Source organism: Cobetia sp. L2A1 (assembly GCF_009796845.1).
In the GTDB taxonomy this organism is placed as follows: Bacteria; Pseudomonadota; Gammaproteobacteria; order Pseudomonadales; family Halomonadaceae; genus Cobetia.
Genome location: NZ_CP047025.1, coordinates 2,996,936 through 3,054,232 on the forward strand (window position 1 = coordinate 2,996,936; position 57,297 = coordinate 3,054,232).

The window sequence follows — 57,297 nt, forward strand, 5'->3', positions numbered from 1 at the left end:
CGGTGGCAAGCCCACCGAGACCGAAGAAGCCGATATCCCCACCGCCTTCAGCACCGGCCGCGTCGACGGCATGATCACTTCAAGCTCTACCGGCAAGTCCATGTCGGCATGGGATTACGTCAAGCACTACAGCGATGCCAAGCTGTGGCTGCCGAAGAACATCGTCTTCGTCAACAAGCGTGCCTTCGACCGTCTCGACGAAAGCAGCCAACAGGCCGTACTTGATGCCGCCAAGGCAGCTGAAGCACGTGGCTGGGAAGCCAGCATGGATGACGCTGCCGAAAGCGCCAAGCTGCTGACCGAAAAGGGCTTCTCCATCACTGAGCCCAACGAGCAATTGTCGAAGGAGCTGAAGGCCGCCGGTGAAAAGCTATTCGAGGACTGGAAGTCGCGTGCCGGTGAAGAAGGCCAGCAGCTACTTGAGCGCTACCGCGCTGACCTGGACGCATGATCGCCAACACCTGACTGCCATGCGTTCGTCCCGCTGACAGACTCAAGCAAGACCTTCGCCACGCGATACATGCCCATGGCTCCCCTGTATCGCGTGGCCACCCTCACCTTCCCTGTGAGTGCCCGTCATGACCTACTTCTTCGACAAACTCTATCGCCTTGGTGCGTGGGGAGCGGCGGCCTGCATGCTGTTGATCTGCGCGGTCGTCAGCCTGCAAGTCTTCCTGCGCCTGATAGACGCCGTGCTGGTAATGTTCGGCACCGAGCGTCTCGGCTTTGAAATTTCCGGCGTTTCGGAAATGGCTGCCTTCCTGCTGGTTGGCGCGACCTTCCTGAGCCTCGCCTACACCTTCACGCATCATGCTCACATCCGCGTGACACTCGTCATCAATCGCCTGCCCGCTGCTGGCCGCGTATGGATCGAGAGCCTGGCGCTGCTGATTGCACTGGCACTGAGCGTATTGATCACCCGCGAGCTGGTGTTACTGGTCGGCGAAAGCCTCGAATACCACGACATCTCCTCCGGATTGCTGGCCCTGCCGCTGTGGATTCCACAGAGCGTGCTGGTCATCGGCACTGGCCTGTTGTGCCTGGCGATTCTCGAGACACTGGTCGCCACCCTGCGCACCGCCTTCACTGCGCCCTCACGCTACGTGGCGCCTGAGCCCGAAGACGGAGCCGAATGACATGCTGACACTTATCCTCGTCACCCTGCTGACCCTCGCCCTGCTACTCGGGGGCGGCGTCTGGGTTGCCTTCTCGTTGATCGGTACCGGCTGGATCGTGCTGACTTTCTTCTCGACCTTCGATACTGGCCCGATCCTGGCCTCCGACTTCTGGGGTGCCAGCTACGGCTGGGACCTCACCGCATTACCCATGTTCGTGTGGATGGGCGAGATCCTGTTCCGCTCGGGATTGGCCGACAACATGTTCCGTGCCCTGGCACCGTGGCTCAACCGCCTGCCGGGCCGCCTGCTGCACTCCAACATCATCGGCAGCGGTCTGTTCGCTGCCGTGTGTGGCTCCTCTGCCGCCACCTGTGCCACGGTCGGCAAGATGACGCTGCCAGAGCTTGAGCGTCGTGGCTACGACAGCAACCTGGCCATCGGCACCCTCGCCAGTGCCTCAACCCTAGGCCTGCTGATTCCGCCGTCGATCATGATGATCGTCTACGGCGTGGTCACCGAGCAGTCCATCTCGCGTCTGTTCATTGCTGGCGTATTGCCGGGCCTGCTGCTGCTGGCACTGTTCATGGGCTATCTGATGGTCTGGTCCAAGGTCGTCGGCGAGCCGCAAGGCCGCGCCGGTTTTGATGAGCCGCACATGAGCTTCATGGCCAAGCTACGTAACAGTGCTCAGCTGATCCCGCTGCTGGCACTGATCGGTGGCATCCTCGGCAGCATCTACGGCGGCCTGGCCTCACCGACCGAAGCGGCAGCCGTCGGCGTCGTGCTGTCACTGATCATCGCGCGCCTCAATGGCCACATGAGCCTCAGTACCTTCAAGACGTCGATGTTCGCTGCACTGCGTACCTCATGCATGATTGCCTTCATCATTGCCGGTGCGTCGTTCCTGTCGTCCGCGATGAGCTTCACCCAGATTCCCATGCAGCTGGCAGAAGGCATTGCTTCATTGGGGCTGTCGCCGACCATGCTGCTGGTGGTACTGACGATCTTCCTGCTGATTCTGGGCTGCTTCCTCGACGGCATCTCGCTGATCCTGCTGGTGACCTCCATCATCATGCCGGTAGTCGAAGCGGCAGGATTTGACCTGATCTGGTTCGGTATCTACCTGATCATCGTGGTCGAGATGTCGCAGATCACCCCACCGGTCGGCTTCAACCTGTTCGTGATCCAGAGCCTCACCGGCAAGGACATCATCACCATCACCAAGGCAACGCTGCCATTCTTCCTGCTGATGATCTTCTCCATCGTGTTGATGCATATCTTCCCGGAGATCGTGCTTTATCTGCCGCAAGCCATGAACGGTAGCTAGACCTGTTATCGCGGAACTCGGCTGACACCCTGCAGTACTTTTCAAAGCCTCCCACCCGGGAGGCTTTTTTGTATCTTCACCTGACCGAGCCAAGTCGTTAGGCTTGTCGACAGCCCATAGCCCTCTCACCTCGCCGGACGACACCGTGCCCGATTCCCGCCCAGTTGCCTCACCTGCGTCTCGTGTCTCTGCCGAGATGACGAGCATCGCCATCTCGCCGGCCACTGCCTGGCGCCACCGTCAGCGCCAAGGCGCCAGATGGCTGTGGGTCATTGGTGTGCTGGTCGTGCTGGCCTGCCTGCTGGATATCAGCCAGGGCAGTGGCCAGTTGACGCTTGCACGCCTGCTACCGGCGCTATGGCAACCACACGCCACTGATCCGCTCGCGCATGCCATCCTGTGGCAGTTACGCCTGCCTATCGCGTTGATGGCCGTCGCGGTCGGTGCGGCACTGGCGATGGCCGGCGCCCAGATGCAGACGCTCTTGCACAACCCACTGGCGGACCCCTTCACGCTGGGCGTGTCAGCGGCGGCCAGTGTCGGTGCGGGGCTGGGACTGATTCTGCATGTCGATCTCATTCCCTATGGCTTCGCACCACTGACCTTTCTCAATGATGCCGGACTCGGCGTGACACTGAATGCATTCATCTTTGCGCTCGGTGCCTCGCTGATACTGTGGAGCGCCCAGCGCTTACCTGGTATCGGCGTACAGACGCTGGTACTGCTGGGCATCGCGCTGATGTTCTTCTTCAATGCGATGCTTGGTGTGCTGCAGTTCGTAGCATCGCCGGAGGCGCTGCAGCAGTTGATATTCTGGTCGATGGGCAGTCTGGAGCGCAGCAGTTGGCCACGCCTTGCCATGCTGTCGGTGGTAATCCTTGTCTGCGGCGTCATCTTTCATCGCCGTCGCAGCGAATTGACCGCACTGAGTCTCGGCGAAGCGCAGGCTCGCGCGCTGGGAGTTGACGTGCGCCGCCTACGCCTCACCGGCCTGCTATGCACCGCACTGCTTACCGCAACTGCCGTTTCATTCGTCGGTAGCGTCGGTTTCATCGGCCTGGTCGCGCCGCATATCGCACGCTTGCTGGTCGGTGAGCAGCAGCAACGCTTTCTGCCACTGTCAGCTCTGCTGGGGGCACTGCTGCTGTCACTGACCTCAACGTTGAGCAAGTCGCTGGTACCAGGGGTATTGCTGCCGCTGGGCATGATTACCGCCCTGATCGGCCTGCCGTTCTTTGTCAGCCTGATCCTCAAGCGCAGAGGGCTCGACGGATGAGCGTTTCAGCAGCAATGACTCCCCTGTGCACACAGACTGCGGGCCTCGAGATTCGCGACGTGAGTGTCTCTCGTGGGCGCACCCGGATACTGGATAATCTGCCCGAACTACGAGCAAGACCTGGCGAGCTGACCGCACTGCTTGGCCCGAATGGCGCAGGTAAATCGACACTACTGCAAGCCATCGCCGGCCTATTGCCGGCCACAGGCGAGGTGTGGCTCAACGGTGAGGCATTGAAGGATGTATCAGCTCAGCAGCGCGCAGCGCGCATCGGTTATCTCCCTCAGCTGAGTGAGACAGGCGCGATGCTTGAGGTCTTTGAATCACTGTTACTGGCACGACGTCTGGCAGGTCATGACAATGACGCTGCCAATCTCGCCCACTGCGAACATCTGGTCGAGGCTCTGGCTCTGGCACCATTGGCGTCACAGCGACTGGGCCAGCTGTCTGGCGGACAACGACAACGCGTGGCCATTGCTCAAGCACTAGTGCGTGAACCGACACTTCTGATGCTGGATGAACCGACCAGCGCGCTAGACCTCCACTTTCAGTTGTCAGTACTCGACTGGTTGAGCCGCGAGGCGCGTGAGCACCAGCGGGTAGTGATCGTGGCATTGCACGATTTAAGTCTGGCAGCGCGACATGCGACTCATGTCTGGCTACTTCATGCGGGTCGGCTTGCCGCCAGCGGCAGTCCTCGAGAGGTACTGACGATGGAGCGGCTGCGCGAAGTCTATGCCATTGAGGCGCGCGTCGAGTGGCCACTCGATGGCAGCCCACCGGCCATCGTGGCACTGCATGCACTGTAACGCCCTCTTCGTTGATGCAAGGACTTGCGACATGCCGACAATGACCAACGAGCAGCCATAAAAAAACCGCCCCTCACGCGATAGCGTGAAGTGCGGTTTTTCAAGAGGCCACGCCTTTCAAAGACGAAAGACAGGTGGCTTCCTTCAAGCTCAGGACAGGTGGGATGCCTGTGAGCCAGTGTCGATCATGCCGTGCTGCTGACCGCCGCCACCGCCGCCGCCGCCGCCGCCGCCGTGACCGCGATCAAACAGGCCGCAACCGCTCAGTGCCAAGGTGGCAGCAATCAGGGCAATCGGAAACAGATTCTTGATACGCATGAGGTTTTCCTTTCATGATTCATGGAACGAGAAGACTGGCAGACATGGGTCAGCGAGTCTTCACTCTTGCCAACACTCTACTCCAGTCTGCCGCCAACGATAAACCTCCGCTAGCGGCTTTCCTTGATTCCTGCACACCCTGTACAGAAGTTGCGACAGTGTTGTCTCACTATTATAAATATTAGCGTTTTATTGTTATCAGGCTTTCAATTCCCACGCATACGCAAGCCTGCAAGCAGCACGGTACCAGTATTGATGAAGACATCACCCCTGGTCTTACTGAGCAGGCTGGCCCTGCTGTCACCGTGGTGCTGCATGCGTTTTGCGAGAGATTCGAGACCATCGGCCAGACGTGAAAAAACCGCCTTCTCGCGACAGCGAAAAGACGGTTTTCAGGAGCCACATGGCTTTCAGTACTGAAAAACGTATAGCTCCTTCCGGGGTCAATACAAGAGACGAACAGGTGAGCGGTACTGACGATTTTATCGATCATGCCGCACTAGCGACCACCACCATGGCCACCACCACCGCCATGACCGCCACCACCGCCATGACCACCACCATGACCGCCGCCGTGCCCTCCGCCATGATGACCACCGCCGTGACCACGATCAAGCAGGACGCAGCCGCTCAGCGCCAGCGTTGCTGCAATCAAGGCGATCGGGAGCAAAGTCTTGATACGCATGGTTATCTCCTTTGATGAGTCAATAGAGCTGCCGGTGTTCTGGCAGCCGTTTCTCACTATGGAGTACATCTTACACGCAGCGACGGTCAACGATAAACTTCTGATCCCGTGAGCTACCTGACTTCCGCACACCTTGTAAAGTAGTCAGGACTGATTGTCATATGACTTTACATATTAGATTTTAATAATTAACGAGCCTTCAGCCCCCGCATGTGAGCCGGTATCACCATCCGCTCGAACAGCTCAAACAACAGCTCGGCGCAGATCGCCAGCAAGGCTGCCGGAATCGCGCCGTACAGCACCAGATCATAGTCATTGAGTGACAGACCAGTAACGATCGGCTCACCCAAGCCACCCGCACCAATGAAGGCAGCCAGCGTCGCGGTACCGATATTGATGATGGCGGCTGTCTTGATACCGGTCAGCAGGTTCGGCGTCGCCAGGGGCAAAATGACGTAACGCAGCTGCTCACGTCGGGTCAGCCCCATGCCACGCGCCACCTTGACCAGCAGTGGGTCAACCGTCAGTAGCGCCGTGATGGCAGAGCGGATGATCGGCAATAGCGAGTAGACAAACAGTGCGATTACCGCCGGCACGACACCAATCCCGAACAACGGAATCATCAGTGCCAGTAGCGCGATGGAAGGTATCGTCTGCAGCAGCCCCGTCACATAGAGAACGACGCGTGACACCTTGGGGTTGCGATAGACCATCAGGGATAGCGGCAAGCCGACCAGACATGCCAACAGCAGCGCCGAGATCGTGAGCTGCAGATGCTCGATCAGATTGGTGCCCAGCTTGTCCCACTTGGCACCGCTGACGACACGCTGTTCACTCGTGATGCCTTCGCGCTGAATGAACTGACTGGCTACTAGCGCAAAGCTCTTGTCATCACTTGAGACTTCAGCGTTCAGCGCCTGCATGGAATCTTCATCCAGACTGTCCGCCAATTGATTGAGCGCGGCCACCGCCTTGTCCGGGAGCGCGGCATTCACGAAAGGCACCGCCAGATACTCGGGGAAATAGTGCTTGTCATCGTCAAGCAGCACGAAGTCAAAGCGCTTGATGTCACCTTCAGTCGAGTAGGCATCGGTGCCATCGATCTTGCTCTCGCGCAGCGCCTGATAGGCGATGCCGTGCTCGATGCCACGTGGCACCTGCGCCAGATCATAGGCGGCAGCCAATCCCGGCCAGCCATCCGATCGCTGGATGAATTCATGCGACATCGCCAATGACAATTCCGGATGCGCCGCGAGATCTCCGATGGTCTTGATTCCCAGTGATTCGGCCTGCTCACGACGCATGCTGACGGCATAGGTGTTGTTGAAGCCCAGCGGCTTGAGCACCTTGAGACCGCGTTCACGGCTCAGCTCATCGAGCTTTTCAAGCGACGGTACGCTGTCCAGCTTGAGAATCGCGTGAGCGAGCGTGCCGGTGTACTCGGGATAGACATCCAGCTCACCTTCCGCCAACCCCTGATAGGTGATGATGGTCTGTCCCAGCCCCATACGGCGCTGAACCGTGAAGCCTGCTTCCTCCAATACCTGAGAGAAGATCTCGCCAAGCAGTTGCCCTTCACGGTCTGCCTTGGAACCCACCACGATCGGCTTGTCAGCCGGCCATTGGGCGACATCGTCTGCGGCCATGGCGCCCGGACTTGCCAGTAGCCCCCCAAGACTCGCCATCAACAGGGTCGTGACCAGCAATGCACTCGCCAACAATGCACTCGCCAACAATGAAGCGGGACGCCCGTGGCGTGCCCGACGTGCTGCCTCATGGGATATCAGCGTCTTCATGCGCGCGCCTCCAATAGTCGGGCCACGCGCTCATCCGCCGGTGCGCTGGCAATGGTGTCGGGGCTGGCAGCCTGCAAGATCACGCCAGGTGCCATCACGACCATATGGTCAGACAGGCTCAGCGCCTCATTCATGTCGTGCGTCACCATCACCACGCTACGCGGCTCTTCCAGCTGCATGCGCTGGAACTGAGCATGTACCTCGATACGCGTGATCGGGTCGACCGCCGAGAAGGCTTCATCAAGCAGCAGCAACGGCGGCTCCAGCATCATGGCGCGACATAGCCCGACACGCTGTGCCTGGCCGCCCGATATCTCATGCGGATAGCGCGTCAGCAGCGCCAGGTCGAGATCCATCATCGAGAACAGGCGTTCGATGCGCGCCTTGACCCGCGACGCTTCCCAGTGCTCCCGGTCGGCCAGAATGGCAATGTTATCGCGCACGCTGAGATGGGGAAACAGGCCAATCTGCTGTACCGCATAGCCGATTCGCCGGCGCATCGCAGGCAAATTTTCGTAATCCACCGCGGCACCGAATACCTCCACCGTACCCGCATCCGGCCGGATCAAACCATTGATCAGCTGTAGCAAGGTCGATTTGCCGCAACCACTGGCACCGACCAGCGCGGTAATACGGTCTCGTGGCAATTCAAGGTCAATGCCTTCAAAGAGACGTTGACCTGAAAAGCCCTTGTGCAGATCGCTGAAGCGAACTGCCGGGACGCTGTCGTCACTCATCGGGAAGGTCCTTCTTGCAGGGTGAGAGGCAGGCGAGAAATGGCCAAGATGCCTGGAGCGTGGTGTACAAGTATGAACACAAGATTACCAGCCGGCCGATTATCCGGCGAAAAAATTATCCAGCGAAAGGATTGTCAGTCGAGAAATGGCCCCTCTGCCTGGCTTTCTCACTACACCGTGCGACATTGGTCAAAACGATCAACTACAACCTTTACGTTAACGTCAACTTTGCTCTAGAGTGAATTCATGCTCTGTCCTCTCGCCATCGTCTCTCACTCAAGGGAATCCCGACCATGCACAGCCTCTATACGCCGCTGGATTTTGGACTCGACGAGACTCATACCCTGCTGCGCGACCAGATCAATGCCTTCGCACGTGACGAGATTGCACCGCGGGCGGCTGAGATTGATGCCACCAACGCCTTCCCGAATGATCTATGGCGGAAGTTTGGTGACATGGGCCTGCTCGGCATCACCGTCCCTGATGAAGATGGCGGCAGCGGCATGGACTATCTGGCTCACTGCATCGCGATGGAAGAAATCTCGCGAGCCAGTGCATCCGTGGCGCTGTCTTACGGCGCGCACTCCAACCTGTGCGTCAACCAGATCAAGCTCAACGGCACGCCGGAGCAGAAAGCCAAATACCTGCCAACGCTGATGAGCGGTGAGCACATCGGTGCCCTGGCGATGTCCGAGCCGGGCGCAGGCTCCGATGTGGTCTCAATGAAACTCAAGGCCGAGCTGCGCGGCGATCACTACGTGCTCAACGGCAACAAGATGTGGATCACCAATGGCCCGGATGCCCATACCCTGGTGGTGTATGCCAAGACAGATCCGGACGCCGGCTCCAAAGGCATCACCGCCTTCATCATCGAGCATGACTTCCCGGGCTTCTCCACCGCTCAGAAGCTCGACAAGCTCGGCATGCGCGGCTCCAACACCTGTGAACTGGTCTTCCAGGACTGTCAGGTACCCGCAGAAAACGTGCTGGGCGAGGTCAACCGTGGCGTGAAAGTGCTGATGCGCGGTCTCGATTTCGAGCGCACCGTGCTGGCCGCCGGGCCTATCGGCATCATGCAGGCCTGCATGGACATCGTGGTGCCCTATCTGCACGAGCGTCACCAGTTCGGTCAGGCCATCGGTGAATTCCAGCTGGTACAAGGCAAGATTGCCGACATGTACACCACCCTGAATGCCTGCCGTGCCTATCTCTATGCCGTCGCCAATGCCTGTGATCGCGGCCAGACCTCTCGCAAGGATGCCGCTGGCGTTATCCTCTATTGCGCCGAGAAGGCGACTCAGATGGCATTGGATGCCATCCAGCTGCTGGGCGGTAATGGCTATATCAACGACTACGCCACCGGCCGTCTGCTGCGTGATGCCAAGCTCTATGAAATTGGCGCAGGCACCAGCGAGATTCGTCGCATGCTGATCGGTCGTGAGCTGTTCAACGAGAGTGCATGACGCTGATGGGTGAGTCCCTGAACACGTCTCTCACCCTCCTCTTTTCCTGTCCACCTTCTCCGCTCGAGGGAGCTGCCGCATGGCCATTCTGACTTCCCTGATCAACCCACGCAGCGACCAGTTTCGTGCCAATGACGCAGCGATGCAGGCCGAGGTCGATCGTCTACATCAGCTGCTGGAAACGGTAGCGGCAGGCGGTGGCGACAAGGCCCGCTTGCGCCACGAATCGCGCGGCAAGCTGTTCGTGCGCGAACGTATCGATCATCTTGTCGACGAGGGCTCACCGTTTCTGGAGCTATCAGCACTGGCCGCGTACGAGGTCTATGACAGTGCAGTGCCCGGCGCAGGGCTTGTCACCGGCATTGGCCGTGTCAGTGGTATCGAATGTGTCATCGTCGCCAACGATGCCACCGTCAAGGGTGGCACCTACTTCCCGCTGACGGTAAAGAAGCACCTGCGTGCACAGGAAGTCGCTCGCAAGCATCGCCTGCCATGCATCTATCTCGTGGACTCCGGCGGCGCGCACCTGCCCCACCAGGATGAGGTCTTCCCGGACCGCGACCACTTCGGTCGTATCTTCTACAACCAAGCCACCCTGTCGGCCGAAGGCATTCCGCAGATCGCCGTGGTGATGGGCTCATGTACCGCAGGCGGTGCCTACGTACCAGCAATGGCCGATGAATCGATCATCGTGCGTGAACAAGGCACCATCTTCCTCGCTGGCCCACCGCTGGTGAAGGCCGCCACCGGTGAAGACATCAGTGCCGAAGCATTGGGCGGTGCCGAGGTGCACTGCAAGATCAGCGGTGTCGCTGATCACCTGGCCGATAACGATGCGCACGCCCTGCAACTGGCACGCCGCGCTATCTCGCGCCTCAACTGGCAACGCAAGGGCACGCTGGCACTCCGTGAATCGCGCCCACCGCGTCTTGATCCGCGTGAGATCTACGGCATCGTCGGCACGGACCTCAAGAAGCCTTTTGATGTACGGGAAATCATCGCCCGCGTCGTGGATGACTCCGATTTCGACGAATTCAAGCGCTATTACGGCGAGACGTTAGTGACCGGCTTCGCACACATCCACGGTCATCCAGTCGGCATCATCGCCAACAACGGCGTGCTGTTCTCGGAGAGCGCCGTGAAAGGGGCTCACTTCATCGAGCTTTGTGCCCAGCGCAAGATTCCGCTGGTCTTCCTGCAGAACATCACCGGCTTCATGGTCGGCTCGCGCCACGAGCACGAAGGCATCGCCAAGCACGGTGCCAAGCTGGTGACGGCCGTGGCCTGTGCCAAGGTGCCCAAGTTCACGGTGCTGATCGGCGGTAGCTTCGGTGCCGGTAACTACGGCATGTGTGGGCGCGCCTATGATCCCAATCTGCTGTTCATGTGGCCTAACGCCCGTATCTCGGTAATGGGCGGCGAGCAGGCTGCCAATGTGCTGGGGCAGGTCAAACGCGAGCAGCATGAGCGCGAAGGACGTGACTGGCCGCAGCAGCAGGAAGAAGACTTCAAGGCACCGATACGTGATCAATATGAGCGTCAGGGCCATCCGAGCTATGCCAGTGCGCGCCTGTGGGATGACGGTGTGATTGATCCTCTGCAGACCCGTGACATTCTTGGCTTGTCACTGGCCGCAGCGATGAATGCCGAGATAGAGGAGAGTCGCTTCGGTGTCTTCCGCATGTAACTTGCGAATCTATTTCACAGACGTAAAGAGCGATACATTTTCATATAAATAATCTTCTTGCTAACAGAATGGATAAATTCGCGATGAGTATCACCAGCCAGTTCAGCCGACTTGAGATCGATGCACGCGGGATAGCCACGCTCACGCTGACGCGGCCTGACGTGCATAACGCGTTCGATGACGTCCTGATTGGTGAGCTGAATCGCCACCTTGAGCAATTGCACGTACTGGCCACATCAGATGAGGTGCGTGTTGTCGTGCTGGCCTCCGAGGGCAAGAGTTTCTCGGCCGGGGCCGATCTGCGCTGGATGCAGCGCATGGTCGACTATTCGCTGGAGGATAACGTCGCCGACTCACGAGAACTCGCACGTCTGATGCAGCTGCTGGACAGCCTGCCCTGCCCGAGTGTCTGTCGTGTACAGGGTGCCACCTTCGGCGGTGCCGTCGGACTCGCTGCTTGCTGTGACATCGTGATGGCCACCGAGCGCGCACGCTTCTGCCTTTCTGAAGTCCGTATCGGCCTGGCACCGGCGGTGATCAGCCCTTATGTACTGCGCGCAATCGGGACGCGGCAGATGCGGCGTTACGCCCTGACGGCTGAAGTCATCGATGCCAATACCGCGCAGCATCTCGGATTGGTGCATGAGGTCTGTGCTGGCGACACTCTGGATGCGCGCATCGAGGAGATGCTGAACCTGATGTTGGCGACCTCACCACAGGCCAGTCGCGCGACCAAGGCACTGCTTGCTGAGGTCGCGAGGGGACCGCATGACGATGATGGCGATGCCATCCGCGAGCGCTGCTGCGAGACGATCAGCCAGCTGCGTGTCAGCGAGCAAGGCCAGGCGGGACTCGCCGCCTTCTTTGCTGGCACGCCGGCGCCCTGGATACGGTGATGACCTGAATTGAGGGTGTCCTTGATCATCGCCTTTCCATCTATCGACTCTACTTTCACCTTCACCACGGGATTTTGCCATGAACGCCAACCGCGATACTGAACAGCACCTGCCCGCCGGTTGCGGCGCGATCCGCAAGCTACTGATTGCCAACCGTGGTGAAATCGCCGTCCGCGTGATGCGTACGGCTCGTGCCATGGGTATCAGCACCGTGGCGGTTTACTCCGATGCCGATGTCAATGCCCTGCATGTGCGCGAAGCCGATGAAGCGATACGTCTCGGCCCAGCCAGTGCACGAGAAAGCTATCTGGATATCGACAAGGTTATCGCTGCCGCGCGCCTGAGTGGTGCCGATGCCGTGCACCCCGGCTACGGCTTTCTGTCCGAGAACGCCACCTTCGTACGCGCCCTCGCGGAGGCCGGACTGGTGTTCGTCGGCCCACCCGAAGGCGCGATTGCCGCAATGGGCGACAAGTCTGCTGCCAAGGCGCGCATGCAAGCTGCTAGCGTGCCGCTGGTGCCGGGCTATCACGGTGACAACCAGGAAGACGGGCTGCTCAAGTCAGAAGCGGATGGCATGGGCTATCCGGTATTGATCAAGGCCTGTGCAGGCGGTGGTGGCAAGGGGATGCGAGTGGTAGAAGATACCGCCGACTTCCAGGCGGCGCTGGAAAGCTGTCGGCGGGAATCACGTACCGCCTTCGGTGACGAACGCATGCTGATCGAGAAGTATCTGACCCAGCCGCGCCATGTCGAGGTACAGGTGTTCTGTGATGCTTACGGAAGCGGCGTCTATCTCTTCGAGCGTGACTGCAGCGTGCAGCGCCGCCATCAAAAGGTACTGGAGGAAGCGCCTGCCCCTGGCCTGACCTCAGCGCTACGTCGTGAAATGGGCGAGGCAGCAGTGCGTGCAGCACGCGAGATTGGCTATGTCGGGGCCGGCACCATCGAGTTTCTGCTCGATGCACCGCACGCCGGTAGCGAGCAGCACGGTGCCTTCTATTTCATGGAGATGAATACCCGCTTGCAGGTCGAGCACCCCGTCACCGAGATGATCACCGGCGAAGACCTCGTCGAATGGCAGCTGCGCATCGCCCGTGGCGAACCTCTGCCCCGCCAGCAGGATGAGCTAAGACTCGAAGGCCATAGCTTCGAGGCGCGCCTTTACGCAGAAGACCCGGACAACGACTTCCTGCCGGCGACCGGCGTACTGGAACGCTTCCGCCTGGATCTCGACGGAGCTGGCCTTGATGCCCGCCAGGTACGTCTCGATTCCGGTGTCGCCGAAGGCGATGAAGTCTCGATGCACTATGACCCGATGCTGGCCAAGTTGATCACCTTCGGCCCGACACGTGAGCAGGCGCTGGAAGTCCTGCTGCGAGCACTGGCAGCACTCGAGGTACGGGGTGTCACCACCAATCGCGCCTTCCTGACGCGCTTGGCGGCACATGCCGATTTCCGATCAGCCACGTTGGATACACGCTTCATCGAGCGTCACCATGCGAGCCTCTTCCCTGTCGCTGAGCTTGATCACCCTACCGTGGCATCCAGTGCGCTACTGGCACTATCGCGCCTCGCGGAACAGGCCGCGAATGAAGGCCATAGTGGGCAACCCGCTAGCCCGTGGGCGCGGCGCGATGGCTGGCGCAATGGCACTCGCCAACAGATACGCCTCGCGCTGTGTCTACCCCACGATGCGGATACCGATGAGAGCAGCGACAAGGTAGCTCACGTCATTGCACGTCGCCCCTATGCCAGTGCGGCGTCTACGTCGGCACACCAATGGCAGATTGAAGTGATCACTCACTCCAGTGGAGAGACAGCAACTACAACGCATGAAGGCCACCTCGACCTCTTGGCGGGCAATGCGATCGCGATCACGCTCGATGGTCATCGCCGCCGCCAGCAAGCGAGCCACGCACCTGCCACGGGTGGTGAGGTAATGGTACTGGCAAGCCCGCAAGGTGAGTCACGTATGCTGTGGCGTCGCGCCGATGCTGTGGACCACGCTCAGCACGAGACACAAGCCACCCTGAATGCACCGATGAACGGCACTGTCGTGGCGCAGCTGGTTGAGGCGGGCGTAGATGTCGCCGCCGGAACACCACTACTCGTGATGGAAGCCATGAAGATGGAGCACACCATGAGCGCGCCCGCGGATGGCCAGGTAGCCCAGTTCCATTTCAGCGCTGGTGACAGTGTCACCCAGGGCGATGTGCTGCTTGAATTCACTGCCCATCAGGATGCTGCCCTCGATGAAGCGGGCAGCAAGGCAACAGTCAGCAAGGAGTAAGTAAGCATGCACTTCCCTGATAAGGCCCGTATTGTCGAGGTTGGCGCACGTGATGGCCTGCAGAATGAATCAATGCCCGTCGATACGGCGACCAAGTTAGCGCTGATCCGCAAGCTCTCGGAGAGTGGCTTGCGCCATATCGAAGCCGCCAGCTTCGTCTCCCCCAAGTGGGTACCGCAGATGGCGGATCACCGTGAGATCATGCTGGCGTTGAGCGAGTCTGTGGCAGCAACCGACACAACGTCAGTAATCACTTACTCCGCCCTCACTCCCAATCTGAAGGGACTTGAGGCAGCACTGGAATGCGGCGTGCGCGAAGTGGCGGTGTTTGGTGCGGCCAGTGAGTCCTTCTCGCAGCGCAACATCAACTGTTCGATTGCCGAGTCACTGGCACGCTTTGCACCCGTGATGGAACGTGCGTTGGACGCGGGCGTGCGAGTGCGCGGCTACGTGTCCTGCGTGATGGGCTGCCCCTATGAAGGCGACATCTCGCCTTTACAGGTCGCCGCGGTTGCGCGCGAGCTGCGTGACATGGGCTGCTACGAGGTGTCGTTGGGCGACACCATCGGTACCGGCACACCGTTCAAGGCCAAGCGCCTGCTGGAAGCCGTCACCCGCGCGGTGCCTGTTGCGCATCTCGCCGCACACTTTCATGACACCTATGGGCAAGCGCTTACTAACCTGTATGCCGTGATGGAAGAAGGGGTTGCGGTCATCGACAGTTCCGTGGCGGGCCTGGGCGGCTGCCCTTACGCAAAGGGCGCTTCGGGCAACGTTGCGACGGAAGATGTGGTCTATCTCCTGGAAGGGTTGGGCATCGACAGCGGCGTGGATCTCGCACAGCTTGCGCGCACCGGCGACTGGATCAGTCGTCAACTGGGCCGTGCCAATGGCTCGAAAGTCGGCCAGGCCCTGATGGCAAAGTACTGATCGCAAAGTGCTGATGGCAAAGTGCTGATGTCCCGATATTGACGGCCACCGTTGCGACCAAGAGCCGCAGTCCATGGATGCTACTCGGCAATCGGTGTAGGCTTGCCGGCGTTCGCGCACCGCTTGAGCTCGATGCGTGCCTTCTTCCATTACGTCATCCGCCTCGGCGGACCGCCAAGGACATCGCCATGAGCGCCCTCCCCCATTGCCCGGCCTGCAATTCCGAATTCACCTACGATGACGGCATGCAGTATGTCTGCCCTGAATGTGCCCACGAGTGGTCAAAAGCGGCAGCGACCGAGGAGACAGGGCCCGTCTTCCGCGATGCCAATGGCAATGAACTGGTCGATGGCGATACCGTCACCGTGATCAAGGATTTGAAGATCAAGGGCACCTCCTCTGTCGTCAAGGTCGGCACCAAGGTCAAGAACATCCGCCTGGTGGAAGGTGATCACGATATCGATTGCAAGGTTGATGGTGTTGGCCCGATGAAGCTCAAGTCGATTTTCGTCAAGAAGGTCTGATACAGCGATGACTCAGGCGCTGGTAGCAGCATGAAAAACGCCCCAGTGGACATTGTCCGCTGGGGCGTTTTTCATCATTGGCTCAACCTTCAGCGACTCGATCTTCAAAGGACTCAGTTTTCGAATAACTCAGTCCTCGAATAGCTCAGTCCTCAAAAGGCGCTATCTTGAAAGGGCCGTGTCTTGAAACGCATCGCCAGCGGCAAGCCAGTGCTCACTCACTCCTCTGGCGATATCCTGTCGAGGGGCGTGATCTTGGAAATCCTGATCAGACGCTCACCGCCGACCTTGAATTCGAAGCGACCACTGATCTGCACCTCACGTCCCAGGTAGGCACCAATACGCTCAGGAGGGTGCACCTCGATGCGTTGCTGCTCACCAGCTTCAAGCCAGTAACGTATCGGTACCCCTTTTCTACGTACCCTGCCCTGCACGGCAACCTGTTCACCCTGCCAGGCCTCGGAATACTCAAGCAAGGTGGCCACGCTCGTGGGACGCGGTGTACCAATCTCATTGCAGCCAACAGTAGCCATCAGCATCACTGCCACGGCCAGTGCCGAAAGCCAGTGCTGCATACGATTGTTCATGATTGTTCCTTGTGACGCTGGACGCCGCAGGCGATGCTCAGCGCGCCTGAGCAGAGAAATGACGCGCCTCAGGCAACCTTGCGACTGGCGAGTTCCCGAGCGGATAAGCCGCTTTGCGAAGGTGTCATCCATGCCAATTGTGGCAGCTTACGCCTCTCCGCATCCGCTCTTGATGATGGTTTATCAAAATGGCTCATGAAAATGGCAGATATAGGTTAGAGGTGGCCTGTTGGGATGCCGCTTCCTTTCCTCACTATCTGCCCGCATATAGTGCGAAATGACCCGGCATTCCCTGCCATCGCCCCCTGCCAATCGACGAGGTAACTGAATGACGACGACCGAAAAAGTGGCCTATATCACCGGCGGCGCGCAAGGCATTGGACGTGGTATCAGTGACCACCTGCTCGCCAATGGCTGGCGGGTAATGGTGGTGGATATCGATCGTGAGGCTGGCGAGCAATACCTTGCCGAGCAGCGCAAGAGAGAGGAGGAAGGCAGCAGCACACGACTGTGCTTTCAAGCTATCGATGTATGCGATGAAGCCACCGTCGCGGCCAGCATCGCGCAGACGGTTGAGGTATTTGGACGACTGGACGCCGTGATCAATAATGCCGCGATTGCCAACCCCTTTCAGGGCAAGCTGGAGGAGCTGACACTGGAGCGCTGGCATCAGGTGCTGAATACCAGTCTGACCAGCAGCTTTCTGACCGCCAAGCATGCCGCACGCCACCTGCGCGAACACGGTGGCTGCATCATCAACATGGCCTCCAGCCGCGCCATCCAATCAGAACCGGACACAGAGGCTTACGCCGCCAGCAAGGGCGGTATCGTCGCCCTCACCCACGCCATGGCCATGAGCCTGGGGCCCGAGATTCGCGTCAATGCCGTCAGCCCTGGCTGGATTGACGTCTCCGGCCGGCAGAAGACGGCACCGTCAGAGACGCTGAGCACGCAAGACCATGCCCAGCATCCGGTGGGCCGCGTCGGTCACGTCGAGGACATCGCCGCGCTGGTCGCCTTCCTGATCTCGGACAAGGCCGGCTTCATCACCGGCCAGAATCACATCGTCGATGGCGGCATGACACGTAAGATGATCTACGCCGAATGACCCGCCAGTCGGGCAGGTCAGATAAGCATCATGCTTTTACTGCGTGCGGCGCCAACCACTGCTTGAGCTGCCCTGCCTGCATCACGCCAGCCTGACGCTCCAGCTCCTTGCCCTTCTTCATCACCATCAGGGTCGGGATGCTGCGGATGCCGAAACGACCTGCCAATGCCTGTTGAGCTTCGGTATCGATCTTGGCGAAGCGCATCCTGGTGCCCATCTCAGCGGCGACGCCATTGAAGATCGGCCCCATCGTCTTGCACGGCCCACACCAGGTGGCCCAGAAGTCGATCACGATCGGCATCTCGCTGCGCACGACCAGTGCTTCATAGTTGGCGCTGGTCAGCTCCAGCGGCTCAGCGGGCAACATGGCACCGCTGCATCTTCCGCAGGTGGGGTTGTCATTCAGACGCTCGGTGGCCACGCGATTGAGAGCAAGACACTGCGGGCAAGCCAGCACAAAGGATTCGGACATCATCGGACTCCAGAAGAAGAATAAGCACGGAGCGCTCGACGAAGTGAATCACTCTCGAAAGAGTGCTGCCTCGCCAAGCGCCACCCCGACACAAACGTCAGGTGCTGATGGGGGATGATCATACGAAATGTGGGCCAAGAAGCAATTGACGCAGCACATCGGGTCGATCGCTTCTTGCTATCAAGTGACCCTGACCACGACAAAACAATGCGGATACCCTGCATATGATAATCATCATTATCCAAAAGATAACAATGCTGATTTCCAGTGACATACTAATGGTTTGTCTTCAGATGGCTCATGACCCCAAAAGCCCACTCCGACTACCGTCATGCTGATGTGACACTGACTGGGTGGGTTAGGTTATGCGGCATCATCGCCGACAACGTCTCTGCCGGCGAAGGCGCACGCCATCTGCTGGTCGTCATCTCCGATGGCAGCCCCTGTAACAGCGCTACCAACATGGCCAATGACGAGCACTACCTCGACAGCCATCTCAATCAAGTTGTCGCGCAGCAAACCCGCTCCGGCCGCCAGGCTATCCTCGGCCTCGGCGTCGGGCTGGACCTCAGCACCTACTAACCCGACCAGCGGATCATCGACCTCGAACGCACCCTCGACAACGCCCTCGCCAATGAAATCGTGTATCACATGGCGCTAGCGTGTCGGGATCAGGGGATGTGATGCTTTACACTATTCATTTGCAAACTTTAGACAATTGCAAAAATATCAAACAAGCGCCACCCTTGCTTCTGTAAATAAGCTTTCACCGACATACCATGATCTTATTTTAACAAAATTGTATTTACCGAGAAGTGCTTCGACCTGAATTTTATCTACAACCCCATAATATGTCACACCTCTCAACCCTCTATGAAGATAACCATATAACCATTTAACTCCTGATTCATATTTTTTAAAATAAGAACTTCTATATTGGTTAACAATAATCACGCGCCCATTCTGCATCAACAATCTATGCATATGAACCACTATATCATCCAAGGTATTCTTGCAAGGAATAGCAGAAAGCACGTTTGTACATATGATCAGTTTATATTTTTCGTCGTGCTTTGCTAAGTTCTCATAGGCTATCGAACAACATCCATCATAATTATCTTCTACATATTTTTTAACAGAGGTTAGTTCCCCTCTGACTGCTTGGGTACGATTTAGTTGAACCTCAGAATCTACGAAAGTCACTCTAGAAGATATTTTCACTAAAGTGTCAGAATATCTAAGCTTCCCGCACCCAAAATCTAATACTGAAGGATCGTCTACAATTATCTTCAAATAATCATTTACAGCTGAAGATTTTTGGGTATAAGGCTTTGCTGTGTTCTCTGCACGTACCTCATTACCTTCGATGTAATATCTCATAGTATCACCTGGTGTTTATTCAAATAGGTTATTATTATAGCTTCTGGAATTTGTCGAGCCTGTGCTTTGGATTTTTTTACTACAACAAAGTACCAATGTGCGGCGGATAATATAAAAACAATAATTGCATAAGACATTATTAGATAAGCACTTTTATCAGTCAAAATAATTATAGGAAGCAGTGATATAATTACTACACATAAATGTTCAAACAACACCCAAAATAGTAGTGCATATCGCCAGAAAACATGTACATGATGAGGATCTATATTTTTCACTTCAGGATAATATAAGCCGGCCATTATTTCTCTAACCCGCTTTTGATTCAATGGTAAATCCGATCCAACTCTATCGAGCATTGGCTTGACTATAAAATCTTTTTCCCATAGATACCGCAACTTAATTGCTTTTGCGATTTTATCATGAGCCTCAAAAAAAGTACTTAGAAAAAAAGCCATAAGTGCACCTAACAGAGGCATCATACCGAAAGAAACAATCCATTCGATCAGGTCACGATAACCTTCTAAAGGAGGAATCAAAGCATCATCGATCTCAATATATGGTAAAAACCCATTATACTGTAGAATAATCAAGTACAACAAGGTTGTAACAAAAGTCCACTTACACAATTTACCCAACATCTCAGTATAAGAAATTATCATACGATCACCAAAATTGAATTAATAAAAAGCCACTCTATAAATCTTGGTTAACCATACTATTGATGTCGTTCATTCATCTATAACATCATGGTTTTTTATAGCTCACGTTTTTACAACGAAGTATTTTTCTGAAATGGAAGCCCATTAGACAAATTCATATCGAAAACTAACCAGGCTTTCGCTTGCCATATCCGCCGTGAGCGGCTAATCAGAAGAAAAAGAAGAAGAAACTCAGTCTTGCGGGGTGTGTTGCTGCGCCTGAACAACAGTCACCGCAATGACATTGAGGATGTCGGCGGTGGAGCAGCCACGCGAGAGGTCGTTGGCGGGTTTGGCGAGGCCTTGAACACCGCCATACGATCCAAGAAGGCTTGCGGTGTACCAGCAAGGACGCTGACAAGAGCATCAGCGAGGAAGGCAGCAAGATAGAAGACGACGAGAAGGCACAAGAACGTGCTTCACGCCATGGGCGAGAGCGATTAGCCTGATAGCCCGTCTTTCTCTATCCAGTCGAGATCACCATGTCCCCCAGCGATGCCCTGCGTCTTGTTCTGCTCTCCACCCTGTGGGGCATGTCTTTCATCTTCATGAGGGTGGCAGCGCCGGAGTTTGGCCCCGTCACCTTGATTCTATTGCGGATGGGTATCGGGGCGCTGGTATTGGCACCACTGCTGCTGGGCGCTGGCCGCCTCAAGATGGTGTGGGATCATAAAGGCTCACTGATGGTACTGGGCCTGACCAGTCAGGCACTACCCTTCTGCCTGTTGGCGCTGGCCACCACCCAGCTGGAGGCAGGCTTCACCTCGTTGATCAACGCGACCACGCCACTGTTCACTGCCCTGCTGGGCATGGCCTTCTTCGCCACGCCCATCCAAAAGCAGCAGTATCTGGGGCTGGCGCTGGCCTTCGGCGGTGTCTACGTGTTGTCGAGTGATCGCCTCGATTTCCAGCTCGGCGGTGATGGCTGGTTCATTCTGGCGGCCCTCGGCGCGACCTTCTGCTACGGCTTCGCCTCCAACTTCTCGCGCCAGCGCTTGAGCCATCTGCCGTCACCGGTATTGGCGGCAGGCAGCGCCACGATGTCATCACTGGTGTTGCTGATTCCCGGCCTATGGCTGTGGCCAACCACCAGTGTCAGCCTTGAAGCTTGGGGCAGTGCGATTGCGCTGGCCGTGCTCAGTACTAGCCTCGCCTTCCTGATCTTCTTCCGTTTGCTGGCGAGTGCCGGCGCTACGGCCACTACCTCCGTCACCTTCCTGGTGCCGGTCAGCGCATTGCTATGGGGCAATGTGCTGCTGAATGAAGTGATCGACGCCCGTATCCTCACCGGCATGGGCATCACGCTGCTGGGCACCGCCATCGCGACACGTCTGATTCGCCTGCCAACGCGCAAGACGGCAAGCTAGCCTCTCTCACGCGCGGGTAATCTTGTCAGGCAGTGCTCAGCAGGCGGGTTCTTCGGCGACATCCGCCAGCGCTTCGAAGATACGTGCAGTGGCTTCTGCCCCGGGGTCACCGTGACCGGCAAGGTGCTCTGCCGGTACGTAAGCGGAGCGCCCCGCGCGCCCTGTCGTCATCTCGGCAGTGGCATCCGCACCCTGCCTGGCTGCCTGTGCCATCGCGGCCCAGTCAACACACTCCGACGGAGTGTCTAGCGCCTCAAGGGCTGGCAGCAAGGCATCCAGCAGGGTGCGGTCACCGCGCGCAGCACCGCCATAATGCTGCATGCGGGCCACCCCGTAAGACAGCGCCGCATGCCAGCGGTGCTTGACCGGCAGGGCACTGCCCTCCTCACGCCAGCGCGTGGCCGCTGCGGTAAACAGAATCGACAGCAGCACACCACTGGAGCCCCCCATGCCACGTGCAAGTTGTTGCCCGATGCACGTCATCAGCTGGCCCGCATCACCACAGGCCAGCTCGCTGCATTCCATCGATTCAAGAATGGCATTGGCGCCGCTGGCGAAAGTATTGCCGGTATCACCATCACCGCTGATGGCATCGAGACGGTCCAACGCGTCTTCGCTGGCCAGTAGTGTCTCCAGTACGGCATTCAACTTCTGCTCGACCTGCGCATCTCCCGGCAAGGCTAGCTTGGCGCGCTGGCCCGCCTCTCCATTGCCATCAGCCGTGGAGGCCGAACCAGACTGTGCTGAGGACTGGGCTGAAGACTGAGTATCAGCATGCTCAAGGCTCAGGTAGGTCAGCGGCTTGACGCGCTGCACACCCGGCCACGCTACCGGTACACACTCGGCCGCCAGTGCCGATTCCAGCGACTCATCAAGCGGCAGCAGTGTCAGCGAGAAGCCCTGCATGTCCAGCGAGGTCATCAGTGGCTGTGGACCCACGACAGCGTGAATACCCAACGCCTGTAGCGAAGGATGTGCCAGTGCCTCCGCCAGCAGTACGCCACGCTCCAACGGCGAGCATCCACCGAGGTCATTGATCATCAGCAGGTGGCCATTGGCGGGGAGCGTGCCGGCGGCTTCCTTGCGGGCATGGCCTTCCAGCAGCGCCGTCACGACCATATCCATCATGCTGTGCGCCTCGTCACCAGCAGGGATGGTGCTCATGTCGAGCGTTCTGGCACCCGGCTCACCGTGAATACCCAGGCCCAGCTCCGGCGCACGTTGTTCACGCAGCTTGCCAGGGTGGCGTCCCACGGTGAACGCCATGCCCAGGGTCGAGCAGCTGTCAGCGACACGGCGTGCGACGGCGGCCACTTCCGTGAGACTGGCCCCCTGCGCCGCCAGCGCACCGGCAATCTTGTGCACCAGCAACGTACCCGCCAGCCCGCGCGGCTGCGGGTTATCGGGCAACGCCACATCATCGGCGACGATGACCATCTCGACCTTGAGTCCTTCCTGACTCGCACGCTCTGCCGCTAGCCCGAAGTTGAGGCGATCGCCGGTATAATTCTTGACGATCAGCAGTGCCCCCGCCTCACCCGTGACCTCTCTGAGCGCCGTCAGCACGGCATCTACCGTCGGCGAGGCGAACAACTCGCCGCAGACTGCAGCTGTCAGCATGCCCGCCCCCACGAAACCTGCGTGGGCAGGTTCGTGACCAGAACCACCACCCGAAATCAGTGCGACATGTTCACGCCGCCAGTCATCACGGATGACCAGCCGCATGCCACTGGCGGGATCGGATAGCCGCACACCACTGCCGTCGGGATGACATAGCCGCGCATGACCTGCCAGCGCATCACCGACGACCTGACGCGGTTGGTTGATGAACTGTCGCATACCATCAGAGCTGAACATCCCTGTCTCCTTGAGGCTTGGTGCCCCGACTGATGAAAATTGTCATTCAAGAAATCGATTGGTAACCACCATGCCAGATCCGGATGACAAACGGTGGTGACAAACGGGGATGACAAACGGTGGTGACAACCGCTGATCACTTCTTGTCACCATGAATGTCGATATGACGCAGCGATGGATGACATCAATATAGAGTGTGGTGCATGCGACATGAAAAGACCCTCGGCGTCTGACGCTCGAGGGTCTTTTCATGGAGTTCATATCACTCGCGACAGTCACTTGCTGACAGTCACTTGCTGACAGTATCAATCTTCAGACCTGTGGGTTTCAGCGCCGAGACAAGTTTCGGCTCAGTCCCTCGTGAAGATGTCCGCTCGAGCTCCTGTAATGCCACTTCTGCATCACGGGACAATGGCACCGTATGCACCACGCGCTCATTGACCGCTTCCTCTGACAGCGCTGACGCGCCAGAACGATGGAAGTTGACCCCATGCTTGCCATTGCGCTTGATGTAATACATGGCCTGATCGGCATGCTCTAGGGCGGTATTGAAACTGCCGTCGGCATCGCGCCCGAAACAGGCGCCAATACTCAGGCCGATACACACCAGCCCACCATTGATTTCAAGAGGTCGCTCGAAACGCTTCAGCCAGCGACGCGTGATCATCTCAACCCGTTCCGGGGTCATGCGCGGCAGCTGAAACAGGAATTCATCACCGCCATAACGGGCCGAAAGATGATGGTGAATACCCAGCTGGTGAAGCTCATCGTTCAGCCCATGCGCCAGCAGTACCAGCACTTCATCACCCGCGCGGTGGCCGAGCTGATCATTGACCTGCTTGAAGCCGTCCAGATCGATGAACAACAGCACGCTATCATCGGCCAGCGGCCGTTTGCGCCAGCCATTGATGGCTTGGCGATTGGCAAGCCCCGTCAGGGCATCGGTGCTGGCCAGCGCGTTGAGACGTGACTCGTAGTCTTTCTCATGACTGATATCGACATGTGTGCCCAGTAGGCGAAGCGCGTGGCCTTCGGCGTCACGTTCGACCACGCGGCCGCGGTCTGCCACCCAGGTCACGCTGCCATCGCGGGCCAGCATGCGATGTACCACCTGATAGACCTCGGTGCGTCCGCAGAGGTGGTCGTCCAGATTGGCGAGTACTTCGTCGCGGTCTCCCGGGTGAAGATGATCACGCCAGACGTCGAACTGCGCATTCAGCTGGCCGGGCTGGTAGCCCAGCATGCGGCCCCAACGGTAGTTGAAGATGGTGAGCTTGCCAGTGGGCACGTCCAACTGCCACAGACGAAGACCGGTGCCATCGAGGGTCGCCGAGAGCTTTTCTTCAAGCCCTGACAGACGCCGCTCAAGGCGTGCCTTGTCGCGCTTCAGCTGTTGGATAGTGGACTCCAGCGATTGCTCGCGCAGACTCTTGCGTGTCATGCCAACGCCCCCGGTGAACTCCTTGTCAAACATCCCTTTATGCCCATCTACTCCGAGATGAGTTCCACACTACGACTGGCCCGTCATTGGCTGCCTGCTACCTACCATGAACTTCCGGCCATCAATGGCACTGGTAACGCTGTTACATCGAAAATTCGCCACCCTTCGCGACGGCTCGCTGATAGGCCTCACGCTCACGAATCCGTGCCAACCATGCCTGGGTATTCGGATACCCCTCAAGCCCCTGACGCGAGGCCATGACCTGAACCGGGAAGCTCATCTGGATGTCAGCCCCCGTGAGATGCTCACCACACAGCCAGTGTCGGCCCTCAAGGCAAGATTCCATGTAGGCCTGGTGCGACTTCAACTCCGGCGTGATGAAGTTGTCATTGACGCCCTTGGCCAACAGTCGCGCAATCGGACGAATCAGCCAGGGTACCGGTTTCTTGTCGAGACGCGAAAATACCAATCGCATCAGCAGCGGTGTCATCGCGGAGCCTTCGGCGAAATGCAGCCAGAAGCGATAATCGCGCTCTGCCCGGCTACCCACGACAGGCCGCAGGTGCGCGCTATTGCCAGCACTCTGTGCGGCGTAGAGATCCACCAGATATTCGATGATGGCACCTGACTCCGCGACCACTACCGGTTCGCCACTCTCCCCCGTCAGGGTGGTGTCAGTGATGACAGGCGACTTGCCGAGCGGATGCACTTCCCGCAGGGCCTTGGGTGCCCGCATGCTGTTGGCATCACGCGCATAGACTTCCAGTCGATACTCAAGGTTCAGCTCTTCCAGCAGCCACAGGATGCGCTGAGAACGCGAGTTTTCCAGATGGTGAACCGTGATCATGTCGTGCTCCTGATAGCGTGGTGTCAGTAAATCGCGTCAATACGTCAATACCTACCCATCCAGCGTTTGCGAGGACGGCGGCTTAACGCGTGAAGATACTGTCGCCTAGATCATCGATGGTACGACGCGCCTTGAGCAAGGTGAGTTCTATCGCACCTTCCTCTGACGGTACGGTATCGGAGCGCTCGAAGCGATGCTCTAGCATCTCGCCATCTCCTGGCTCGCCAGCGTTGTCATCACTCACCACTAATGGCTTGCGAATAAGCCCAGAGACGCGATATTGCCCCTCATGTTTCTGCGGCATTGCCACGATCAGATAGCCATTATATTCAGTGGACTCCGGCTCCTTGACGGGGGCAGGCTCGCCAGCAGAAAACAGTTTCTTGAGCATTCCCAACATGATGAATATCCCTTGCGTGGCACGGTAACAGTGTTACCGGCAATCATTATGAAAATAATGATAATAATAAAGAGTTACTGTCTCGTTGATGAAGATAGCGGACAGGCCATGGTTTCCGAGAAATGGATTATTGAAAAACAGGGTCTCGGAAAACTGACATTTGATGAGTTATTGCTTTGTCAAAAACACGGGCGACAAGCATCGCACGCCGCCCTGACCGTGAACAGTCACGCGCCGATGCAACAGGCCATCTGCATGCCATCGATGCGAAGCACTTCCTGCGCATGGGGTCCGATGTGAGATGACTGACCAGATAGCACAACGCCGGCCCCTCCAGCAGCGATAATGCTACAGGAAGGGCCGGCGCCATGATGGCCCGACAGATACTCGTTCGGGTCAGGTGAGCACTCGCACGTACTGGCCAGTCTCACCCTACGGGCATCTCTCGATAGTCCCTTACTCGATGCCACGACCCTTGCTGGCAGCGATACGCAGACGCAGAGAGTTCAGCTTGATGAAGCCAGCCGCATCTTTCTGATCGTAGGCACCCGCATCGTCTTCGAAGGTCGCGATGGAGGCATCAAACAGCGAATCTTCAGACTGACGGCCGACGACGATCACGTTGCCCTTGTAGAGCTTGAGACGCACGTCGCCGTTGACGACTTTCTGGGACTCATCGATGGCAGCCTGCAGCATGCGGCGCTCCGGGCTCCACCAGTAGCCGTTGTATACCAGCTCAGCGTACTTGGGCATCATCTCATCCTTCAGGTGGGCCGCTTCGCGGTCCAACGTGATGGATTCGATGGCACGGTGAGCACGCATCATGATGGTGCCACCCGGTGTTTCGTAGCAACCACGCGACTTCATGCCGACGTAACGGTTCTCGACGATATCGAGACGACCAATACCGTTGGCACCGCCGACCTTGTTCAGGAGCTCAAGCACTTCGTGAGCGGCCATTTCCTTGCCGTCGACGGCAGTGATATCGCCCTTGGTGTAGGTCAGATCGATGTAGGTCGCTTCGTTCGGCGCCTGCTCCGGGCTGACGCTCCAGCGCCACATGTCTTCTTCGCACTCGGTCCACGGGTCTTCCAGCACACCACCTTCATAGGAGATGTGCAGCAGATTCGCGTCCATGGAGTACGGCGACTTCTTCTTGTTCTTGGCATAGTCGACTTCGATACCGTGCTCTTCACAGTATTCCATCAACTTCTCGCGGGAGTTCAGATCCCACTCACGCCACGGCGCGATGACCTGGATGCCCGGCTTGAGCGCGTAGGCACCCAGCTCGAAGCGTACCTGATCGTTGCCCTTGCCGGTTGCACCGTGAGAGATGGCGTCAGCGCCGGTCTCGTTGGCGATCTCGACCAGACGACGCGCGATCAGCGGACGTGCAATGGAGGTGCCCAGCAGGTACTCGCCTTCATAGATGGCGTTGGCACGGAACATCGGGAAGACGTAATCGCGAACGAACACCTCACGGAGATCCTCGACGTAGATTTCCTTCACGCCGAGAGCCTTTGCCTTGGCGCGTGCCGGCTCGACTTCTTCACCCTGACCGAGATCAGCCGTAAAGGTCACAACTTCACAGTTGTAGGTTTCCTGCAGCCACTTGACGATGACTGAAGTGTCCAGGCCGCCGGAGTAGGCGAGAACGACCTTTTTCACGTCGGACATGCTTGACTCCTGAGTTGATGCTTGTAGTACCTGCGGTAACCTCGTCAGAGGTTACCGCAGGGGGATGAGATCGCCCGGACATGACAGACAAGCATCTCGATACCGACACTGCCCATCCATCCGATTCGCGATGTGAGGCCGATTATAGCGAGGCTGGCACCTCACCGATACTGCCCACAAGGGCTGATCTCCGACACCTGACGTTCATCAAGCCGCCTGTGCCGCCTCTTCCGAACCGGTTGCCATCGCCGCCGCCATCGCCCTGCTACCCACGCCCTGCTACAATTGCGCACTTTGAGCGTCGGCAACATGTACGGCGCAGCACGAGATGCAATGACGGGATTGGAGATCTTGATGACCCAGGCGAGCGAGCGCACGCAGATGGCACAGCGTTTCCGTGGCTACCTGCCGGTAGTGGTCGACCTTGAGACGGGCGGTTTCAATGCTGCCGGTGATGCACTGCTCGAGATTGCTGCTGTCACGCTGACCATGGATGAACACGGCAACATGGTGCCGGATGCAACCTACGCCTTTCACGTGGCACCCTTTGAGGGCGCCAACGTCGAGCAGTCGGCGCTGGACTTTACCGGCATTGATCTGGACAACCCGGTACGCAAGCAGGTGGCGGTGGTCGAAAGCCAGGCGCTGGGCGAAATTTTCAGCCCTATCCGCAAGGCCATCAAGGCCCACGGCTGCACGCGCGCGATACTGGTCGGCCATAATGCCGCCTTCGATCAGGGCTTCCTGAATGCAGCGGTGGAACGCTGTGGTATCAAGCGTAACCCGTTCCATCCGTTCTCCTGTTTCGACACCGCGTCACTGGCGGGCCTGGTCTATGGCCAGACGGTACTGGCGCGCGCCTGTCGCGCTGCCGGCATCGAATTCGACAACGCCGCTGCACACTCGGCCCGCTATGATACCGAGCGCACCGCTGAGCTGTTCTGCTCCATGGTCAACCGCTACAAGGACCTGGGAGGGTGGGACCTGGCGATGGAAGAACAGGGCATGAACGAGCCAGTCGTGGATAGCGAAGCATCCGCACCCTGAGTTCTGCTCCCCTTTGACGTCATGGCTTGTTCGCGCCATGAAAACGCCCCCATAGCGATGCTATGGGGGCGTTTTTGATTCTGCTATCAATGCAGCCATTGTCTATTCGCAAGCACTTATCAACAGTTGCCCGTCAACAAGGGCTTATCGACAGGTATGCATCAACATCCGATCACTCGGCAGGTGCTTCCTGAACGGCCTGCTTGATCATCGGTTCCAGCTCGCCGCTTTGATACATCTCAACCACGATGTCACAGCCGCCGACCAGCTCACCGTTGACCCACAGCTGCGGGAAGGTCGGCCAGTTGGCGTACTTCGGCAGTTCGGCACGGATATCCGGGTTATCGAGAATGTTGACGAACGCGAAGCGCTCGCCACAGGACATCACGGCCTGAACGGTCTGGGCAGAGAAACCGCACTGCGGCAGCTGCGGGGTGCCTTTCATGTACAGCAGAATCGGGTTATCGCCAATCTGCTTCTCAATCGATTCTATGGTGGTGCTCATGTGAGATCCTCGGACGGTGGGCGCATGCCCGTGAGTGTCATTCCCTCATTCTACTGGGGGTGAGCTACGAATTCAGCCCCCGATATTGCCTCAGGTAGACATTGCTGTCTGCCCCCCACTTCTCTGCGTGCTTGCAGAGATAGTATAGAGAGCATGACGCAGCGTTGCGCCCGCTCGCTCAGCTGGCTAGGATGGCTCTTTTGACAGGCAGCGCCATCAGGGCGCCGTGACGGTCGGTTACTTCATTTTGCACCGACGCATGGCGCCCTTTTCGATGCCGCTGTCCGAGACCATGACAGGAGCCCGTTCGATGGCCACCCGGCACTTTTTGACTTTGCTTGATCTTTCTCCGGAAGAACTCGACTACCTCATCCAGCGCGCAATCACCATCAAGGACGGGCTGAAGAAGGAAGGCCCGGTATATACCCCCATGGCCAACCGAACGCTGGCGATGATTTTCGAAAAATCTTCCACGCGTACGCGTGTATCTTTCGAAACCGCCATGGCCCAGTTCGGTGGCCATGCCTTGTTCCTGTCCTCGCGCGATACCCAACTGGGCCGTGGTGAGCCGATCGGTGATACGGCGCGCGTGCTATCAGAGATGGTGGATGGCGTGATGATCCGCACCTTCGCTCACTCTGACATCGAAGCCTTCGCTGATGCCTCATCCGTACCGGTCATCAATGCACTGACCGACGATTATCATCCCTGCCAGCTGCTGGCCGACGTGATGACGTGGACCGAATGCCGCGGCTCCGTGAAGGGCAAGACTGCCGTGTGGATCGGCGATGGCAACAATATGTGCCATTCGTGGATCAACGCGGCGCGTCAGTTCGACTTCACGCTGCGCATCTGCTGCCCGGAAGGTTACGAGCCGGATAGCGAAATCGTTGCCGCCGCTGGGGGCCGTGTCAGCATTCACCGTGACCCGCAGGAAGCCGTGCTGGGCGCAGACCTGGTCACCACCGATGTGTGGGCTTCCATGGGTCAGGAAGAAGAGCAGCTCAAGCGTGAAGCTGACTTCGCCGGTTATCAGGTCAATGAAGCCATGCTCGACAAGGCCGCTGCTGACGTCATCTTCCTGCATTGCCTGCCGGCACACCGCGGTGAAGAAATCAGCATGGGCCTGCTGGATGATCCGCGCGCGGTTGTCTGGCAAGAAGCGGGCAACCGTCTGCACGCGCAGAAGGCATTGCTGGAATTCCTGATGCTGGGCCGTCAGGGCTGACCTCAGGGTTGGTAGCAAAGCGAAGCATGACGCAACCGCCTGCATCCCTGCCGGCGGTTGCATCGTATTGATCCATCAAGTGCTCTAGTACGCGCTCCGACATGCGCACAAGCAAGTGCTTACATGCGTGCTCTGATACACGTGCCAATGATTGCCTCAAGAGCATTGCACCAGCGGCGCCCTTCCCGCCCTCAGCGTTCGGATTGACCTGCCATCATGCAACCGCTTCTACAGATCGACTCGCTCGAATGTCGCTACGACACTACCGTGGTGACGAGCGATATCAGCTTCTCACTCAACAAGGGTGACATCGCGTGTCTGCTCGGCCCTTCGGGCTGTGGCAAGACTACCCTACTGCGTGCCATTGCCGGCTTCGAACCGGTCGCCATCGGTGAGATACGCCTCGAGGGAGAAGTCCTTTCCAGTGCGACGCATCTGACCGCACCAGAACAACGCCAGGTCGGCATGGTGTTTCAGGACTATGCACTGTTTCCTCACCTGAGTGTCGCCGACAACGTGGCCTTTGGCGTGCGGCGCATGGCCAAGACGGCACGTCATGAGAAGGTTGCGGAACTGCTGACGCTGGTCGGGCTCGGCGATCTCGGCGAGCGCTTCCCGCATGAGCTTTCTGGCGGCCAGCAACAGCGGGTGGCACTGGCACGCGCGCTGGCACCAGAGCCACGCATTCTGCTGCTCGATGAGCCGTTCTCGAATCTGGATGTCGAACTACGCCGTCAGCTGAGTCAGGAGGTGCGACGTATACTCAAGCATCTTGGTATCAGTGCGGTGTTGGTGACGCATGATCAGAACGAAGCCTTTGCGATGGCCGATCAGATAGGCGTCATCCATGCTGGGCATCTTCAGCAGTGGGATACGCCCTTCAATCTTTATCATGAGCCAGCCACCCGCTTCGTCGCCAACTTCATTGGCCAGGGCTACTTCATTCCCGGCATATTGAATGACAGCGAGAGCGTGTCGACGGAACTTGGCACGATTCGGGGCAACCGTGCCTATGCCTACGCGGTAGGCACGCCTGTTGATGTGCTGTTACGCCCGGATGATCTGGTACTCGCCGAAGGCGCCTCTCAGGATACAGACCTGAAAGCACAGGTACTAAGTGCCACCTTTGCCGGTACCAGCACGCTTTATCGCCTGGCGCTTCCCTCTGGTCGCGAAGTTGAGGCGGCCTTCAACAGCCACCACGATTATCAGCCGGGGCAGGAGGTCACTCTCCGCATTCAGGCAGATCACCTGATTCTGTTCGAGCGTCTCGACGCTGGCTCTTCGTCGATAGGATGATAGTGCTGCTCGGAGGTAGTACTCGTCTGATGCCGTTGCAGCGCCCTCACAGGATGCTCCCTCCGCCCCTTGGGCTGGGGGGGGGCAATACACCAAACATGCGGACATGAAAATTCAGACACAAAAAAACGGCCACCCTGAAGGATGACCGCTTTTTCAAGAATTCTGGTGGAGCCTAGCGGGATCGAACCGCTGACCTCAACACTGCCAGTGTTGCGCTCTCCCAGCTGAGCTAAGGCCCCGAATCAGACTGCCTTTCCTGATGTCTTGCACTCAGAAAACATGACAGTACCATCATGAAGCAACCATACCACTCATACCGGTGATGATGGTGGAGCCTAGCGGGATCGAACCGCTGACCTCAACACTGCCAGTGTTGCGCTCTCCCAGCTGAGCTAAGGCCCCTCTTCACAATGCAGCGCATGTTACAGAGCACCGAATACGTCGTCAACCTCTTATTTTTGCTGCGCTTTGTGCTCTTTACCGCATGTCATGCAGTCGATACGCCGACGCTGTCGTACACGCTTGGCGAAGGCAATGCTCATGGAGAGACCTCATGCCGATATCACGTCTGAATGACACCCTTGCGTCCTGATGTTTTTCATTGAGTGGTTATCTTGCATGCGACGCATAGGGTAACAGTGGGCATCGACAAGCCCAGTCCCAATGGGTACATTGAAAGCCGCTTTCACTCACTTACCCGTTGACATCCCTACTGGAGCCACCTTGATCAAGGTTCTTGTCGCTGACGACCACCATCTGGTGCGTACCAGCATCGTCCGTACCATTGAGCTAGAGGAAGGGCTCAAGGTGATTGCAGAAGCCTCGGATGGCGAAACCGCGATCAAACTCTGCCGTGAACACAGTCCGGATATCGTACTGATGGATATACGCATGCCTGGCGTAGACGGCCTGGAGGCGACACAGAAGATCGTGCGTAGCCTGCCTGATGTCAGAGTGATCGTGTTGACCGCCTATCTCGAGGAATCCTTCGCCAAACGCCTGTTGGAGGCGGGAGCCTTCGGCTTCATCTCCAAGGGCACGCCCTTCGATGAGATGATTCGTGCCATACGCCAGGTGGCGCGTGGTGAGCGCTATCTGTCACCCGAGATTGCTCAACGCCTGGTATTTTCCGGTATGGATACCAAACGCAGCAATCCGTTCGAGCAGCTATCGAGCAGAGAGCTCCAGGTCGCCATGATGATTGTCAATTGCCATCGTGTCAGCGAGATATCGGATCGCCTCCATCTAAGTCCCAAGACCGTCAATACTTATCGTTACCGTATCTTTGACAAACTCGCGGTGGCCAGTGATGTGGAGATGACGCACCTGGCAATGCGCCACAAGCTGCTGGATGACTATGCGCTGGACCGTCCCGACGACTCCTGATCGCAAGGCAACAGCCGACGGCGGCGCAACAACATCGCTTGCGAGCGCCAGACAACGCCATCCTTTTCAGGGTGGCGTTGTCATTTTTGGCTTGGACGTGATGACTGGGATGTCATGGCCCGGATGTCATGGACTAGCCGTCATGCCGCAGTCGTCATGTCACGGCATGACGAGACGTCCATCATCTTTGATAGACTTGTGGCATTGCCAGACGAGGAGTCACATGGCCAAGCAGCCCACCAACACCCCCGCAGCTGATCATGTCAGCGGCGCGCCTGATGACCAGCCGATCGACGAGACACTGCGCCTGCAACATGATCGCGAACGCAATGATGCCGCGCGTGTTTCCAGCCGCCTGATCACCAGCGATGCCAGCAGTGCACTGCTTGAAGGCAGCGCAGCGACCGGCTTTGATGCACGTCATTTCCTCAAGCATGTCAGCGAAGCGCCCGGTATCTATCGCATGCTGGATACCGCCGGCGAGGTGCTTTATGTCGGCAAGGCCAAGCGCCTCAAGGCGCGACTGGCCAGCTACTTCCGTAATACCGGCCTGAACACCAAGACTCAGGCACTGGTAGGACGCATTGCCGACGTTCAGGTCACGATTACCCGCAGCGAGACAGAAGCCCTGCTGCTGGAACAGACCCTGATCAAGGAACTGCGCCCGCCCTATAACATTCTGCTGCGAGACGACAAGTCGTATCCCTACGTCTTCATCAGTCACCATCACGATTATCCGGCCCTGGAATTCAAGCGCGTACGACACAAGCGCAATGATGGCCGCTATTTTGGCCCTTATCCCAGCAGTGTTGCGGTGCGTGAGTCACTGACGTTGATGCAGAAGATCTTCCGGTTACGCAATTGCGAAGACTCGGTATTCGCGCATCGCGAGCGCCCCTGCCTGCAATATCAGATAAACCGCTGCACTGCCCCGTGCGTCGACTACATCAGCAAGGAGGATTATCGCCGCGACATGGAGCATGCCGTGATGTGCCTTAATGGGCAGAGCGACAAGGTGACTGATGCGCTGAGTCAGGCGATGCAAGACGCTGCCATGCGTCTTGAATTCGAGGAAGCAGCCAGGCTGCGCGATCAGGTAGCCCAGCTCAGGCGCATGCAAGAGAAGCAGTACGTCGATACCGGCACCGGCAATGCCGATATTCTTGCGCTTGCCGAGCGCCCTGGCGGGCTGTGCATCAGCGTGGTCTCGGTACGTCATGGCCGCATGCTCGGCGCACGTCACTTCTCACCCGGCAATGGGTTGGACCTCACCAGTAGTGAACTGCTGACCAGCTTCGTCAGCCAATACTATCTGGGACAGGACAGGGAAATGCCGGATGAAGTGCTGACATCACTCGCACTTCAGGATGCTGACCTCCTGGAGGGCGCCCTGAGCGAGAAAGCGGAACGCCGTGTGCGCGTGGCCCATCAGGTCCGCGGTCATCGTGCTCAATGGCTTACGCTCGCCCAGACCAACGCCGAGCAGCAACTTGCCACTCAACTGGCCAGCCGCCAGCAACTCTCCAATCGTTTTCTCTCACTGCGTGACGCACTGGGGCTTGAGGATGTGCCGAAGCGTCTCGAGTGCTTCGATATTTCGCACAGCCATGGCGAGGCAACGGTCGCCAGCTGCGTGGTGTTCGATCATGAGGGGCCGATCAAATCGGACTATCGTCGTTTCAATATTGAAGGCGTGACGGCGGGCGATGATTACGCCGCCATGCAGCAAGCACTGACGCGCCGCTTCAAGCGTCTGCAAGACGGCGAAGGCAAACGGCCGGACATCCTGTTGGTCGATGGAGGCAAGGGTCAGCTCAATATGGCGCGAAGCGTCTTCGAGACACTTGGCGTGACAGACATCATTCTGCTGGGGGTCGCCAAAGGCACGACGCGCAAGGCGGGCCTCGAGACACTGTTCATCGAAACGGTCAACGACACGCTGGATCTCGACAGCCATTCGCCAGCACTGCATCTCATCCAGCATATTCGTGATGAATCGCACCGCTTTGCGATTGCGGGTCATCGTGCCAAGCGCGACAAGGCTCGGCGTACGTCCAGTCTTGAGGGAATTGCGGGAGTTGGCCCCAAGCGTCGCCGCGAACTGCTCACCTTCTTTGGCGGGCTGCAGGGCGTGAAGCAGGCCTCAACACTGGAGCTGGCAAGAGTGCCGGGTATCAGTGAATCACTTGCTGAACAGATTCATCAGTCACTGCATGGCTAGGCCGTTACTGCCCAGCAGTGTGGGCTGAGGCCAGTAGTGACAACTTTATGACCGAATATCACACGTAATGGCATGGATGAATGTGTCGCTGGCAGGCTAGAATAGGCGACTTGTGCGGCGCTAGCGGAGCGGCTCTCTTGCAACTCTTGCCCTTCATTTCGCCCAGCCACCTACGCTTCATGCAAGGACTCGTGCCGTCACGATGAGCATTCCCAATATCCTGACTCTGATCCGCATCGTATTCATTCCGCTGCTGGTGGTGTGTTTCTATTTGCCCTATGCATGGAGCCTGCCTGTCACCGCACTGCTCTTCGCGCTGGCTGCCATCACTGACTGGTTCGATGGCTATCTTGCCCGCCGCTGGAATCAGACCACACCCTTCGGTGCCTTCCTCGACCCGGTAGCCGACAAGTTGATGGTCGCCGTGGCACTTGGCCTGCTGATCGAACGTTACGATAGTCTGTGGATGACCATCCCGAGCCTGATCATCATCGGTCGCGAAATCGTCATCTCCGCGCTGCGTGAGTGGATGGCTGAGCTTGGCAAGCGCGGCAGTGTAGCGGTTTCCTGGGTCGGTAAACTCAAGACAGCCGCTCAGATGCTGGCGCTGTTCATGCTGCTGTTCTTTGCGCCCGAAAGCACGGGGGGCGACGCGGGTCTGGGGCTACTGTATATCTCGGCTGCGCTGACCTTGTGGTCGATGATCGCTTACCTACGTGCAGCCTGGCCAGAGTTGGTACGTTCCATCTAGTCCGATCACGCACTGATCGACTCTCGACGCCCACAGCGCTTTCTGCCTGTGGGCGTCTTCGTTACAGCCCATCAAAAAGACGCTCCCGCCACTTTGAACGAGCGCACCACTTCATGTGCCCACTCCTTGTGCCCCCCTTCATTCAGAGAGAAGGATTTCCATTAACTGTTTGACAGCATGGGAATTATCCGTATAATTCGACCTCGAGTTCAGCGGGAATAGCTCAGTGGTAGAGCACAACCTTGCCAAGGTTGGGGTCGCGAGTTCGAATCTCGTTTCCCGCTCCAGTGAAAAAGTCATGCGATAAGATCATTGGCAGCAACATCGGCCAGATCAGATCTCATTCACTATTTCACGACTCATGTGTCTACGTAGCATCAGTAGAGACTCCTCGGATCAGACGACAGCGTAGCCTGTCATCGTGATCATTGAGGCTGGATGGCAGAGTGGTCATGCAGCGGACTGCAACTCCGTGTACGCCGGTTCGATTCCGACTCCAGCCTCCATTTCAGACAATGAAACATCCCCTGTTTCACTCTGAAATGGTGTAGACACCCTCTCCTCTCGGGTCGTCAATTTCTAACTACATACCCAGCACTTGTCTCAAACTATTGCACGCTATTTTTTTCGTTTTTATCCTGCCCCACCCCAATTCGTTATCTCAATGCCTGATGCCTCGTCGCGCCCTGCCTTTACCAGATCACATTTTCAAGCTTCAAATATATTGTAGAACAACCAGTTAGCCCGTAATTTCTGCGTATTAAAGTTGACCTTGGTCTGAAATATGATAAGTTATCCGCCAGTCTGCGCGGCCATGGTGGAATCGGTAGACACCGGAGACTTAAAATCTCCTGCCTTCGGGCGTGCCGGTTCGAGTCCGGCTGGCCGCACCAGATAATGTTAGTACAGTGTCAAATCGAGCAGCACCCAGATTCAATAGCGCCGCCTCATCTCACGATGGAGCGGCGCTTTTTCATGTGGCATCTTTATCAGTATCCTGTGGCATGCGCCCATTGCTGCCCCTCTCGTTTACACTCTCTTCTTCTACCCCAATTCAGGTTCCTCGGGAGACACTCTTCGCCTATTAGGTCTCACCTACACAAGATTTCACCTACACACGGAAAGGAAAACCGCATGCCTGACACCTCACCACGCCCTGCAACACAGTTCATCGCTTCGCGCGATGTCGCGCAGGAAATATGCAAGGAGGCATGCGAGCACATTCACACCCTCTCCGCTCCCCGTATTCTGGTACTCGCCATACTCGGCGGCGCCTTCATTACCATGGGCGCACTGTTCTCGATCCTGCTATCAACTGGCGTCGAGACCCACGGAATACAACTACTTCTGCAAGGGCTGGGATTCTCGGTCGGCTTTTTCCTGGTCATTCTCACCGGTGCAGCATTGTTTACCGAGGCCAATGTCATCTTGCCGGTCAGCGCGCTCCACTGCTCGCGCACTGACATGCTACGTCGAGGCCTCAAGTTCTGGGTACTCGCATGGATAGGCAATTTGATCGGAACGGCACTCACCGGCTGGGTCGTCTCGCTCGCGCAGGTCTATTCGCCGGAACACCAGGAATTACTGAGCAGCGTAGTCGCCAAAAAGATGCACTATCAGCAGGTGGGCGGCGCGCAAGGCTGGTTCTCGCTGGTGCTCTCGGGAATGCTGGGCAACTGGATGGTAGGCATGGCGGCGTTTCTGGCCGTGATGGGCAGAACCATCATCGACAAGTTCATCCCCATCTTTCTGGCAGTCAGTCTGTTCGTGGCCGGCAACTTCCAGCATAGCCCTGCCAACATGGCCTACTTCTCGATGATCATGCCGACGGGTGAAGGTCCCGGCTGGTGGGATGCCATGCGTTGGAACATCATTCCTGCTGGCATCGGCAACCTGTTGGGTGGCAGCCTGCTGGTCGCACTGCCGCTGTGGTACGGACTGCGTCCATCACGCTGCGAATAACGCTGCGCAAGCACCACATTTTGAAAAAATTGACGGCTGTCGACCGGTTATCAGTGCGACGGGCGACTACACTGAAGGGGGAGCGATGCACTATCGCTTTCCCCTTTTATCAGGAGTAGGAGCCTACCCATGCTGACACTGCTCAAGAGTCCTGCCGATCACGTCGTGGCACTCCGACTGGAAGGCAATATAGATCAGGCTTCGCTGACGCCCGTGATCAAGGAATGTGATGAGCGGCTCGCGCGTCATGGCCGTATTTCATTACTGGTGGAGATCGAGCGCTTCGGGCTCATCACGCCCGCCGCTCTTCTCAATGATATCGGCTACGCACTTCGTCATCTCGGTGATTTTGAGCGTGAAGCCATCATCAGCAAAGCCGACTGGCTACGACATGTCACCGAGTTCAGCAAACATCTGGTCCGCTCGATGGAGGTAAAGCACTTCTCACCCGCTGAGCGAGAAGCGGCCTATGCCTGGGTAGCAGAGTTGCCACGTAAAAAGACACCGTCCGGCAAGCCTGCTGCGGCGCAGGCCCCTCACTAGCCACACTGTCATCATGCTTTCGATTATCCCGTCACCCTGCCCTGTCGCTCATGGCAGGGTACGTATCAGCACCAATCCCGCCAGTAGCATCGCTCCCATCGCCATTGCCCATAACGTCATCGCACGTTCTACTGCGGGGCGTTCTGGTACACGCAATAACTGAAACACGGTAATGAGCGGCAGCATGTAGCGTGTCTCGATCAATTCTCGTGTGCAGATCATCAACGCAAGCATGAGCAGCAGCAGCCCGCCGTGTCCCAATCTGAGCGGTGCGCGCACCCACCATAGCGCCACACTTGAGCACAGCAACATGGTGACCCACAGCCCTGCAGGATGATCTCTCAGCCACAATAGCCAGCGATTGCGGATGGTCCAGAGCTGGAAGTTATAGTCATGAGTCACGCCGAAGGTGGTGGCGAGTATCAGTGTCATGCCCAGCAAAGCCACGAGGCACCATGGACGCTGACGTACCAGCTGCCACTGACGGGGCAGATCTGCCAGCCATAGCGGCAGGAAGACCATGCCGATCACACTCAGGTAATAGCCGATATTTCCGGTATGCCAGCCCGCCTGATGTCGTGAGGTATCGCCCATCGCGATGCCACCATTCCACTCAAGGAAGACCAGAAAGGCGAGTACGGGGATCAATGCCACCCACCACCAACGCTGAGACAATGACCACCATGTCGAGAACAGCCTCAGCGGCGACTGAAAGGCCTCAGAGGAGCCATCCCTCGAGGCCGCCTGTCTGGCTTGCTGATGGGTCAGAAACAGCAGCAAGCCACCCCACAGCCCCAACAGCACGATACTGTCCTGACGTAGCCCCAACCCGGCGAATATCAATACCAGCAACATGATTCTGCGCTGTAGCACCAGCATTACCAGCTGCAGGGCGACCAACGTGATGATCCACGGATCGGTATAGACCAACGCCAGATACGGAAAGATGATCGGTAGCCAGATCCATTGCCAGCATTGCCGACTCGCCTCATGGCGTGCCTGGGGAAGAGACAATGCATGATCCAGCCGCTGATAAGTGCTCGGCAATAGACGCCAGACCAATAACGCCAGCAACATGAAGCCCACCAGGGATATGCCACGCGCCCAGTCGACGGAAGGCATGCCTGGCCAACGCCCATCTGGCAGTGCTGCCGCCAGTGGCAGATGCAACCACTCGCCTAGTGTCTGCACGCCTATCAACACCACAGCCAAGGTGGCGTGATAGAGCGTCAGCGTGGTCAGTTTGGGATGCTGGCTCCAATCGCCTTCCAGAAATTGGCGAATCTGGGCAAAGTGCACCCCTTCATCCACGAAGGGCTTCACCAGGGAATGGCTGACCAGCGCCAGCGCAATCATCAACACCGCGCCTAATCCGACGCAGATCAGCCACGTCAACCATCGTCCAGTCCGCTTATGCCGCCTAGCACCGTCCCGCTCGTCACTGCCCTGCACGTGCTCGTCACGAGAAAGTGCCGCGCGTCCCTCGCGGTGCCCGAATGACTGCATGAGTGATTCTCCTGATCCATTTCCATCCAGCCGGTGCGCTGAATCGCGCCGTAGGTAATACGCGTAACACCCTTAGCTTTTGCGCCTTTCACCATTATTGATAGGCGACTTTTGTGGTTACCTGACACCGCACTTTGCCCCTTAAAGGCTCGCGGCAGTACAATGCGCCTCAGTCTGCTTCGCCAATACGTCTTCACAAGGCGCACCGAAGCCCTGCCTGTTCATGTTCCGCCGCGGCGGAGCGTACCGATCAAAGCGACAAGTCGAGGGATCGCTGAGCCCATGCGTGCCAGTCAACTGCTGATTTCCACTCTCAAGGAAACCCCGTCCGACGCTGAAGTCATCAGCCACCAGCTGATGCTGCGTGCCGGCTTCATTCGTCGCCTGACCTCCGGCCTCTACACCTGGATGCCGCTGGGCCTGCGCACGCTGCGCAAGGTCGAATGCATCGTCCGTGAGGAAATGGACCGCTCTGGCGCTCAAGAAGTCTTGATGCCGGCCATCCAGCCTGCCGAACTGTGGCAGGAATCCGGCCGCTGGGAACAGTATGGACCGGAATTGCTGCGTGTCGTTGATCGTCATCAACGTGATTACTGTGTCGGCCCGACTCACGAAGAAGTCGTCACCGATCTCGCGCGCCGTGAATTGAACAGCTACAAGCAGCTGCCGGCCAATTTCTATCAGATCCAGACCAAGTTCCGTGACGAGATTCGTCCGCGCTTCGGTGTGATGCGCTCACGTGAGTTCATCATGAAGGATGCCTACTCCTTCCACCTCGGCGAAGAGTCCCTGAAAGAGACCTACCAGGTGATGTACGACACCTACGTGCGTATCTTCACGCGCCTGGGCCTCGACTTCCGCCCCGTCATCGCTGACAACGGCTCCATCGGCGGCGAAGGCTCTCACGAGTTCCACGTGCTGGCCGACTCTGGCGAAGATGCCATCGCCTTCTCTACTGGCTCCGATTTCGCGGCCAACATCGAGAAGTGTGCTGCACTGCCAGCACCGCTGGGTGAGACACCTGAGCGCGCGGCTGCCACGCAAGAGATGACGCTGGTCGATACCCCCAACGCCAAGACCATCGCTGCACTGGTCGAGCAACATGGCCTGGATATCGTGAAGACCGTCAAGACGCTGATCGTCAAGGCTGCCGAAGGCGTAGAAGGTGGATTGATCGCGCTGATGGTGCGTGGCGATCACGAGCTCAACGAGATCAAGGCCGAGCATCTTCCGCAGGTCGCGGCGCCGTTGACCATGGCCACTGACGAAGAAGTGCGCGCTGCCGTTGGCGCTGGCTTCGGCTCTCTCGGCCCGGTCGGCCTCAAGATGCCGATCATCATCGATCGCAGTGTCGCACTGATGAGCGACTTCGGTGCCGGCGCCAATATCGAAGGCAAGCACCACTTCGGCCTGAACTGGGAGCGTGATCTACCGCTACCGGAAATCGCCGACATCCGTAATGTCGTGGCTGGCGATCCGTCTCCGGATGGCCAGGGTGTCATCGACATCGCACGGGGTATCGAGGTGGGTCATATCTTCCAGCTTGGCACCAAGTACTCCGAGGCCATGAATGCCACCGTGCTCGACGAGAATGGCAAGGCACAGCCGCTCTCCATGGGTTGCTATGGTATCGGCGTGACGCGTGTGGTGGCGGCTGCCATCGAACAGGGTAATGACAAGGGCGGCATCGTGCTGCCGGAATCCATTGCACCATTCCAGGTGGCGATCGTGCCGATGAACGCACACAAGTCCGTGCGTGTCAGCGAGACTTCCGAACGTGTCTATCAGGAACTGAAGGCAGCGGGTTATGACGTGCTGCTGGATGACCGTGATCTGCGTCCGGGCAACAAGTTTGCCGATGGCGAGCTGCTGGGTATCCCGCATCGCCTGGTGATCGGTGACCGTGGCCTCGATAACGGCGAGTACGAGTACAAGGGTCGTCGTGATGCTGAAGCGACCATGATCCCCGTCGATACATTGATGGAGTTCCTGGCCGAGCGCAGCAGCCGCTAAGTCTCTGTCAGCGAGTCAACGACAGCCCGCCTCCTTCATCGGAGGCGGGCTGTCGTCGTTCAAGACGCATACGTCATTGGAAGCACGTTATTCAAGATCCTCATTAGTGCGCACCGAGTCATTAACGTCAACGCCACGGAAACGGCATAATATGGCACTGACATACACGCAGGGACTGCGCATGACCTCATCATCGACTGCGGCGGACGATGTCTCCCGTTCGCCTCATTCCACATTTCAACAGCGCCGATCTGACACTCCCTCAGCACAGCGTAGTGGCATAGATCGCCATGCAGTGCCCAAGGTGACATGGCAACGTCAGCTGCGCACTGCACTGGGCGCGCTCTTGCTGCTATCAGTTTGTCTCGCAGGTACTTTGATCAGTGGACCAGTACGCGCCGCCGCTGCAATTCCCGAAGAGGGCCTTTCACCTGCGCTACGTGACAGCTTGCGGGAGGCTCTTGAGGAGCCAGAAGGCTACGAAGACCCCATCGATGCTCTGCACTGGGTACTGAGCATGCAGCAACGTCTTGAGCGCTATATGCCAGATCGCGCGGCGCGTATCGACCTGCTACGCAAGGTGCGCCGTGAAGCGACCCGCACCGGCCTTGCGCCGGAGCTGATACTGGCCGTCATCCAGGTGGAGAGCGCCTTCCGCCCTGTTGCGGTATCTCATGCCGGCGCGCGCGGCTTGATGCAAGTGATGCCATTCTGGAAGCGTGAAATCGGCGAGCCGAGTGACAATCTTCTCGATCAGGACACCAGCCTGCGCTATGGCGCTACGATTCTGGCTCACTACCTCAAGCGCGAGAAAGGCGACATCACCGATGCATTGGCACGCTATAACGGAAGCCTTGGCAAGACCTGGTATCCAGAACGCGTCATGCGTGCCTGGACCACTCGCTGGTGGTATCAAGCACCCGCGCCCTTTGTTGTCGAAGACGCTCACACCACTGAAGACCCGCGCTCGGCGGATGATGCGCTCGACTCACCGGCGAGTCGATCGCTAGCCGTCGGGGGCAGTCCTTGAGAGCCTCAGCGGTAAATATCTGCACCATGCACACGAAAACGCCCCGCCCGGGAACCCGGGCGGGGCGTTTCATTTACGCGACGCTGTTGCGCCACGTCTATCATGCGCGCATCAGACCAGTGTCGGACCTGCGGCAACGATAGCAGCATCCACGCCCGCGAACTTCTTGAAGTTCTCGACGAACTTGGCTGACAGATCACGTGCCTTGCCGTCATAGGCTGCACGATCCTGCCAGGTATCACGCGGATCAAGCAGCTTGGAATCAACACCCGGCACACGCACCGGTACATCGAGGTTCAGCACATCAATGTGGCGCGTCTCGATATCAACCAGGGAGCCATTCTGGATGGCACTGATGATGCCGCGTGTCGTCGGAATGGAGAAGCGTGAGCCCCCCTCACCGAAGGAGCCGCCGGTCCAGCCGGTGTTGACCAGATAGACGCGCGAGCTGAAGGATTCAATACGCTTGATCAGTAGATCAGCGTACTCACGTGCCGGGCGCGGGAAGAACGGTGCGCCAAAGCAGGTAGAGAAGGTCGCTTCAAGGCTGGAGGTAGAGCCCATCTCGGTAGAGCCGACCTTGGCTGTGTAACCAGACAGGAAGTGATACGCCGCTGCCTGATTGCTCAGCACGGAAACCGGCGGCAACACGCCCGACATGTCGCAGGTCAAGAAGACAATGGCATTCGGCTCGCCAGCACGGTTTTCCGGTACGCGCTTCTCGATGTGCTCCAGCGGATAGGCAGCACGCGAGTTCTGGCTCAGCCGATCATCACCATAATCAGCCCCACGGCGGTCATCCAGCACCACGTTTTCCAACACGGCACCAAACTTGATCGCATTCCAGATGACCGGCTCGTTCTCTTGAGAGAGATCGATGCACTTGGCATAGCAGCCGCCTTCAATGTTGAAGACGGTGCCTTCGCCCCAGCCATGCTCATCATCGCCGATCAGATGGCGGGACGGATCAGCGGACAACGTCGTCTTGCCAGTGCCAGACAGACCGAAGAACAGCGTCGTCTCACCATCGTCACCAACGTTGGCAGAGCAGTGCATCGGCAGGACGTCTTTTTCCGGCAGCAGGAAGTTCTGCACCGAGAACATGGCTTTCTTCATCTCACCGGCGTAACGCATACCCGCCAGCAACACACGACGACGTGCGAAGTTGATCAGCACGATGCCGTCAGAGTTACTGCCATCACGCTCAGGGTCGCAGACAAAGTGCGGCGCGTTGAGGATGGTCCACTCGCTCTTGTCCTTGGCATTGAAGCTGTCTGGACGCACGAACATGGTGCGCGCGAACAGGCTGTGCCAGGCGGTTTCGGTGGTGACACGAATAGGCAGATAGTGTTCAAGGTCCGCGCCGACGTGTAACTCAGAGACGAAGCTGGTGCGCTCGCCAAGATAGTCCTCGACTCGCTCCCATAGTGCATCGAAACGCGCTGGGCTGAACGGACGATTGACGTTGCCCCAGTCGATGGCGTCGGACGTGGACGGCTCATCGACGATGAAACGGTCATTCGGCGAACGACCACTGCGCTCGCCCGTCTCGACGACCAGCGCGCCATTGTTGGACAGACGACCTTCACTACGGGCTACCGCCAATTCGATCAACTCGGCACTGCTGAGATTGGTGTGAGTGGTCACCGCACTATCTTGATGCTTGCTCATTCGCGTCTCCGCGGCCCAGGGCCGCCCTCTCTCTTGATGGCTGAAGCCAGATGCCTGCAGTACATGCCGCAGGCTTATTTTATGTACCGATTGCAGCTGCTCGAATCCGACATGACTCAGCGCCATGTCGCCACTCACAGAGCGTCCGGCCCTGTGCTGGCAAGGCATTATCGCAAAAAGGCACTCAGGCGGAAATGCCCATTGATGCAACACTGACTCGCAGGGGACATCTCATCCTTCGCAAAGAAATGTCCGACAAATGTCTACCCTGTCTCTGCCAGGACATCCTGCTTCAGTGTCTAGCACTCATCACCTCAGTGAACGACCGGACTATCGGCTTCCGGGTCTTCGATGATGGACTCGATCTCGATTGCACTGAATGCATAACGGGTGTGACAGAAGTGACACTGGGTCGATAATTCACCCTGTTCTGCGACAATCTGGCGCAGATCTTCTGGCTGAATACTGTGCAGCGCAGCACCTAGACGCTCTCGAGAGCAGGTGCAACCGAAGCGCAGTGCCTTGGGATCAAAGATACGCACCGTCTCTTCGTGGTACAGACGATGCAGGACATCTTGTTGATCAAGCGTCAGCAACTCTTCTGCCTTGAGAGTGTCAGCCAGATGTGTCACACGTTCCCAGGCATCCGGGTCTTGATTGGAGGCATCGTTAGGCAGTTGCTGCAGCATCACGCCACCGGCACGCTGACCGTTTGCCATCAGCCACAGACGCGTCGGTAGCTGCTCCGATTGACTGAAGTAGCTCTCCAGACAGCCCGCAAGATTGTCTTGATCAATCGCCACGATGCCTTGGTAACGCTTGCCGTCACGCGGGTCCAGCGTGATGACAATCTGGCCCTGACCGATCAACTCCATCAGTGACGCTTCATCTGTCGGCAGTACGGCTTCATCGCTGAGACGCGCGATGGCGCGCAGCTCGCCACCCGGATTGGATTCCGCCATCAACTGACGCACCACTCCATTACCGCGCACTTCCAGCGTCAGGGTGCCATCAAGCTTGATCGTCTCCGTCAGCAGCGCCGCAGCTGCCAGCATCTCACCAAGCTGGCGTGAGATAGCTTGCGGATAGGAGTGGCGGTCCAGTACTTCGGCATACGATTTATCAAGTGCGACAATTTCGCCACGTACGTTGGTCGCATCAAACAGGAAACGCTGAATCTGATCGAACACCGGCGGCTCGACCTTAAGGTCAGTGTCTTGGGTATCAGGGTCTTGCATGTTGGTATCTTGCATATCGTGATCGCTCATTAAGAGGGTCCTCGAGCCAGTCGCCATCAAGTGTCATCTGCTGCCATCAACGCCATGCGATAACGCTCAATCTCTACCGGCAACGACGTGCACCTGGCCCATCAGGTCACTGAAGGCCAGGCACATCGCAATGAAATTGGGGGGAAATACGGTATTACAACTGCATCAGTGGACTAAGCGAGCGCTAGACGCCAAGGGCCAGCGATAAAGTCCAGATGGCACAAGGCTAACCATCAGTATCCTGTCGCTGAAAGCGATGAATATGGCGGCGCTGCTTCTTGTCAGGCCGGCCCGGCGGCGGGCTCATGCCCTGATTGCCGAGGCGGCGTGTTTCAGCATCACGCTCACGACGAAGACGAGAGTCCTCTGTTTCTTGATAGAGCCTTTGAGCTTCCGATGCACCACGACGCTGATCACTCAGCGTCAGTACCTCGACGATAATGCGATCCCAGCCTTGGGGTATCTCGACAAGGGCACCGATCTCGACCATTTTCGACGTCTTCACTCGCCCGCCATTATAGTGGATCTTGCCTCCTTCGATGGCCTTCTTGGCCAACCCCCGCGTCTTGAAGAAACGAGCCGCCAAGAGCCACTTGTCGATGCGTACCTGCTCGCTCATCCGATCTCCTTGTTAGCCCCACCCAGCGTTTGCTCGCAGCCGCCACCGGCCGTCAATACTGCAAAGCCATCCAGGCCATGCACACGATCGAAGTCACGCGGCGGTTGTTTGGAATCCGGCTGGCGTACACCCAGAAGATGCGCAATACCGTAAGTATGAGCGCTTTCCAGCACCTGAGGATTATCATCGATGAACAGGGTGCGTGCCGGATCGAAAGGCTCGATCTCGTTCAGCTTATGCCAGAAGGCCTGCTCTTCCTTGGCATGGCCAAGATCTGCAGATGACACCACTGCATCAAAGTACTCACCCATGCCGGTCAAACCGAACTTGAGCTCGATGCCGTGACGATCAGCATTGGTCGCCAGCACCACACGCTGGGGTTGCTCTTTCAGCCAGGCAAGGAAGGCTTCAGCCTCATGGCGATAGCCGATGAGATGCTGAACTTCACGCTTGAGCGCCACGACATCCAGCTTCAGCTCGCGACTCCAATACTCCAGGCTGTACCAGTTGAGTGTGCCGGACTCTCCGATGATTCGCGCCTGGAGATCCGCTTGCAGCGCAGCGTCAAGACGGTGCAACTCACAGTAGCGGCGTGGCAGGTGCTCTAACCAGAAATGGCTGTCGAAATGTAGATCGAGAAGTGTGCCATCCATGTCGAGCAGCACGGTATCGATAGTGTTCCAGTCAATCATCAGTATCAGTCAGCCGGAGGAGAAATGGGGGCTCATAGTGTAAAGCATGGCATGTGCCTTCGCATGTCTTGAGCGCATCGTAAGCGTGCCTGTCCAGCTGCTACATCCCCATCAGGACTGATGCACCAACCTGATCAAAAGTTGCGATTTTTCTGTATCAGGTAAAGCGCCGTCTTTCAGACGAACAGCGATTGCTCCTCTCTCGGAGGCCTGCCACGATAGGCAGCAATATCGGTATTATTTGTCGGTACTCTTTTTATGACTCGAGGACTCACGATGGACGATGCTTCGCGCTCCGATAGCCACACAAACGGTGTTCCGCTTGATGTCAGTGACATGATCCCTCCTCGTATTGACTCGCGACGGGAAGTCGCGCGCTCTCGCCTGTTTGCCGTCGAGGCACTGGAACTGACCTTTTCCAACGGTGCCACACGCAGCTTCGAACGCCTCAAGAGTGGGGGGCACGGAGCCGTCATGATCGTCGCCATGCCAGATCCTGACCATGTACTGTTGATTCGTGAGTATGCCGCCGGCCCAGAGCAGTATGTGCTGACGCTACCCAAGGGCTTGATCGATCCCGGGGAAGATCCCGTGACAGCAGCCAATCGTGAGCTGATGGAAGAATGCGGTTATGGCGCGCACGACATCGAGCCACTGGCCGAGCTCAGCCTGGCGCCCAATTATATGGATCACCGCATGAACGTGATGCTGGCGCGTGATCTGTATGAAAAACGCCTGCCGGGAGATGAGCCGGAACCGTTGATTGTCGAGCGTCATCGACTCGATGAATTGCCGGCACTGCTGGCGCGTGAGGATTTCCATGAAGCTCGAGCAATCGCGGCGCTCTTCATGGCCCGCGAGCGACTACTGGCCGGTGAAGACACGCACAGTCCACGCTGGTGGTAGCGCCCCGGTAATGGCGCAGATGATATAGCGCCGCTGTATCGTTCACTGACCTGCCCCTACCTCTACACACCTCACATGCCAAAACGCCAGCTCCCCGCGAATGCGAGGAGCTGGCGTTTCACTGTAGGGCTACAAGCTGAGTCGTGCTGGCAACTCATGCTGTCACGCAGCCCTATAGATCACCTTTCAAAGATAAGCCTTCCAACGGAGAAAGCTTACTGAGTCTTCATGCTGCCATCATCAGTGTTGGCAGAGCCGGACTCTGGGCTGACACCCATGTGATCATCACTCTTGTCCATTACCTTGCCGTGCTTGGCAGACTCTGATTGCGCAGAATCACCTTTCACCATCATGGAATCTTCTTTGGTGTTGGCAGAGCCGCTATCAGTGTTCATCTGGGTATCGTCTTTCACCTTGCCGCCTTCATGGCCAGCGGCAGTTCCGCCCTCCACCATGGTGGAATTCGCCCCAGTGTTGGCAGAACCAGTGTTGCTGGACTCATGGTCTTCTGCATAGGCCGCAGCAGCCGGTAGTGTCAGTGCAGTCGCCAGCAAGATAGTCGTTAGCTTCTTCATGATCCGTTCTCCAGTTGCGGTCTAGTACAACAGGCCGGTAGATGTTCTACACGGCTGTTGGTGGTGAGCTTGGGTCTCTCCAACACTGACATACCTTGTCAGTCAGAAACCGGCTCAGATGAAGCCAGGCAATGTGCCGCCTGCGCCTTTTCACGATTCAGGGACAGATGGGATCGAAGGCGCATGACGAGGAAAACAATACCGAAGTTATATTTCATTACACCTCGATAGACTCGGCCACGCTCATTTCTGCCAATCAATTTCGATCCTCACTGCGCTTGTGCTTAAAGATATGGAACCATCGACAGAGACTTTCAAGCAGTCATTCTGAAAATTCTTCATGGAACGCCAGAATAACTATACAAAAGTGACACAAAAAACCGCGTTTATCCATCGCAAGCCATGAGAAATCCCTTGGAATTACTGACCTTCAACATCCTGTGTAACGAGAAAGTGATCGCCATCTGGAGAAAATCCACTTGCGTTATTTTACTCAACGCAACATGTTGTAACCATAAGATACCAACACGGGCCAGCTCGTCTTTTCTTCTACAAGATTAAATACTCGGAATGGCGGGAGCACAACATGAATGAGGTTCTCATCGGTGGCCTGGCCGGACAGGGCCCCAAGGGTCACATCGCACTTGCCGGCCGACTCGCCAATCGCCATGGTCTGGTTGCGGGTGCTACTGGCACTGGCAAGACGGTCACTCTGCAAGTATTGGCCGAAGGATTCTCGCGCATGGGAGTGCCTGTCTTCACGGCAGATGTGAAGGGCGATCTTTCAGGGATTGCAGTCGCAGGGACACCACACCCTCGTGTCGATGAGCGTTTGGCGAGCCTGGGTATCAATGATTGGCAGCCACAGGCATCTCCCGTCCGTCTGTGGGATCTTTATGGCAAGGGGGGGCACGCTGTGCGTGCCAGCGTGGACTCCATGGGTCCGGATCTCATGTCGACTCTGCTGGAGCTGAACGATACCCAGAGTGGACTGATGCATTTGGCCTTTGATCACGCCAAGCGTGAAGGACTTGAACTGATCGACCTCAAGGATTTGATAAGCCTGCTCAAGCATATCGAGCGTGAGCGCGATACCTTCGTAGAACGCTATGGCAGCGTCAGTCCACAAAGCCTGGGAGCCATGCTCCGACGGGTCCATGTATTGGCCACTCAGGGCGGTGAACGCTTTTTCGCCGAACCCGCACTCGATATCAATGACATGCTGGCAACCGTGGGAAACGGCGAGCACGCACGAGGAGTTATCAATCTGCTCGACGGGCGTGAACTGATGCAGAGCCCACGCCTTTATACGACATTTCTGCTGTGGTTCTTGTCGACGTTATTCCGCAGGCTGCCTGAACGAGGCGATGCCGATAAACCCGTATTGGTATTCTTCTTCGATGAAGCGCATTTACTCTTTGATGCGGCTCCCAAGGCACTGCTGGAACGACTGGAGCAGACGGTACGCTTGATTCGCTCCAAGGGAGTCGGTGTCTACTTCGTGACCCAGTCACCGGCGGATATTCCCGATGATGTACTCGGACAGCTGGGCAATCGCATCCAGCACGCTCTGCGCGCCTTCACTCCACGTGATCAAAAAGCCGTCAAAACAGCGGCTGATACCTTCCGTCCGAATCCCGCACTCGACACCGCGCGGGTAATTACCGAATTGGGCGTCGGTGAGGCGCTTGTCTCGGTATTGGATAGCAAGGGTGTACCAACGCAGGTAGAGCGCACACTGATCGCGCCACCACGCGGGCGAATCGGCCCATTGACCGATGCTGAACGAACCGAGCTGTTAACCAGTTCTGCACTGGCCGGACGCTATGACGAGCGAGTTGACCGCGAGTCCGCACATGAACGTCTCGAAGCACGCCTGGCAGTACAGGCCACAATCGCCGAGACAACTCATTCATCCACATCCGGGATAACAGGCTCACCTGCCAGCAGCTCAGTCAATGAAGCAGCATCAGCCTCTGCCTCATCACGCACACCGGCATCCAACACAGATTCATCACGCGCTAGCTCATCAAGACCAGGTGCATCAAGGTCAGGCGGACGAAAACGCCAGGGGGCGCTAGAGACACTGATCAAGTCGGTCATGCGTGCGCTAGGTTCCCAACTAGGCCGTTCGCTGATCCGCAGTCTGATTCGTTCATTTACCAAGCGTTGAATCGACCGTCTTGGTCAAGAGTCAGGATGACAGAATGAAAAAGCAGGACATTGCCCATGATAAAAAAACCATGGGTAATGTCCTGCGCTCATTATCACTACACGCTGACACAAGATCGTCGTGCAAGCTCCCTTCGCTCCCTCCCATGACACGCCATACTGATACTTGCTGCTCACCAGCAGTGCACCATCACACTCACTGGTTTGCCAATACTCTTGGGGAGACTTGACGATGTGTATAAGCAATGAAGCGCTGGAACTCTGGCTGGACGACAACTGGTTCGCCATTGAGGTAGCGCTGGAATTACTCGACTCTGAAGAACAGTCAGTCCTATTACTGGCCGAGGCTGCCTGAGTCGAAATCATTCACGCTCAGAGAAAGCCATGTGTTAGCTCGCACCATATTCACACGCTCCATGGCGACTGGCAGGTAACACACGCTGGACAATGCCTTCACGGCTCAGCAACCGAACATTGCGAGCCTCATGAAGAAAATATCAGGGGCATGTCATCGACCATCCATCGATGACATGCCCTGCTTTTATCTGAGGTAAACCCACCGCACCCTCCTTGATGGTCCGCTGCGTGGGTACAAGGTTGAACGAGCGTTTCAATATCGGCACTGGTAACACGTCATAATTGAATGATGGACGTCTCATCATCGAAGGATGCAGTGACGGCAGAGATATGAGGACAAGTCTCTTCCTGCTCAACACACTACTGCCTTATGGCCTACCTCAAGCCATGGCCACGTGAAGGATAAGGATATCACTTGATGCAGGAATCACTCCCTCTCCCCTCTAGCGGCCTTGCTCATATCGTCAACGAACATCTGATACCCGAGCATCTTCACGCACTGCTTGCGTTATCACTATCACCTGACACCTCCCTGTCTCAGCAACTCCATGATCACCTGGTCACCGGGTGTGGTCTACTCGGTATGAAAACAGGGATCCTTGGTCATGCCGAAGCCAACAATTACGAGATCACGGCAGCGATCAACCCGTCACCAGGCAGAGAAGCAGGCTCAGAATGTCCGTTAGGGGCCACTTACTGCGGTGCAGTAGTGAAACACGCCGCCTGCATAGCCTATCCGCACATCAGTCTGATGGAGGGCATGACATCACACCCCGCCTATCAAACCATGGCGTTCGAAAGCTATCTGGCAGCTCCTGTGTGGTCGGAGGGACGACTCACTGGCACTATCTGCTTTGGTGATCCCTCACCGAGAACACACGACTTCACGCCAAGTGAATGCGCGCTGGTGGCCACACTGGGTGTGGCAGTAGGACAGCTGATGGATCGAGAAAATGAGCATCAACGCCTCACCACAGAGCTAAAGCACGTACGCGCAACGAATCAGGAAATGGAGCTACTGTTCTCCCGCTGCCAGCTACCGATGGCAATGATGGACTTTCATGGTCACTGGACACGTCTCAATTCGGCGTTGTCACAACTACTGGGAATAGAAGCCAGCGAGCTGCGGCGTGGATCTCTTGAGGATATTTCACACCCGACAGACATGATCGCCTGTCGCAATGCATTGAACGCCATGCGTGAAGGTGAGCTGACCCACTTCCATCAACGCCATCGTTATAGGGGCCGTCAGGGACTCATGGTCGAGGTGATGCTGAATCTCGATCTGGTCGATGGCCATTCCGGGATCATCCTCAGCCAGCATCAGGATATCAGCGAGCAACTGGCTCATGAAGAGAGCCTCGTCAGGCTGCGTCATAAGCTGGCGTGTCTGACTAAAACACACCCGACTACCAGCGCACCGTTGGATAACCTCATTCCAATGCCACTGCTAGAGCAGCAACTCGACAATGAGATTGCCCGCAGCGCTCGACATGGCCAGGCGCTCTCACTGCTGATGCTCAATGTGGATGCTTTCATTGACTTCAATCGTCTGTTTGGACGACCAGCGGGGGATCGTGCTCTACGTCAGGTTGCGTCCATCCTGCGTAACGCTACTCGCAAGAGCGATGTCGTCAGCCAGCGCGAGGACGGCACACTCATCGCCTTGCTGACCAGCACTGACTCCAGTGGAGCCATCATTCTGGCAGAACGCGTTCGCCATGCAGTCAATGCTCTGGATGGATTGGGCAAGCCCATCACCTGCAGCCTCGGTCTAACCTGCTATCACCCTGCACCCGATACGCTGTCGCTGGCCAACAAGGTCGATCTGATGGAACGGGCCCAACATGCTCTCAAGAAAGCCAAACGACAGGGCCGCGATCGTGTACGCTTTCTTGACCTTGATCCCGCCCACCTTCCTGAATCTGCACTGGTGCCAGGCAGGCTTTCAACTCCGCGTGACAATATCTGAGAAACCTGATTGATCTCTCATTGCCTATTCGCAGTAACGACAACGGCCACCCCTCAGGGTGGCCGTTGTCGTTATGCTTACTGCTAGATGAAGCTGCTCTGCTGATTCAGCACAACCGAGTCAGCGGCTACCGAGTCAGTCCAACTTGCTCAAATCGCGCACTGCGCCTTTATCAGCAGAGGTCGCCAGCAATGCATAGGCCTTCAATGCAGCAGAGACACGACGGTTTCGCTTGGCCGCCGGCTTCCACGCATCCTTGCCACGTGCATCCATCGCTTCACGACGCGCATGCAGCTCGCTATCGCTCAGCTGAACGTTGATGGTGCGGTTCGGGATATCGATCAGGATGGTATCGCCATGCTCGACCAGAGCGATCGCGCCGCCCGCTGCAGCTTCCGGGGAAGCGTGGCCGATGGAAAGGCCCGAAGTGCCGCCGGAGAAACGACCATCGGTCAGCAGTGCGCACGCCTTGCCCAATCCCTTGGATTTGAGATAGGACGTCGGATAGAGCATTTCCTGCATGCCCGGTCCGCCCTTCGGTCCTTCGTAACGAATGATGACCACATCGCCCGCCTTGACCTTGTCCGCCAGCACATCGGCAACGGCCTGGTCCTGAGACTCGCACACATAGGCGCTACCCTCGAAAACCAGAATGGAGTCATCGACACCCGCCGTCTTCACCACACAGCCATCCAGTGCGATGTTGCCGTAAAGCACAGCCAAGCCGCCTTCGGTGGAGAAGCAGTGTGCATAGTCACGGATACAACCATTCGCACGATCACCATCCAGACTCGGCCAACGCGCACTCTGGGAGAAGGCCGTCTGGGTCGGAATACCACCAGGACCTGCCCGATAGAATTCGATCACCGCATCGGTAGGCGAGCGCATGATGTCCCACTCTTCGAGTGCGGCAGAGAGTGAATCGCCATAGACCGTCGGTACCGAGGTATCAATGACACCGGCACGATCCAGCTCACCGAGAATGCCCATGATGCCGCCGGCACGATGAACGTCCTCAATGTGGTACTTCTGCGTATTGGGCGCGACCTTGCACATCTGTGGCACTTTGTGGGACAGCTGATCGATATCAGACAGCGTGAAGTCAATCTCTGCCTCCTGCGCTGCTGCCAGCAGGTGCAGAATGGTGTTGGTGGAGCCACCCATCGCGATATCCAGCGTCATCGCGTTGGTGAATGCGGCCCGCGAACCAATCGCGCGCGGCAACAGATGCGCTTCATTACCTTCGTAATAGCGACGTGCCAGCTCAACGATACGGTGGCCTGCATTCTCGAACAGGCGACGACGGTCAGAGTGGGTCGCAAGCACAGTACCGTTACCCGGCAATGCCAGACCCAGTGCTTCCATCAGACAGTTCATGGAGTTGGCAGTGAACATGCCCGAACAGCTACCACAGGTCGGGCAGGCGCTGCGCTCAATCTCGGCGACCGTTTCATCATCGACGCTGTCGTCGGCCGCGATGACCATGGCATCCACCAGATCAAGACCGTGATCCAGTAGCTTGGTCTTGCCGGCTTCCATCGGGCCACCGGAGACGAAGATGACCGGTACGTTGAGGCGCATGGCAGCCATCAACATCCCAGGGGTGATCTTGTCGCAGTTGGAGATGCACACCAGTGCATCAGCACAGTGAGCATTCACCATGTACTCGACGCTGTCAGCGATCAGGTCACGCGATGGCAATGAATACAGCATGCCATCGTGACCCATCGCGATACCGTCATCGACTGCGATGGTGTTGAATTCCTTGGCGACACCGCCGGCTTTCTCGATTTCACGTGCGACCAGCTGGCCCATGTCCTTGAGATGGACATGGCCGGGTACGAACTGCGTGAAGGAGTTGGCCACCGCGATGATCGGCTTCTGAAAGTCGTCATCCTTCATGCCGGTGGCGCGCCACAGGGCGCGAGCGCCGGCCATGTTACGACCCGCGGTGGTAGTACGAGAGCGATACTCTGGCATGGTGTCCTCGTCAATGCTTGGCCGCTCTCCTGAAAAGGGAGGAACTGTCCCTACGGGAGCGGCTTCTGTTTTGGTCAGTCACTAGTGACTGGTGTCCAGTGGTGACTCGCGGCGCGAAGGCCAAGCGAGATCTACCTGGTAGCAATTCTGTCACGCCACGCCCCTATTTGCCTACCAGAGAGCGCCATCAATGACACCTGAAATCTGCGTGGCTCATGACGCAACACAAGAATGATGGCCAGGATCGTTGAATCACTCGCTTGCAGCATCAAGTCGTGGCGATACGCTCTATACAGCGAATTCTTTCCTGCAGGCATATGCTTTCAGGCGCGGGGACGCCATACATTCCACAAGGAACAGGAGTCACACATGGCCGGAAAATTTGTCATCACGCGTGGCAAGGACAACAAGTTCTACTTTGCCCTCAAGGCCGGTAATGGCGAGCAGATTCTCCAGAGCCAGGGTTATGCCGACAAGCGTGGCTGCCTGAACGGAGTGGAATCCGTGCGCAAGAATGCCATTGAAGAGAAGCGTTTCACCAAGGAAATCGCCAAGGATGGGCGCTTTTATTTCACGCTATTGGCAGCGAACAGTCAGCAGATTGGCCGTAGCCAGATGTACAAATCTGAATCAGGACGCGATAACGGTATCGCCAGTGTCAGCCGCAATGCCGCCGAAGCCGCGGTACTGGAACAACTCGATCCTGTCTAATTCATCTGATGTGGATGCGCTTGAAGCTCTTTTCCATCTGAAGCCTCACCAGGTGAAGGTCACGCCCCGCACTTGAGTTTTTGACGCATGATATTCCCAGACACACGAACCCCGCTGGATAGCGGGGTTCGTGTGTCTAGTGAGGGGTATGTGAGACAACTCACATATCTATCAGTGGTGTTTCCCAGTGCCAGCGCGTGGCTCAAAGGCTATTCGGGCAACATCTGCGTAGCGGGCAGCAAAGTGTACGATCATGCCTTCCTTTAGATAATCCGGTAGCTCGTCATAATCCCGCTGATTGGCCTGCGGCAGAATCAACTCGAAGATATCGCTACGGCGCGCAGCAATTACCTTCTCGCGTATTCCCCCAACGGGCAGTACCTGTCCGGTCAGCGTCAGCTCGCCTGTCATTGCCAGCCCCTTGCGCGGCGCTTGGTGCTTGGCCAGCGACATCAAGGCAGTCGTCATGGTCACACCAGCACTCGGGCCATCCTTGGGCGTGGCACCTTCCGGGACATGCAGGTGGATGAATGACTCGTTGAAGAAATTAGGCTCAGCGTCGTATGCCGCCAGATTCGCCAAGGTGTAAGAATAGGCAATATTTGCCGACTCCTGCATCACTTCACCCAACTTTCCTGTCAGCTTGAGACCCCGCGCCAACCCATGCACCCGCGTCGCTTCAATAGGCAAGGTGGCGCCGCCCATGCTAGTCCAGGCGAGGCCAGTGACCACCCCTTCGCCCGCCATCACCTTCTCCCTGCGGAAGATCGGTGCTCCAAGGAATTCTTCGAGGTTCTTGACCGAGACCTTGACGGTATCCAGCCCCTCCTCAAGTAACTTGACGGCGGCCTTACGCACAATCCGGTGTAACTGCTTCTCCAGCTGACGCACCCCTGCCTCACGGGCATAACCTTCGATCACCTGACGCAACGCTGCGTCGGAAAGATTGATCCGTTTCTTGGGGATGTTGTCGCGAGTCAACAGTTTCGGCCATAGATGATGCTTGGCGATCGCAACCTTCTCTTCGGCAATGTAGCCAGAAAGGCGAATCTGCTCCATGCGGTCCAACAGTGGCCCGGGAATGCTATCCAGCGTATTGGCAGTGCACACGAACAGCACCTTGGAGAGATCCAGGCGCACATCCAGATAGTGATCCAGGAAGTCGACGTTCTGCTCGGAATCAA

General features: G+C 57.4%; 51 protein-coding genes, 5 tRNA genes and 1 pseudogene (2 of these 57 only partly in view). 32 read left to right on the forward strand and 25 right to left on the reverse strand.

Annotated features, from left to right (window positions below):
- The 5 genes from GQR90_RS12765 to GQR90_RS12785 form a co-directional block, all read left to right on the forward strand.
- A protein-coding gene (locus GQR90_RS12765) for a TRAP transporter substrate-binding protein (protein ID WP_158774442.1) crosses the window boundary here: on the forward strand, positions 1–451 show its final stretch. The gene continues 536 nt to the left of window position 1, outside the view; only the last 451 of its 987 coding nucleotides appear in the window; its start codon lies beyond the left edge, outside the window; the stop codon is at positions 449–451.
- 127 nt (positions 452–578) lie between these two features.
- A complete protein-coding gene (locus GQR90_RS12770; protein ID WP_158774443.1) occupies positions 579–1,136 on the forward strand; it encodes a TRAP transporter small permease in 558 nt (185 codons plus the stop codon).
- Position 1,137: 1 nt separating this feature from the next.
- Entirely contained in the window at positions 1,138–2,445 is a 1,308-nt protein-coding gene (locus tag GQR90_RS12775) for a TRAP transporter large permease (protein ID WP_158774444.1), read from the forward strand.
- A 145-nt stretch (positions 2,446–2,590) separates the two neighbouring features.
- The gene (locus GQR90_RS12780; protein ID WP_233266290.1) at positions 2,591–3,721 is read left to right on the forward strand and encodes a FecCD family ABC transporter permease; all 1,131 of its coding nucleotides are present in this window, start codon (positions 2,591–2,593) and stop codon (positions 3,719–3,721) included.
- Between the two features lie 14 nt (positions 3,722–3,735).
- Complete coding sequence (locus tag GQR90_RS12785; protein WP_158774445.1) at positions 3,736–4,530, forward strand: ABC transporter ATP-binding protein; 795 nt, start codon at positions 3,736–3,738, stop codon at positions 4,528–4,530.
- A 150-nt stretch (positions 4,531–4,680) separates the two neighbouring features.
- Here the strand turns inward: GQR90_RS12785 and GQR90_RS17540 are convergent, their stop codons facing one another.
- The 4 genes from GQR90_RS17540 to GQR90_RS12800 form a co-directional block, all read right to left on the reverse strand.
- Positions 4,681–4,848, reverse strand: coding sequence for a hypothetical protein (locus tag GQR90_RS17540; protein ID WP_199269427.1), 168 nt, complete (start codon positions 4,846–4,848; stop codon positions 4,681–4,683).
- Positions 4,849–5,347: 499 nt separating this feature from the next.
- Positions 5,348–5,533, reverse strand: coding sequence for a hypothetical protein (locus tag GQR90_RS12790; RefSeq protein WP_158774446.1), 186 nt, complete (start codon positions 5,531–5,533; stop codon positions 5,348–5,350).
- A 188-nt stretch (positions 5,534–5,721) separates the two neighbouring features.
- Positions 5,722–7,329, reverse strand: coding sequence for a glycine betaine ABC transporter substrate-binding protein (locus GQR90_RS12795; protein ID WP_158774447.1), 1,608 nt, complete (start codon positions 7,327–7,329; stop codon positions 5,722–5,724).
- Complete coding sequence (locus GQR90_RS12800) at positions 7,326–8,066, reverse strand: ATP-binding cassette domain-containing protein (protein ID WP_158774448.1); 741 nt, start codon at positions 8,064–8,066, stop codon at positions 7,326–7,328. Before GQR90_RS12800 ends, GQR90_RS12795 begins: the two co-directional genes overlap by 4 nt.
- A gap of 293 nt (positions 8,067–8,359) precedes the next feature.
- Between GQR90_RS12800 and GQR90_RS12805 the strand changes: the two genes are divergently transcribed.
- The 6 genes from GQR90_RS12805 to GQR90_RS12830 all read left to right on the forward strand — a co-directional run bounded on the left by GQR90_RS12805 (position 8,360) and on the right by GQR90_RS12830 (position 15,859).
- Complete coding sequence (locus GQR90_RS12805; protein WP_158774449.1) at positions 8,360–9,529, forward strand: isovaleryl-CoA dehydrogenase; 1,170 nt, start codon at positions 8,360–8,362, stop codon at positions 9,527–9,529.
- A gap of 79 nt (positions 9,530–9,608) precedes the next feature.
- The gene (locus GQR90_RS12810) at positions 9,609–11,216 is read left to right on the forward strand and encodes a carboxyl transferase domain-containing protein (protein ID WP_158774450.1); all 1,608 of its coding nucleotides are present in this window, start codon (positions 9,609–9,611) and stop codon (positions 11,214–11,216) included.
- Between the two features lie 83 nt (positions 11,217–11,299).
- Positions 11,300–12,112, forward strand: a complete 813-nt coding sequence (locus GQR90_RS12815; RefSeq protein WP_158774451.1) for an enoyl-CoA hydratase-related protein — start codon at positions 11,300–11,302, stop codon at positions 12,110–12,112.
- A 79-nt stretch (positions 12,113–12,191) separates the two neighbouring features.
- Entirely contained in the window at positions 12,192–14,405 is a 2,214-nt protein-coding gene (locus GQR90_RS12820) for an acetyl-CoA carboxylase biotin carboxylase subunit (RefSeq protein ID WP_158774452.1), read from the forward strand.
- Positions 14,406–14,411: 6 nt separating this feature from the next.
- Positions 14,412–15,335, forward strand: coding sequence for a hydroxymethylglutaryl-CoA lyase (locus GQR90_RS12825; protein WP_158774453.1), 924 nt, complete (start codon positions 14,412–14,414; stop codon positions 15,333–15,335).
- A 188-nt stretch (positions 15,336–15,523) separates the two neighbouring features.
- Positions 15,524–15,859 (forward strand): zinc ribbon domain-containing protein YjdM, encoded by a 336-nt coding sequence (locus GQR90_RS12830; RefSeq protein WP_158774454.1) that lies wholly within the window; start codon positions 15,524–15,526, stop codon positions 15,857–15,859.
- A 218-nt stretch (positions 15,860–16,077) separates the two neighbouring features.
- On the opposite strand, the gene GQR90_RS12835 is transcribed toward GQR90_RS12830, so the two are convergent.
- Positions 16,078–16,446 (reverse strand): hypothetical protein, encoded by a 369-nt coding sequence (locus GQR90_RS12835; RefSeq protein WP_158774455.1) that lies wholly within the window; start codon positions 16,444–16,446, stop codon positions 16,078–16,080.
- Between the two features lie 328 nt (positions 16,447–16,774).
- Between GQR90_RS12835 and GQR90_RS12840 the strand changes: the two genes are divergently transcribed.
- A complete protein-coding gene (locus tag GQR90_RS12840) occupies positions 16,775–17,554 on the forward strand; it encodes an SDR family oxidoreductase (RefSeq protein ID WP_158774456.1) in 780 nt (259 codons plus the stop codon).
- 28 nt (positions 17,555–17,582) lie between these two features.
- On the opposite strand, the gene trxC is transcribed toward GQR90_RS12840, so the two are convergent.
- On the reverse strand, positions 17,583–18,026 hold the full coding sequence (gene trxC / locus GQR90_RS12845) for a thioredoxin TrxC (protein ID WP_158774457.1): 444 nt from the start codon (positions 18,024–18,026) through the stop codon (positions 17,583–17,585).
- A 300-nt stretch (positions 18,027–18,326) separates the two neighbouring features.
- On the opposite strand from trxC, the gene GQR90_RS12850 reads away from it, so the two are divergent.
- Positions 18,327–18,608, forward strand: a complete 282-nt coding sequence (locus tag GQR90_RS12850; protein ID WP_158774458.1) for a cobaltochelatase CobT-related protein — start codon at positions 18,327–18,329, stop codon at positions 18,606–18,608.
- 147 nt (positions 18,609–18,755) lie between these two features.
- On the opposite strand, the gene GQR90_RS12855 is transcribed toward GQR90_RS12850, so the two are convergent.
- From GQR90_RS12855 to GQR90_RS12865, 3 genes and pseudogenes are all read right to left on the reverse strand, one after another.
- Entirely contained in the window at positions 18,756–19,406 is a 651-nt protein-coding gene (locus GQR90_RS12855; RefSeq protein WP_158774459.1) for a class I SAM-dependent methyltransferase, read from the reverse strand.
- Positions 19,403–20,068 carry a hypothetical protein gene (locus GQR90_RS12860; RefSeq protein ID WP_158774460.1) on the reverse strand — a complete coding sequence of 222 codons (666 nt, stop codon included), beginning with the start codon at positions 20,066–20,068 and terminating at the stop codon, positions 19,403–19,405. Before GQR90_RS12860 ends, GQR90_RS12855 begins: the two co-directional genes overlap by 4 nt.
- A gap of 231 nt (positions 20,069–20,299) precedes the next feature.
- Positions 20,300–20,404: pseudogene (locus tag GQR90_RS12865) on the reverse strand (phosphate acyltransferase); the annotation flags it as partial.
- Between the two features lie 185 nt (positions 20,405–20,589).
- Between GQR90_RS12865 and GQR90_RS12870 the strand changes: the two are divergent.
- On the forward strand, positions 20,590–21,474 hold the full coding sequence (locus tag GQR90_RS12870) for a DMT family transporter (protein WP_158774461.1): 885 nt from the start codon (positions 20,590–20,592) through the stop codon (positions 21,472–21,474).
- A 36-nt stretch (positions 21,475–21,510) separates the two neighbouring features.
- Here the strand turns inward: GQR90_RS12870 and GQR90_RS12875 are convergent, their stop codons facing one another.
- From GQR90_RS12875 to GQR90_RS12895, 5 genes are all read right to left on the reverse strand, one after another.
- On the reverse strand, positions 21,511–23,331 hold the full coding sequence (locus GQR90_RS12875; protein WP_233266292.1) for a dihydroxyacetone kinase subunit DhaK: 1,821 nt from the start codon (positions 23,329–23,331) through the stop codon (positions 21,511–21,513).
- A 289-nt stretch (positions 23,332–23,620) separates the two neighbouring features.
- Complete coding sequence (locus tag GQR90_RS12880; protein ID WP_199269429.1) at positions 23,621–24,772, reverse strand: GGDEF domain-containing protein; 1,152 nt, start codon at positions 24,770–24,772, stop codon at positions 23,621–23,623.
- A gap of 142 nt (positions 24,773–24,914) precedes the next feature.
- Complete coding sequence (locus GQR90_RS12885; RefSeq protein ID WP_158774462.1) at positions 24,915–25,619, reverse strand: glutathione S-transferase; 705 nt, start codon at positions 25,617–25,619, stop codon at positions 24,915–24,917.
- An 82-nt stretch (positions 25,620–25,701) separates the two neighbouring features.
- Positions 25,702–26,019 carry an HlyU family transcriptional regulator gene (locus GQR90_RS12890; RefSeq protein WP_233266294.1) on the reverse strand — a complete coding sequence of 106 codons (318 nt, stop codon included), beginning with the start codon at positions 26,017–26,019 and terminating at the stop codon, positions 25,702–25,704.
- A 456-nt stretch (positions 26,020–26,475) separates the two neighbouring features.
- Entirely contained in the window at positions 26,476–27,744 is a 1,269-nt protein-coding gene (locus GQR90_RS12895) for an argininosuccinate synthase (protein WP_267902055.1), read from the reverse strand.
- Between the two features lie 285 nt (positions 27,745–28,029).
- On the opposite strand from GQR90_RS12895, the gene rnt reads away from it, so the two are divergent.
- Entirely contained in the window at positions 28,030–28,743 is a 714-nt protein-coding gene (rnt, locus tag GQR90_RS12900; RefSeq protein WP_442778525.1) for a ribonuclease T, read from the forward strand.
- A 172-nt stretch (positions 28,744–28,915) separates the two neighbouring features.
- On the opposite strand, the gene grxD is transcribed toward rnt, so the two are convergent.
- Positions 28,916–29,248, reverse strand: a complete 333-nt coding sequence (gene grxD, locus GQR90_RS12905; protein ID WP_158774464.1) for a Grx4 family monothiol glutaredoxin — start codon at positions 29,246–29,248, stop codon at positions 28,916–28,918.
- Positions 29,249–29,558: 310 nt separating this feature from the next.
- Here grxD and argF point away from each other — a divergent pair, with 310 nt between their 5' ends.
- Positions 29,559–30,476, forward strand: a complete 918-nt coding sequence (gene argF / locus GQR90_RS12910) for an ornithine carbamoyltransferase (protein ID WP_158774465.1) — start codon at positions 29,559–29,561, stop codon at positions 30,474–30,476.
- 216 nt (positions 30,477–30,692) lie between these two features.
- Entirely contained in the window at positions 30,693–31,775 is a 1,083-nt protein-coding gene (locus tag GQR90_RS12915; RefSeq protein ID WP_158774466.1) for an ABC transporter ATP-binding protein, read from the forward strand.
- A gap of 166 nt (positions 31,776–31,941) precedes the next feature.
- Here GQR90_RS12915 and GQR90_RS12920 read toward each other — a convergent pair.
- Together GQR90_RS12920 and GQR90_RS12925 are read right to left on the reverse strand one after the other, a co-directional pair.
- Positions 31,942–32,017: transfer RNA gene (locus GQR90_RS12920), tRNA-Ala, on the reverse strand.
- 87 nt (positions 32,018–32,104) lie between these two features.
- Positions 32,105–32,180 (reverse strand) — tRNA-Ala (locus GQR90_RS12925).
- A gap of 321 nt (positions 32,181–32,501) precedes the next feature.
- Between GQR90_RS12925 and uvrY the strand changes: the two genes are divergently transcribed.
- The 8 genes from uvrY to GQR90_RS12965 all read left to right on the forward strand — a co-directional run bounded on the left by uvrY (position 32,502) and on the right by GQR90_RS12965 (position 38,641).
- Positions 32,502–33,164, forward strand: coding sequence for a UvrY/SirA/GacA family response regulator transcription factor (gene uvrY / locus GQR90_RS12930; protein WP_158774467.1), 663 nt, complete (start codon positions 32,502–32,504; stop codon positions 33,162–33,164).
- Positions 33,165–33,387: 223 nt separating this feature from the next.
- Positions 33,388–35,385 carry an excinuclease ABC subunit UvrC gene (gene uvrC / locus GQR90_RS12935; RefSeq protein WP_158774468.1) on the forward strand — a complete coding sequence of 666 codons (1,998 nt, stop codon included), beginning with the start codon at positions 33,388–33,390 and terminating at the stop codon, positions 35,383–35,385.
- A gap of 202 nt (positions 35,386–35,587) precedes the next feature.
- Positions 35,588–36,136, forward strand: coding sequence for a CDP-diacylglycerol--glycerol-3-phosphate 3-phosphatidyltransferase (pgsA, locus tag GQR90_RS12940; protein ID WP_158774469.1), 549 nt, complete (start codon positions 35,588–35,590; stop codon positions 36,134–36,136).
- A gap of 212 nt (positions 36,137–36,348) precedes the next feature.
- Positions 36,349–36,423: transfer RNA gene (locus GQR90_RS12945), tRNA-Gly, on the forward strand.
- A 145-nt stretch (positions 36,424–36,568) separates the two neighbouring features.
- Positions 36,569–36,642 (forward strand) — tRNA-Cys (locus tag GQR90_RS12950).
- 302 nt (positions 36,643–36,944) lie between these two features.
- Positions 36,945–37,029, forward strand: a tRNA-Leu gene (locus GQR90_RS12955).
- A gap of 241 nt (positions 37,030–37,270) precedes the next feature.
- Positions 37,271–38,098: a formate/nitrite transporter family protein gene (locus GQR90_RS12960; protein WP_158774470.1), complete on the forward strand. Its 828-nt coding sequence runs from the start codon at positions 37,271–37,273 to the stop codon at positions 38,096–38,098.
- 129 nt (positions 38,099–38,227) lie between these two features.
- Positions 38,228–38,641, forward strand: a complete 414-nt coding sequence (locus GQR90_RS12965; protein ID WP_158774471.1) for an STAS/SEC14 domain-containing protein — start codon at positions 38,228–38,230, stop codon at positions 38,639–38,641.
- A 48-nt stretch (positions 38,642–38,689) separates the two neighbouring features.
- On the opposite strand, the gene GQR90_RS12970 is transcribed toward GQR90_RS12965, so the two are convergent.
- On the reverse strand, positions 38,690–40,147 hold the full coding sequence (locus GQR90_RS12970) for a hypothetical protein (RefSeq protein ID WP_158774472.1): 1,458 nt from the start codon (positions 40,145–40,147) through the stop codon (positions 38,690–38,692).
- Positions 40,148–40,429: 282 nt separating this feature from the next.
- Between GQR90_RS12970 and GQR90_RS12975 the strand changes: the two genes are divergently transcribed.
- On the forward strand, positions 40,430–42,160 hold the full coding sequence (locus GQR90_RS12975) for a proline--tRNA ligase (RefSeq protein ID WP_158774473.1): 1,731 nt from the start codon (positions 40,430–40,432) through the stop codon (positions 42,158–42,160).
- A 295-nt stretch (positions 42,161–42,455) separates the two neighbouring features.
- Positions 42,456–43,190, forward strand: a complete 735-nt coding sequence (locus tag GQR90_RS12980; RefSeq protein WP_233266296.1) for a lytic transglycosylase domain-containing protein — start codon at positions 42,456–42,458, stop codon at positions 43,188–43,190.
- 111 nt (positions 43,191–43,301) lie between these two features.
- Here GQR90_RS12980 and GQR90_RS12985 read toward each other — a convergent pair whose 3' ends face one another.
- The 4 genes from GQR90_RS12985 to GQR90_RS13000 form a co-directional block, all read right to left on the reverse strand.
- Positions 43,302–44,861, reverse strand: coding sequence for a phosphoenolpyruvate carboxykinase (locus GQR90_RS12985; protein ID WP_158774475.1), 1,560 nt, complete (start codon positions 44,859–44,861; stop codon positions 43,302–43,304).
- Positions 44,862–45,175: 314 nt separating this feature from the next.
- Positions 45,176–46,051, reverse strand: coding sequence for an Hsp33 family molecular chaperone HslO (hslO, locus tag GQR90_RS12990; protein WP_158775509.1), 876 nt, complete (start codon positions 46,049–46,051; stop codon positions 45,176–45,178).
- Between the two features lie 304 nt (positions 46,052–46,355).
- Positions 46,356–46,748: an RNA-binding S4 domain-containing protein gene (locus tag GQR90_RS12995; protein ID WP_158774476.1), complete on the reverse strand. Its 393-nt coding sequence runs from the start codon at positions 46,746–46,748 to the stop codon at positions 46,356–46,358.
- Positions 46,745–47,440 carry an HAD-IA family hydrolase gene (locus GQR90_RS13000; protein WP_158774477.1) on the reverse strand — a complete coding sequence of 232 codons (696 nt, stop codon included), beginning with the start codon at positions 47,438–47,440 and terminating at the stop codon, positions 46,745–46,747. The genes GQR90_RS12995 and GQR90_RS13000 overlap by 4 nt, the downstream gene beginning before the upstream one ends.
- Before the next feature lie 336 nt (positions 47,441–47,776).
- Here GQR90_RS13000 and nudE point away from each other — a divergent pair, with 336 nt between their 5' ends.
- Entirely contained in the window at positions 47,777–48,346 is a 570-nt protein-coding gene (gene nudE, locus GQR90_RS13005; protein WP_158775510.1) for an ADP compounds hydrolase NudE, read from the forward strand.
- Positions 48,347–48,561: 215 nt separating this feature from the next.
- On the opposite strand, the gene GQR90_RS13010 is transcribed toward nudE, so the two are convergent.
- Positions 48,562–48,921: a protein YbgS gene (locus GQR90_RS13010; protein ID WP_158774478.1), complete on the reverse strand. Its 360-nt coding sequence runs from the start codon at positions 48,919–48,921 to the stop codon at positions 48,562–48,564.
- A gap of 586 nt (positions 48,922–49,507) precedes the next feature.
- Here GQR90_RS13010 and GQR90_RS13015 point away from each other — a divergent pair.
- The 3 genes from GQR90_RS13015 (at position 49,508) to GQR90_RS13020 (ending at position 53,422) form a co-directional block, all read left to right on the forward strand.
- The gene (locus GQR90_RS13015; protein ID WP_158774479.1) at positions 49,508–51,094 is read left to right on the forward strand and encodes a helicase HerA-like domain-containing protein; all 1,587 of its coding nucleotides are present in this window, start codon (positions 49,508–49,510) and stop codon (positions 51,092–51,094) included.
- Positions 51,095–51,325: 231 nt separating this feature from the next.
- Positions 51,326–51,448 carry a hypothetical protein gene (locus GQR90_RS17755; RefSeq protein ID WP_267902033.1) on the forward strand — a complete coding sequence of 41 codons (123 nt, stop codon included), beginning with the start codon at positions 51,326–51,328 and terminating at the stop codon, positions 51,446–51,448.
- A gap of 420 nt (positions 51,449–51,868) precedes the next feature.
- Positions 51,869–53,422 (forward strand): diguanylate cyclase domain-containing protein, encoded by a 1,554-nt coding sequence (locus GQR90_RS13020; protein WP_158774480.1) that lies wholly within the window; start codon positions 51,869–51,871, stop codon positions 53,420–53,422.
- A 135-nt stretch (positions 53,423–53,557) separates the two neighbouring features.
- On the opposite strand, the gene ilvD is transcribed toward GQR90_RS13020, so the two are convergent.
- On the reverse strand, positions 53,558–55,402 hold the full coding sequence (gene ilvD / locus GQR90_RS13025; protein WP_158774481.1) for a dihydroxy-acid dehydratase: 1,845 nt from the start codon (positions 55,400–55,402) through the stop codon (positions 53,558–53,560).
- 369 nt (positions 55,403–55,771) lie between these two features.
- On the opposite strand from ilvD, the gene GQR90_RS13030 reads away from it, so the two are divergent.
- Positions 55,772–56,113, forward strand: coding sequence for a YegP family protein (locus GQR90_RS13030; protein ID WP_158774482.1), 342 nt, complete (start codon positions 55,772–55,774; stop codon positions 56,111–56,113).
- A gap of 171 nt (positions 56,114–56,284) precedes the next feature.
- Here the strand turns inward: GQR90_RS13030 and lon are convergent, their stop codons facing one another.
- Positions 56,285–57,297 carry the 3' portion of an endopeptidase La gene (lon, locus tag GQR90_RS13035; protein ID WP_158774483.1) on the reverse strand. Its footprint extends 1,444 nt past the window's final position, so the window shows 1,013 of its 2,457 coding nt (coding positions 1,445–2,457); the start codon falls outside the window, past its right edge; its stop codon occupies positions 56,285–56,287.

What these genes read in the sequence shown, in the direction of transcription:
- GQR90_RS12810 (WP_158774450.1), top strand. Translation starts at nt 9,609, where the DNA reads ATGGCCATTCTGACTTCCCTGATCAACCCACGCAGCGACCAGTTTCGT.
- argF (WP_158774465.1), top strand. Translation starts at nt 29,559, where the DNA reads ATGGCCACCCGGCACTTTTTGACTTTGCTTGATCTTTCTCCGGAAGAA.
- trxC (WP_158774457.1), bottom strand. Translation starts at nt 18,026, where the DNA reads ATGTCCGAATCCTTTGTGCTGGCTTGCCCGCAGTGTCTTGCTCTCAAT.
- GQR90_RS12855 (WP_158774459.1), bottom strand. Translation starts at nt 19,406, where the DNA reads ATGAGATATTACATCGAAGGTAATGAGGTACGTGCAGAGAACACAGCA.
- GQR90_RS12860 (WP_158774460.1), bottom strand. Translation starts at nt 20,068, where the DNA reads ATGATAATTTCTTATACTGAGATGTTGGGTAAATTGTGTAAGTGGACT.
- GQR90_RS12800 (WP_158774448.1), bottom strand. Translation starts at nt 8,066, where the DNA reads ATGAGTGACGACAGCGTCCCGGCAGTTCGCTTCAGCGATCTGCACAAG.
- ilvD (WP_158774481.1), bottom strand. Translation starts at nt 55,402, where the DNA reads ATGCCAGAGTATCGCTCTCGTACTACCACCGCGGGTCGTAACATGGCC.
- GQR90_RS12825 (WP_158774453.1), top strand. Translation starts at nt 14,412, where the DNA reads ATGCACTTCCCTGATAAGGCCCGTATTGTCGAGGTTGGCGCACGTGAT.
- GQR90_RS13010 (WP_158774478.1), bottom strand. Translation starts at nt 48,921, where the DNA reads ATGAAGAAGCTAACGACTATCTTGCTGGCGACTGCACTGACACTACCG.
- GQR90_RS12970 (WP_158774472.1), bottom strand. Translation starts at nt 40,147, where the DNA reads ATGCAGTCATTCGGGCACCGCGAGGGACGCGCGGCACTTTCTCGTGAC.
- uvrC (WP_158774468.1), top strand. Translation starts at nt 33,388, where the DNA reads ATGGCCAAGCAGCCCACCAACACCCCCGCAGCTGATCATGTCAGCGGC.
- GQR90_RS12975 (WP_158774473.1), top strand. Translation starts at nt 40,430, where the DNA reads ATGCGTGCCAGTCAACTGCTGATTTCCACTCTCAAGGAAACCCCGTCC.
- GQR90_RS12915 (WP_158774466.1), top strand. Translation starts at nt 30,693, where the DNA reads ATGCAACCGCTTCTACAGATCGACTCGCTCGAATGTCGCTACGACACT.
- GQR90_RS12805 (WP_158774449.1), top strand. Translation starts at nt 8,360, where the DNA reads ATGCACAGCCTCTATACGCCGCTGGATTTTGGACTCGACGAGACTCAT.
- GQR90_RS12965 (WP_158774471.1), top strand. Translation starts at nt 38,228, where the DNA reads ATGCTGACACTGCTCAAGAGTCCTGCCGATCACGTCGTGGCACTCCGA.
- GQR90_RS12875 (WP_233266292.1), bottom strand. Translation starts at nt 23,331, where the DNA reads ATGTTCAGCTCTGATGGTATGCGACAGTTCATCAACCAACCGCGTCAG.
- GQR90_RS13030 (WP_158774482.1), top strand. Translation starts at nt 55,772, where the DNA reads ATGGCCGGAAAATTTGTCATCACGCGTGGCAAGGACAACAAGTTCTAC.
- GQR90_RS12985 (WP_158774475.1), bottom strand. Translation starts at nt 44,861, where the DNA reads ATGAGCAAGCATCAAGATAGTGCGGTGACCACTCACACCAATCTCAGC.
- GQR90_RS12795 (WP_158774447.1), bottom strand. Translation starts at nt 7,329, where the DNA reads ATGAAGACGCTGATATCCCATGAGGCAGCACGTCGGGCACGCCACGGG.
- GQR90_RS17540 (WP_199269427.1), bottom strand. Translation starts at nt 4,848, where the DNA reads ATGCGTATCAAGAATCTGTTTCCGATTGCCCTGATTGCTGCCACCTTG.
- GQR90_RS12785 (WP_158774445.1), top strand. Translation starts at nt 3,736, where the DNA reads ATGACTCCCCTGTGCACACAGACTGCGGGCCTCGAGATTCGCGACGTG.
- GQR90_RS12775 (WP_158774444.1), top strand. Translation starts at nt 1,138, where the DNA reads ATGCTGACACTTATCCTCGTCACCCTGCTGACCCTCGCCCTGCTACTC.
- GQR90_RS12880 (WP_199269429.1), bottom strand. Translation starts at nt 24,772, where the DNA reads ATGACACGCAAGAGTCTGCGCGAGCAATCGCTGGAGTCCACTATCCAA.
- GQR90_RS13015 (WP_158774479.1), top strand. Translation starts at nt 49,508, where the DNA reads ATGAATGAGGTTCTCATCGGTGGCCTGGCCGGACAGGGCCCCAAGGGT.
- GQR90_RS12960 (WP_158774470.1), top strand. Translation starts at nt 37,271, where the DNA reads ATGCCTGACACCTCACCACGCCCTGCAACACAGTTCATCGCTTCGCGC.
- GQR90_RS12835 (WP_158774455.1), bottom strand. Translation starts at nt 16,446, where the DNA reads ATGAACAATCGTATGCAGCACTGGCTTTCGGCACTGGCCGTGGCAGTG.
- GQR90_RS12820 (WP_158774452.1), top strand. Translation starts at nt 12,192, where the DNA reads ATGAACGCCAACCGCGATACTGAACAGCACCTGCCCGCCGGTTGCGGC.
- GQR90_RS12790 (WP_158774446.1), bottom strand. Translation starts at nt 5,533, where the DNA reads ATGCGTATCAAGACTTTGCTCCCGATCGCCTTGATTGCAGCAACGCTG.
- nudE (WP_158775510.1), top strand. Translation starts at nt 47,777, where the DNA reads ATGATCCCTCCTCGTATTGACTCGCGACGGGAAGTCGCGCGCTCTCGC.
- GQR90_RS12770 (WP_158774443.1), top strand. Translation starts at nt 579, where the DNA reads ATGACCTACTTCTTCGACAAACTCTATCGCCTTGGTGCGTGGGGAGCG.
- GQR90_RS12850 (WP_158774458.1), top strand. Translation starts at nt 18,327, where the DNA reads ATGACCCCAAAAGCCCACTCCGACTACCGTCATGCTGATGTGACACTG.
- GQR90_RS17755 (WP_267902033.1), top strand. Translation starts at nt 51,326, where the DNA reads ATGTGTATAAGCAATGAAGCGCTGGAACTCTGGCTGGACGACAACTGG.
- GQR90_RS12840 (WP_158774456.1), top strand. Translation starts at nt 16,775, where the DNA reads ATGACGACGACCGAAAAAGTGGCCTATATCACCGGCGGCGCGCAAGGC.
- grxD (WP_158774464.1), bottom strand. Translation starts at nt 29,248, where the DNA reads ATGAGCACCACCATAGAATCGATTGAGAAGCAGATTGGCGATAACCCG.
- GQR90_RS12995 (WP_158774476.1), bottom strand. Translation starts at nt 46,748, where the DNA reads ATGAGCGAGCAGGTACGCATCGACAAGTGGCTCTTGGCGGCTCGTTTC.
- rnt (WP_442778525.1), top strand. Translation starts at nt 28,030, where the DNA reads ATGACGGGATTGGAGATCTTGATGACCCAGGCGAGCGAGCGCACGCAG.
- pgsA (WP_158774469.1), top strand. Translation starts at nt 35,588, where the DNA reads ATGAGCATTCCCAATATCCTGACTCTGATCCGCATCGTATTCATTCCG.
- GQR90_RS12815 (WP_158774451.1), top strand. Translation starts at nt 11,300, where the DNA reads ATGAGTATCACCAGCCAGTTCAGCCGACTTGAGATCGATGCACGCGGG.
- GQR90_RS12890 (WP_233266294.1), bottom strand. Translation starts at nt 26,019, where the DNA reads ATGTTGGGAATGCTCAAGAAACTGTTTTCTGCTGGCGAGCCTGCCCCC.
- GQR90_RS12830 (WP_158774454.1), top strand. Translation starts at nt 15,524, where the DNA reads ATGAGCGCCCTCCCCCATTGCCCGGCCTGCAATTCCGAATTCACCTAC.
- GQR90_RS12870 (WP_158774461.1), top strand. Translation starts at nt 20,590, where the DNA reads ATGTCCCCCAGCGATGCCCTGCGTCTTGTTCTGCTCTCCACCCTGTGG.
- GQR90_RS12885 (WP_158774462.1), bottom strand. Translation starts at nt 25,619, where the DNA reads ATGATCACGGTTCACCATCTGGAAAACTCGCGTTCTCAGCGCATCCTG.
- GQR90_RS13020 (WP_158774480.1), top strand. Translation starts at nt 51,869, where the DNA reads ATGCAGGAATCACTCCCTCTCCCCTCTAGCGGCCTTGCTCATATCGTC.
- GQR90_RS13000 (WP_158774477.1), bottom strand. Translation starts at nt 47,440, where the DNA reads ATGATTGACTGGAACACTATCGATACCGTGCTGCTCGACATGGATGGC.